At 68.4% G+C, this 55,551-nt stretch carries 52 protein-coding genes and 1 pseudogene; 21 read left to right on the forward strand and 32 right to left on the reverse strand.

From position 1 onward, the window contains the following. A pseudogene (locus ACMUOO_RS02170) lies at window positions 1-118 on the forward strand (alkylhydroperoxidase); the annotation flags it as partial. Next, window positions 115-1,044: an OmpA family protein gene (locus tag ACMUOO_RS02175; protein ID WP_301918530.1), complete on the forward strand. Its 930-nt coding sequence runs from the start codon at window positions 115-117 to the stop codon at window positions 1,042-1,044. The pseudogene ACMUOO_RS02170 and the gene ACMUOO_RS02175, both read left to right, overlap by 4 nt. Before the next feature lie 37 nt (window positions 1,045-1,081). On the opposite strand, the gene ACMUOO_RS02180 is transcribed toward ACMUOO_RS02175, so the two are convergent. The 6 genes from ACMUOO_RS02180 to ilvD form a co-directional block, all read right to left on the reverse strand. After that, window positions 1,082-1,987, reverse strand: a complete 906-nt coding sequence (locus tag ACMUOO_RS02180; RefSeq protein WP_301918529.1) for a LysR family transcriptional regulator — start codon at window positions 1,985-1,987, stop codon at window positions 1,082-1,084. A gap of 151 nt (window positions 1,988-2,138) precedes the next feature. Then, entirely contained in the window at window positions 2,139-4,157 is a 2,019-nt protein-coding gene (locus ACMUOO_RS02185; RefSeq protein WP_301918540.1) for an NADPH-dependent 2,4-dienoyl-CoA reductase, read from the reverse strand. 79 nt (window positions 4,158-4,236) lie between these two features. After that, window positions 4,237-4,632, reverse strand: coding sequence for a hypothetical protein (locus ACMUOO_RS02190; protein WP_301918528.1), 396 nt, complete (start codon window positions 4,630-4,632; stop codon window positions 4,237-4,239). Next, window positions 4,629-5,399 (reverse strand): DUF6478 family protein, encoded by a 771-nt coding sequence (locus ACMUOO_RS02195; RefSeq protein WP_301918527.1) that lies wholly within the window; start codon window positions 5,397-5,399, stop codon window positions 4,629-4,631. The genes ACMUOO_RS02190 and ACMUOO_RS02195 overlap by 4 nt, the downstream gene beginning before the upstream one ends. 92 nt (window positions 5,400-5,491) lie before the next feature. Next, window positions 5,492-6,130: a hypothetical protein gene (locus ACMUOO_RS02200; RefSeq protein ID WP_301918526.1), complete on the reverse strand. Its 639-nt coding sequence runs from the start codon at window positions 6,128-6,130 to the stop codon at window positions 5,492-5,494. Next, window positions 6,111-7,844 carry a dihydroxy-acid dehydratase gene (ilvD, locus tag ACMUOO_RS02205; protein WP_413854833.1) on the reverse strand — a complete coding sequence of 578 codons (1,734 nt, stop codon included), beginning with the start codon at window positions 7,842-7,844 and terminating at the stop codon, window positions 6,111-6,113. Before ilvD ends, ACMUOO_RS02200 begins: the two co-directional genes overlap by 20 nt. 196 nt (window positions 7,845-8,040) lie before the next feature. On the opposite strand from ilvD, the gene ACMUOO_RS02210 reads away from it, so the two are divergent. From ACMUOO_RS02210 to ACMUOO_RS02230, 5 genes are all read left to right on the forward strand, one after another. Then, window positions 8,041-9,237, forward strand: a complete 1,197-nt coding sequence (locus ACMUOO_RS02210) for a glycine C-acetyltransferase (RefSeq protein ID WP_301918524.1) — start codon at window positions 8,041-8,043, stop codon at window positions 9,235-9,237. A gap of 11 nt (window positions 9,238-9,248) precedes the next feature. Next, entirely contained in the window at window positions 9,249-10,274 is a 1,026-nt protein-coding gene (tdh, locus tag ACMUOO_RS02215; protein WP_301918539.1) for an L-threonine 3-dehydrogenase, read from the forward strand. 85 nt (window positions 10,275-10,359) lie between these two features. Beyond that, entirely contained in the window at window positions 10,360-11,265 is a 906-nt protein-coding gene (gene accD / locus ACMUOO_RS02220; protein WP_301918523.1) for an acetyl-CoA carboxylase, carboxyltransferase subunit beta, read from the forward strand. A 29-nt stretch (window positions 11,266-11,294) separates the two neighbouring features. Then, window positions 11,295-12,566, forward strand: coding sequence for a bifunctional folylpolyglutamate synthase/dihydrofolate synthase (locus ACMUOO_RS02225; RefSeq protein ID WP_301918522.1), 1,272 nt, complete (start codon window positions 11,295-11,297; stop codon window positions 12,564-12,566). 139 nt (window positions 12,567-12,705) lie between these two features. Then, a complete protein-coding gene (locus tag ACMUOO_RS02230) occupies window positions 12,706-13,728 on the forward strand; it encodes an LLM class flavin-dependent oxidoreductase (RefSeq protein ID WP_301918521.1) in 1,023 nt (340 codons plus the stop codon). 3 nt (window positions 13,729-13,731) lie between these two features. On the opposite strand, the gene ACMUOO_RS02235 is transcribed toward ACMUOO_RS02230, so the two are convergent. The 3 genes from ACMUOO_RS02235 to glpD are packed head-to-tail and all read right to left on the reverse strand — an operon-like array spanning window position 13,732 to window position 17,902. Then, window positions 13,732-14,850 (reverse strand): iron-containing alcohol dehydrogenase, encoded by a 1,119-nt coding sequence (locus tag ACMUOO_RS02235; protein WP_301918520.1) that lies wholly within the window; start codon window positions 14,848-14,850, stop codon window positions 13,732-13,734. After that, window positions 14,847-16,331, reverse strand: a complete 1,485-nt coding sequence (glpK, locus tag ACMUOO_RS02240) for a glycerol kinase GlpK (RefSeq protein ID WP_301918519.1) — start codon at window positions 16,329-16,331, stop codon at window positions 14,847-14,849. The genes ACMUOO_RS02235 and glpK overlap by 4 nt, the downstream gene beginning before the upstream one ends. Next, on the reverse strand, window positions 16,328-17,902 hold the full coding sequence (glpD, locus tag ACMUOO_RS02245) for a glycerol-3-phosphate dehydrogenase (RefSeq protein WP_301918518.1): 1,575 nt from the start codon (window positions 17,900-17,902) through the stop codon (window positions 16,328-16,330). Before glpD ends, glpK begins: the two co-directional genes overlap by 4 nt. Window positions 17,903-18,031: 129 nt before the next feature. Between glpD and ACMUOO_RS02250 the strand changes: the two genes are divergently transcribed. Then, window positions 18,032-18,802 (forward strand): DeoR/GlpR family DNA-binding transcription regulator, encoded by a 771-nt coding sequence (locus ACMUOO_RS02250; protein WP_301918517.1) that lies wholly within the window; start codon window positions 18,032-18,034, stop codon window positions 18,800-18,802. Here the strand turns inward: ACMUOO_RS02250 and ACMUOO_RS02255 are convergent. From ACMUOO_RS02255 to ACMUOO_RS02340, 18 genes are all read right to left on the reverse strand, one after another. Next, a complete protein-coding gene (locus ACMUOO_RS02255) occupies window positions 18,790-20,256 on the reverse strand; it encodes a mannitol dehydrogenase family protein (RefSeq protein WP_301918516.1) in 1,467 nt (488 codons plus the stop codon). The genes ACMUOO_RS02250 and ACMUOO_RS02255 overlap by 13 nt on opposite strands. After that, window positions 20,256-21,029, reverse strand: a complete 774-nt coding sequence (locus ACMUOO_RS02260; protein ID WP_301918515.1) for an L-iditol 2-dehydrogenase — start codon at window positions 21,027-21,029, stop codon at window positions 20,256-20,258. The genes ACMUOO_RS02255 and ACMUOO_RS02260 overlap by 1 nt, the downstream gene beginning before the upstream one ends. Beyond that, on the reverse strand, window positions 21,026-22,030 hold the full coding sequence (locus ACMUOO_RS02265) for an ABC transporter ATP-binding protein (protein ID WP_301918514.1): 1,005 nt from the start codon (window positions 22,028-22,030) through the stop codon (window positions 21,026-21,028). Before ACMUOO_RS02265 ends, ACMUOO_RS02260 begins: the two co-directional genes overlap by 4 nt. 10 nt (window positions 22,031-22,040) lie before the next feature. Beyond that, window positions 22,041-22,871, reverse strand: a complete 831-nt coding sequence (locus tag ACMUOO_RS02270) for a carbohydrate ABC transporter permease (RefSeq protein WP_301918513.1) — start codon at window positions 22,869-22,871, stop codon at window positions 22,041-22,043. Window position 22,872: 1 nt separating this feature from the next. Further along, on the reverse strand, window positions 22,873-23,745 hold the full coding sequence (locus ACMUOO_RS02275) for a carbohydrate ABC transporter permease (protein ID WP_301918512.1): 873 nt from the start codon (window positions 23,743-23,745) through the stop codon (window positions 22,873-22,875). A gap of 100 nt (window positions 23,746-23,845) precedes the next feature. After that, window positions 23,846-25,156 (reverse strand): ABC transporter substrate-binding protein, encoded by a 1,311-nt coding sequence (locus tag ACMUOO_RS02280; protein ID WP_301918511.1) that lies wholly within the window; start codon window positions 25,154-25,156, stop codon window positions 23,846-23,848. 112 nt (window positions 25,157-25,268) lie between these two features. After that, the gene (locus tag ACMUOO_RS02285) at window positions 25,269-26,231 is read right to left on the reverse strand and encodes a sugar-binding transcriptional regulator (protein WP_301918510.1); all 963 of its coding nucleotides are present in this window, start codon (window positions 26,229-26,231) and stop codon (window positions 25,269-25,271) included. Between the two features lie 3 nt (window positions 26,232-26,234). Continuing rightward, a complete protein-coding gene (locus tag ACMUOO_RS02290) occupies window positions 26,235-26,912 on the reverse strand; it encodes an HAD family hydrolase (RefSeq protein ID WP_301918509.1) in 678 nt (225 codons plus the stop codon). Between the two features lie 57 nt (window positions 26,913-26,969). Then, complete coding sequence (locus ACMUOO_RS02295; RefSeq protein WP_301918508.1) at window positions 26,970-27,218, reverse strand: hypothetical protein; 249 nt, start codon at window positions 27,216-27,218, stop codon at window positions 26,970-26,972. Continuing rightward, entirely contained in the window at window positions 27,202-28,764 is a 1,563-nt protein-coding gene (locus ACMUOO_RS02300; protein ID WP_301918507.1) for a nitrite reductase, read from the reverse strand. Before ACMUOO_RS02300 ends, ACMUOO_RS02295 begins: the two co-directional genes overlap by 17 nt. Continuing rightward, the gene (nirJ, locus tag ACMUOO_RS02305) at window positions 28,739-29,947 is read right to left on the reverse strand and encodes a heme d1 biosynthesis radical SAM protein NirJ (protein WP_301918506.1); all 1,209 of its coding nucleotides are present in this window, start codon (window positions 29,945-29,947) and stop codon (window positions 28,739-28,741) included. The genes ACMUOO_RS02300 and nirJ overlap by 26 nt, the downstream gene beginning before the upstream one ends. 5 nt (window positions 29,948-29,952) lie before the next feature. After that, window positions 29,953-30,438 carry an Lrp/AsnC family transcriptional regulator gene (locus ACMUOO_RS02310; protein ID WP_301918505.1) on the reverse strand — a complete coding sequence of 162 codons (486 nt, stop codon included), beginning with the start codon at window positions 30,436-30,438 and terminating at the stop codon, window positions 29,953-29,955. Further along, the gene (locus tag ACMUOO_RS02315) at window positions 30,435-30,908 is read right to left on the reverse strand and encodes an Lrp/AsnC family transcriptional regulator (protein ID WP_301918504.1); all 474 of its coding nucleotides are present in this window, start codon (window positions 30,906-30,908) and stop codon (window positions 30,435-30,437) included. The genes ACMUOO_RS02310 and ACMUOO_RS02315 overlap by 4 nt, the downstream gene beginning before the upstream one ends. Continuing rightward, a complete protein-coding gene (locus tag ACMUOO_RS02320) occupies window positions 30,905-31,888 on the reverse strand; it encodes an AsnC family transcriptional regulator (protein WP_301918503.1) in 984 nt (327 codons plus the stop codon). The genes ACMUOO_RS02315 and ACMUOO_RS02320 overlap by 4 nt, the downstream gene beginning before the upstream one ends. Window positions 31,889-31,891: 3 nt before the next feature. Next, window positions 31,892-33,034: a cytochrome D1 domain-containing protein gene (locus ACMUOO_RS02325; RefSeq protein ID WP_301918502.1), complete on the reverse strand. Its 1,143-nt coding sequence runs from the start codon at window positions 33,032-33,034 to the stop codon at window positions 31,892-31,894. Next, a complete protein-coding gene (locus ACMUOO_RS02330) occupies window positions 33,031-33,333 on the reverse strand; it encodes a c-type cytochrome (RefSeq protein ID WP_301918501.1) in 303 nt (100 codons plus the stop codon). Before ACMUOO_RS02330 ends, ACMUOO_RS02325 begins: the two co-directional genes overlap by 4 nt. Further along, window positions 33,326-34,117: a uroporphyrinogen-III C-methyltransferase gene (cobA, locus tag ACMUOO_RS02335; protein ID WP_301918500.1), complete on the reverse strand. Its 792-nt coding sequence runs from the start codon at window positions 34,115-34,117 to the stop codon at window positions 33,326-33,328. Before cobA ends, ACMUOO_RS02330 begins: the two co-directional genes overlap by 8 nt. A 72-nt stretch (window positions 34,118-34,189) precedes the next feature. Next, a complete protein-coding gene (locus ACMUOO_RS02340) occupies window positions 34,190-35,953 on the reverse strand; it encodes a nitrite reductase (RefSeq protein ID WP_301918499.1) in 1,764 nt (587 codons plus the stop codon). Window positions 35,954-36,081: 128 nt separating this feature from the next. On the opposite strand from ACMUOO_RS02340, the gene ACMUOO_RS02345 reads away from it, so the two are divergent. From ACMUOO_RS02345 to ACMUOO_RS02385, 9 genes are all read left to right on the forward strand, one after another. Beyond that, window positions 36,082-38,133: a 4Fe-4S binding protein gene (locus ACMUOO_RS02345; RefSeq protein ID WP_413854842.1), complete on the forward strand. Its 2,052-nt coding sequence runs from the start codon at window positions 36,082-36,084 to the stop codon at window positions 38,131-38,133. Then, entirely contained in the window at window positions 38,130-39,305 is a 1,176-nt protein-coding gene (locus ACMUOO_RS02350; protein WP_301918497.1) for an NnrS family protein, read from the forward strand. The genes ACMUOO_RS02345 and ACMUOO_RS02350 overlap by 4 nt, the downstream gene beginning before the upstream one ends. 3 nt (window positions 39,306-39,308) lie before the next feature. After that, complete coding sequence (locus tag ACMUOO_RS02355; RefSeq protein ID WP_301918496.1) at window positions 39,309-40,178, forward strand: FAD:protein FMN transferase; 870 nt, start codon at window positions 39,309-39,311, stop codon at window positions 40,176-40,178. 85 nt (window positions 40,179-40,263) lie between these two features. Next, window positions 40,264-40,716, forward strand: a complete 453-nt coding sequence (locus tag ACMUOO_RS02360) for a c-type cytochrome (protein WP_301918495.1) — start codon at window positions 40,264-40,266, stop codon at window positions 40,714-40,716. 12 nt (window positions 40,717-40,728) lie between these two features. Next, window positions 40,729-42,126: a cbb3-type cytochrome c oxidase subunit I gene (locus tag ACMUOO_RS02365; RefSeq protein WP_301918494.1), complete on the forward strand. Its 1,398-nt coding sequence runs from the start codon at window positions 40,729-40,731 to the stop codon at window positions 42,124-42,126. Window positions 42,127-42,131: 5 nt separating this feature from the next. Beyond that, window positions 42,132-42,938 carry a CbbQ/NirQ/NorQ/GpvN family protein gene (locus ACMUOO_RS02370; protein WP_301918493.1) on the forward strand — a complete coding sequence of 269 codons (807 nt, stop codon included), beginning with the start codon at window positions 42,132-42,134 and terminating at the stop codon, window positions 42,936-42,938. A gap of 9 nt (window positions 42,939-42,947) precedes the next feature. Then, window positions 42,948-44,900, forward strand: a complete 1,953-nt coding sequence (locus tag ACMUOO_RS02375; protein ID WP_301918492.1) for a nitric oxide reductase activation protein NorD — start codon at window positions 42,948-42,950, stop codon at window positions 44,898-44,900. Further along, window positions 44,897-45,460 (forward strand): cytochrome c oxidase subunit 3, encoded by a 564-nt coding sequence (locus tag ACMUOO_RS02380; RefSeq protein WP_301918491.1) that lies wholly within the window; start codon window positions 44,897-44,899, stop codon window positions 45,458-45,460. Before ACMUOO_RS02375 ends, ACMUOO_RS02380 begins: the two co-directional genes overlap by 4 nt. 3 nt (window positions 45,461-45,463) lie before the next feature. After that, entirely contained in the window at window positions 45,464-45,730 is a 267-nt protein-coding gene (locus ACMUOO_RS02385) for a hypothetical protein (protein WP_301918490.1), read from the forward strand. Here ACMUOO_RS02385 and ACMUOO_RS02390 read toward each other — a convergent pair whose 3' ends face one another. Continuing rightward, entirely contained in the window at window positions 45,731-46,435 is a 705-nt protein-coding gene (locus tag ACMUOO_RS02390) for a Crp/Fnr family transcriptional regulator (protein ID WP_301918538.1), read from the reverse strand. It lies immediately after the preceding gene. A 430-nt stretch (window positions 46,436-46,865) separates the two neighbouring features. On the opposite strand from ACMUOO_RS02390, the gene ACMUOO_RS02395 reads away from it, so the two are divergent. From ACMUOO_RS02395 to ACMUOO_RS02410, 4 genes are read left to right on the forward strand one after another with little or no spacing between them, the layout of a single operon-like run. Further along, window positions 46,866-48,347, forward strand: a complete 1,482-nt coding sequence (locus ACMUOO_RS02395) for a glucan biosynthesis protein (protein WP_301918489.1) — start codon at window positions 46,866-46,868, stop codon at window positions 48,345-48,347. Then, entirely contained in the window at window positions 48,344-48,529 is a 186-nt protein-coding gene (locus ACMUOO_RS02400; protein ID WP_301918488.1) for a hypothetical protein, read from the forward strand. Before ACMUOO_RS02395 ends, ACMUOO_RS02400 begins: the two co-directional genes overlap by 4 nt. A gap of 1 nt (window position 48,530) precedes the next feature. Further along, complete coding sequence (mdoH, locus tag ACMUOO_RS02405) at window positions 48,531-50,300, forward strand: glucans biosynthesis glucosyltransferase MdoH (protein ID WP_301918487.1); 1,770 nt, start codon at window positions 48,531-48,533, stop codon at window positions 50,298-50,300. Then, window positions 50,293-51,519: an OpgC family protein gene (locus tag ACMUOO_RS02410; protein ID WP_413854843.1), complete on the forward strand. Its 1,227-nt coding sequence runs from the start codon at window positions 50,293-50,295 to the stop codon at window positions 51,517-51,519. The genes mdoH and ACMUOO_RS02410 overlap by 8 nt, the downstream gene beginning before the upstream one ends. A 35-nt stretch (window positions 51,520-51,554) precedes the next feature. On the opposite strand, the gene ACMUOO_RS02415 is transcribed toward ACMUOO_RS02410, so the two are convergent. The 4 genes from ACMUOO_RS02415 to ACMUOO_RS02430 form a co-directional block, all read right to left on the reverse strand. After that, a complete protein-coding gene (locus tag ACMUOO_RS02415) occupies window positions 51,555-52,160 on the reverse strand; it encodes a TetR/AcrR family transcriptional regulator (protein ID WP_301918485.1) in 606 nt (201 codons plus the stop codon). A gap of 53 nt (window positions 52,161-52,213) precedes the next feature. Next, complete coding sequence (locus ACMUOO_RS02420) at window positions 52,214-53,764, reverse strand: ABC transporter substrate-binding protein (protein ID WP_301918484.1); 1,551 nt, start codon at window positions 53,762-53,764, stop codon at window positions 52,214-52,216. Window position 53,765: 1 nt separating this feature from the next. After that, window positions 53,766-54,737, reverse strand: coding sequence for an ABC transporter ATP-binding protein (locus ACMUOO_RS02425; RefSeq protein ID WP_301918483.1), 972 nt, complete (start codon window positions 54,735-54,737; stop codon window positions 53,766-53,768). After that, window positions 54,734-55,551: ABC transporter ATP-binding protein (locus ACMUOO_RS02430; RefSeq protein WP_413854844.1), on the reverse strand; the 818-nt coding region annotated here is incomplete at its 5' end. The genes ACMUOO_RS02430 and ACMUOO_RS02425, both read right to left, overlap by 4 nt.

The following is a 55,551-nucleotide window of genomic DNA, read 5'->3' on the forward strand; positions in this document are numbered from 1 at the left end:
CTCCGACCGCGACATCTGGGACATCGCGTCGGTCACGGGTTTCTTCAACATGACCAACCGGATCGCCTCCGCCACCGCGATGGAGCCCAACCCGGACTACCACGGGGCGCACCGATGAGACGGATCGCGCTCCTCTTCGCCCTCATCGCCCCCGCCGCCGAGGCCGCGCCGACGCTCTCGCTGCCGCCGTCGGCCATGCGCACGGCCGAGGATCGGACGGAACTCGGCAGCCATGCGCTGCCGGTCGGCCCCTGGACGGACGGCCGGATGGAGACGATCCGGACGGAGGGCGAGGTCACGCAGACCGCCTGGCGCATACGCGACGGCAACCTCACCACGATGGCGCTGCTTGCGAGCCTGCGTGAGCAACTCGGACGCGAGGGGTTCGAGGTCCTGTTCGAGTGCAATTCCGACGATTGCGGCGGCTTCGACTTCCGCTTCGCCATGCCGTGCCTCCCCGAGCCTGAAATGCATGTCGACCTCGGTGATTTCCGCTTCCTTTCGGCGCAGCGCGAAACCGGTGGCGCGTCTGACTACGTGAGCCTGCTGGTCAGCAGGTCCTCCGACAGCGGTTATGTCCAGATGACCCGCGTCGGCGCGGCCTTGGTGGAGCCCTTGCCCATCGCCGCGGCGGAGTTCAGCCCGCGCGAAAGCGTGCCGGCGCCGGATTCGCTCGGCGACCAGCTTGTGGCGCGCGGCAAGGTCGTGCTCGACGACCTGCGCTTCGCTTCCGGCGCGGCCGAGCTTGGCGCGGGCGAATTCCCCTCGCTCACGGCCCTGGCGGAGTTTCTGAAGGCCAATCCCGACAAGACCATCGCGCTCGTCGGTCACACCGATGCGGAGGGGACACTCGCCGCCAACGTCGCGGTGTCGCGCAAGCGCGCGGAATCGGTGATGGCGCGGCTCGTCGCCGACTACGGCGCAAACCCGGCGCAGCTTTCGGCGGATGGCGTGGGCTTCCTGAGTCCGCTCGCCTCGAACCTGACCCCCGAAGGGCGGACCCAAAACCGAAGGGTCGAGGCGATGATCACCTCGACCCGCTGAGGTCGCATCGTCACCGGCACCGCCGCGACGGCAGGACTCACCAGGCGTCGGGCCCCTTGTCCACGAAGGCCTGGGCGAGGAAGTCGATGAAGGCGCGGACCTTGGGCTGAGTGAAGCGCCCCGGCGGATAGACCGCGTAGATGCCGAGTTGTTCGACCGGAAGGTCGGGGATCGCGTCGATCACGAGGCCCTGCTTCATCGCGTCGGAATAGAGGAACGATGGCAGGTATGCGATCCCGAGGCCGGAGATCGCGGCATTGAGGAGCGACTGGCCGTCGTTGACCGTCAGCCAGCCCGCCGTCCGCACCTGCCGCTTCTCGCCCGAGGGCGCGGTGATCTTCCAGACGTTCCCCGACGCCTGGTTGGAATAGTGCAGGAGCTTGTGTTCGTTCAGGTCGTCGATCTTGGTCGGGCGGCCGTATTTCTGGAAGTAGGAGGGCGAGCCGACCATCCGCTTCACGGTCTCGGTCAGCTTGCGGGCGCGGAGCGTGGAGTCTTCCAGTTCACCCACCCGGATGGCCATGTCGAAGCCTTCCGAGATCAACTCCACATAGCGGTTGTTCAGCACCATGTTCACGGTGATGTCGGGATATTCCAGAAGGAAGTCCCCGAGGATCGGCGACAGGAGGTTCACGCCGAAGTCGGTAGCCACCGAAATGCGCAAGAGGCCCGAGGGCGCCGACTGCATCGAGGTGACGAGCGCATCGGCCTCGCCGGCGTCGTTCAGCACGCGGCGTGCCCGGTCGTAGTAGGCCAGACCGATCTCGGTCGGCGACACCCGGCGCGTCGTGCGGTTCAGAAGCCGCGCCCCCAGGCGCGCTTCCAGCGAAGAAACGTGTTTCGAGACGGCGGATTTCGATATCCCCATCTTCTTTGCGGCATCCGTAAACCCCCCCTGGTCTACGACGGTGGCGAAAGCCTCCATTTCCGTCAGTCGGTCCATTGTGCACCCGTCAAATACATTGCCCGCCGTGGACCGGTATCGCGGGCAATTCGGGCAATATTGCGGAGGCTGACGGACAACACTGGGGTATTGTCGCGAACCAAAGTGGCAAGTTTCCGCCGATCCGTTCGGCAAGCGTCACAGATTGCGCTCACAGGGTGGCGGCGAGACGCGTTCCCTGGTCGATGGCGCGCTTGGCATCCAGCTCGGCCGCAATATCTGCGCCGCCGATCACGTGGACCACACATCCCCTAGCGGCCAGCGTCCCGGCGAGGCTTCGCTCGCTTTCCTGACCGGCGCACAGGACGATGGTGTCGGCTGGGATCAGGCGCGTGCCCTCGCGCCCGGGCCCGGAGGAGACGCGCAGCCCGCCCGGCTCCACCCCCTCGTATGTTACGCCGCCGATCATCTCCACGCCCTTCGCCTGCAACGCAGCGCGGTGTATCCAGCCGGTCGTCCGGCCGAGCCTGCGGCCGGGCTTCTCGGGCTTGCGCTGCAGAAGCGTGACGACCCGCGCAGGCGCTTCGGGCTTCGGCTCCGCGAGCCCGCCGCGGGCCGTCCCGGGGTCGGTCACGCCCCATTCGGCGAGCCAGTCGTCAAGATGCAGCGTCGGGCTCTCCCCCGCCTGTGTCAGGAACTCCGCCACGTCGAAACCGATCCCGCCCGCACCGACGATGACCGCCCGCTCGCCCACGGGCGCGCCCGTGAGCACGTCGACGTAGCTGAGCACATGGGGCGCGTCCTGCCCCGGAATCTGCGGATCGCGCGGGCGCACGCCGGTCGCGACCACAACCTCGTCATACCCCGCGACCGCATCGGCCGTCGCCTCTGTGGACAGGCGCAGGTCGATGCCGCTCTCGGCCACCATCGTGCCGAACCAGTCGAGAAGGCCGCGGAACTCCTCCTTGCCGGGCACACGGGCCGCGAGGTTGAGTTGCCCGCCAAGGACGGGCGCGCGGTCGAAAAGGGTTACCGCATGGCCGCGCGCATCGAGCGCGAGCGCGGCTGACAAACCCGCCGGCCCGGCGCCGACCACGGCGATCCGTTTAGGGGCCACGGCGGGCTCCAGCACAAGCTCCGTCTCAAAACACGCGCGCGGATTGACAAGGCAGGAGGAAATCCTGCCCGCGAAGGTGTGGTCAAGGCAGGCCTGGTTGCAGGCGATGCAGGGGGCGATTTCGGGCGCCCTGTCCTCGGCCGCCTTCCGCACGAATTCGGGATCGGCGAGGAAGGGGCGCGCCATCGACACCATGTCGGCGCAGCCTTCGGCCAGCACGGCCTCCGCAACCTCGGGCGTATTGATCCGGTTCGAGGTGATCACGGGGACCGTGACCTCGCCCATCAGCTTCTTCGTTACCCAGGCGAACGCCCGGCGGGGCACCGAGGTGGCGATGGTCGGCACGCGCGCCTCGTGCCAGCCGATGCCCGTATTGAGGATCGAGGCGCCGGCGGTTTCCACGGCCTTCGCAAGCGCCACCACCTCGTCCCAGGTCTGTCCCTCCGGCACGAGGTCGAGAAGCGAGATGCGGTAGATGAGGATGAAATCCGGCCCCACGGCGGCACGCACGCGGCGGACCACCTCGACGGGCAGGCGCATCCGGTTCTCGGGACTGCCGCCCCAGCGGTCGGTGCGCCTGTTGGTGCGGGTGACGAGGAACTCGTTGAGGAAATAGCCCTCCGACCCCATCACCTCCACGCCGTCATACCCGGCCTCGCGCGCCCGCACCGCGGCCGTGGCGATGTCAGCGATCTGCTTTTCGATCCCCGCGTCGTCGAGCTCCCTCGGCGGAAAGGGCGAGATCGGCGACTTGATCGCGGAAGGCGCGACGCAGTCCGGGCCGTAGGCATAGCGGCCGGCATGAAGGATCTGCATGGCGATGCGGCCGCCTTCGGCATGGACCCGATCCGTCACGACCCGGTGGTTGCTGATGTCGGCGGTCGTGAAGAGCCCCGCCGCACCGGGAAAGACGCCCCCCTCGCGGTTGGGAGCCATGCCGCCCGTCACCATGAGCGCGACGCCGCCGCGCGCGCGGGCCGCGTAAAAGGCAGCCACGCGGTTCCAGTCCTTCGTCTCTTCGAGATTGGTGTGCATGGAGCCCATGAGCACGCGGTTCGGCAGGACGACATGGCCGAGGTCGAGCGGGGCGAAAAGATGCGGATATGGCGACATTACGGGCTCCTCCTCGGCGCCGACGATGCCCGAGGTCCTTGCCGCGGTCACGCCGGACGCTGCGTCACGGGATGGTGGATCAGGTCCCGCCGGTTTCGACGCAGTGGCGGCGAAAGGCCTTCTTCAGCATGTCGAGCTCGGCGCGGAGGAGGTCGATCTCCGCCCGGATGTCGTCTTCCAGGGGCACGCCCGTGACGATGGTGAAATGGCCGAGCGTGGCCCCCGTGGCAGGGTCGCGCACGAGGAAGGTCTGCACTCCGTCGGAGAGGAGCGCGGTCGGGATCGGAACCGACACGGGCCAGCGACCCGGCGCCAGCGGCGCGCCGAGGGTGACGCCGTCAAGGCGCGCCTCCTGATGCCAGACCTCGACTGCGGGCGCCTCGTCCGCGCCGGGGGCGACGAGTTCCGCCTGCCAGCACCCTGTCGCGATCCGGGCGCCTTCGAGCCTCAGGCTGTTCGCACCCGATCCCGTCACAGCGGGGCCCTCGGACGACGGCTGAGCGTCAGGTCGCGGACGACCACCTGGTTCATCTGGGGACCCTCGAAGATGAGGTCGAGCCAGGCCGCCTCCACCCGACGGTCGTCCAGGCGCGTGTAGCCGAGGTCGAATTCCACCGTCGCCTCCGGCACGCCCTTGGGCAGTTCGCGGACGATCTCGTCGGTGTTGGGGCCGTGGCGCAGATTCAGCCGCGCGAAGATCTCCAGCGGCCGCTCGGTTTCCGCCGCCATGTCGAGCCGGACCACATGGCCGGCGCCGAGCCCGTGGAGCCCCGCCGCCGGAAGATCGAGCACCAGCGACAGGAACGAGCCATCGAAGCGGAAGACGTCGATCCTGAGGCCGAAGGGGGCAAGGTCGGTCGGTCGGGCGCTGGCGACCTGGCGCAGTGTCAATTCGCTTTCGGCACAGTCGTGGAAGATCTTCGCCTCGGCGCCGAAGGAGGTGCGGTTGGCGACTCCGGCGAGGCCGGACGGCGTCACCGGGCCCGACCAGATTTCCGGCCGCCAGGCCCAGTCGGCAAGGAGCGGCTTCGGGATTGCCGGCGCCCCGCCCCCGCGTGCGAGCCGACCTTCGGCCGCATGAAGCGCGCGGTCGATCTGACGGCGAAGCTGCCGGCCCTCGCTGCGAAGGTCGCGAAGGGTCGAGGGTTCGGCCGACCCGGCACGTTCGGCCACGGCGCGCCAGCGGTCGAGGGCGCGGCGGACGAGGAGCCGGTCGAGATAGCTGTCGAATCTGTCGCGCATTCCGCCGGACCGGGACCCCTTTGACGGGAACATGGGAACGATGATTCGTTATCGTTGCGTTTCCGCGGGCGCGCAAGCCGGTCGAAGACGACTCAGCCCGCGGCCCCCCCCTCGTTCGCGGCCCTCATGCGGGCGACGAAGGCGTCTAGGATCCGGCGCTTATCGGCCGAGGTGAGCGGCCGGTCCGCAAGGCTCATCACCGAGAGGGTGACGAGATGGCCGCGCAGCGCGAGGATCGCGCGCCAGTAGTCGGGCGCGACCGCCTGGCCGGGACCGGCGGCGCTGTCGGTGAGGCTCAGGTAGATCACGGCGTCACGCGACGAGACGGCGCCGACGTCGACGGTCCCGGCCTTGCCCGACCGGCTCAGCGCCGCACGGCCGGGGTCGGAACCGAAGAAGCGCGCCATCGCCGGGAACGCGGCCGCGAAGGTCGCCTCGTCGGGCGCACCGGGCACGACGGAGGCGGTCAGCACCGCGGGCTTCGCCGGCTGTCCCGGGGCGGGCGTGCCGGAAAGCGCCGCGCAGGTGCCGAAGAGGACGAAGGATCCCTCTGCCCCGCCACGGCTCGCAGCGCGGTCGACGCAGTATCCGGCCGGCCCGGTGGCCGTTACCGCGCCGCCGGCAACCGCAACCGCGCGCGGGGCGGAGCCGGTCGGCGCCATCCCCGCGACACAGGCCGACAGCGCCAGCGCGGGCAGAAGTGCGGCCGCCCTACTGGTCCATGTAGACATGAAGCTCGGCCCTGGCGCCCGGATGCGTCACCGCCCCCTGGCGGGCACCGCCGACGAGCCGGGCATATTTCCAGAGCGCGCCCGTGGCATACTGCGTCGGCCGCGGACCTTTCCATTCGCCCTTGCGCTTCGCCAGTTCATCGTCGCTGAGCGCCACCGACAACTCCCCGGTGATGGCGTTGAGCGTGATCACGTCGCCGTCACGCAACAGTGCGATCGGCCCGCCATGCGCGGCCTCGGGGCCGACGTGGCCGACACAGAAGCCGCGCGTTGCGCCCGAGAATCGCCCGTCGGTGATAAGTGCCACCTTCTTGCCCATGCCCTGTCCCGACAGCGCGGCGGTGGTCGCCAGCATCTCGCGCATCCCCGGCCCGCCTGCCGGACCCTCGTTGCGGATGACGAGGACCTCGCCTTCCTTGTAGGCGCGCGCCTTGACGGCCTCGAAGGCGTCCTCCTCGCATTCGAAGACCCGGGCGGGGCCGGTGAAGACCTGCTCTTCGGGGGTCATGCCCGCGACCTTCACGATGGCGCCGTCCGGGGCGAGGTTGCCCTTCAGCCCGACGACGCCGCCGGTCGCGGTGATCGGCGCGGCGGCGGGGAAGATCACGCGGCCGTCGGCCTCGCGGGTGATCCGGTCAAGCTCCTCGCCCATGGTCCTGCCCGAGGCGGTGATGCAGTCCTCGTGGATCAGGCCGGCCTTGCGCAATTCCTTCATCACCACCGGCACGCCGCCCGCCTCATAGAGGTCCTTGGCGACATATTTCCCGCCGGGCTTCAGGTCGACGAAATAGGGCGTGTCGTGGAAGATGTCGGTGACGTCGAAGAGGTCGAAGTCGATCCCCGCCTCATGGGCGATCGCCGGCAGGTGAAGTCCGGCATTGGTCGAGCCGCCGGTGCAGGCGACCACCCGCGCGGCGTTCTCCAGTGCCTTGCGCGTGACCACGTCGCGGGCGCGGATGTTCTTCTCGATCAGCGTCATAACCGCCTCGCCCGAGGCCATGCCGTATTCGTCGCGGCTCTCGTAGGGCGCGGGCGCGCCGGAGGAATTGAGGAGCGCAAGCCCGATCGCCTCTGACACGCAGGCCATGGTATTGGCGGTGAACTGGCCGCCACAGGCGCCCGCCGAGGGGCAGGCGACACGCTCGAGAATCGCAAGCTCGGCATCCGAATAGTTCCCGGCCTGGTGCTTGCCGACCGCCTCGAACACGTCCTGGACGGTCACGTCCTGGCCATTCAGCCGGCCGGGCAGGATCGAACCGCCGTAGATGAAGACCGAAGGCACGTTGAGCCGCACCATCGCCATCATCATCCCCGGCAGCGACTTGTCGCAGCCGGCAAGCCCCACGAGCGCGTCATAGCAATGCCCGCGCATTGTCAGTTCCACCGTATCCGCGATCGCGTCGCGCGAGGCGAGCGACGACCGCATCCCCTCGTGGCCCATGGCGATGCCGTCGGTCACCGTGATCGTGGTGAACTCGCGCGGGGTGCCTCCGCCGACCTTCACGCCCTGCTTCACGGCCTGCGCCTGGCGGTTCAGCGCGATGTTGCAGGGGGCCGCCTCGTTCCAGCAGGTGGCGACGCCGACCCAGGGCTGGTGGATCTCCTCCTCGGAAATGCCCATCGCATAGAAATAGGACCGGTGGGGGGCGCGGGCAGGCCCTTCGGTCACATGGCGGCTGGGAAGTTTAGACTTGTCGAAGTGACGGTTCTTCATGGGCTGTCCTCCCCGCGGAAATGGCTGACCCTGCATTAATCCGGGCCGACCGGGGGGGCAAGGTGCAAGACCGCAAAGGAAGGACCCGCCGCCCGGCCCGGCGGCGACCGACAAGCGACGCCGATTTCCGCCTGTCGCGCCGCCGCGCGACCATGCTAGGCTTTTCCCGAAGCACCCCCGTGACAGGAGACCCCGGATGACCGGACGCGATGATTTCCTCGCCCATCTGGCGGGCATCCTGCAGGGGATCGAGGCCGAGGGGCTGATGAAGCGCGAGCGGCTGATCACCTCGGCGCAAGGCGCGCATGTCGACATCGGCGGGCGCCGGGTCATCAACCTCTGCGCCAACAACTACCTCGGGCTGGCCGACCATCCCGCCCTGATCGAGGCCGCCGAGAGGGCGATGCACGACCACGGATTTGGCATGGCCTCGGTCCGCTTCATCTGCGGCACGCAGGACCTCCACCGGGAACTCGAGGCGCGGCTCGCCGGCTTTCTCGGCAAGGACGACGCAATCCTCTTCGCCGCCTGCTTCGACGCCAACGGCGGGCTTTTCGAAGCACTCCTCGGCCCCGAGGACGCGGTGATCTCGGACGCGCTCAACCATGCCTCGATCATCGACGGCATCCGTCTGTGCAAGGCGCGGCGCTACCGCTACGCCAATTCCGACATGGACGAGCTTCAGGCGCGGCTGAGGGAGGCGCGCGCCGGGGGGGCGCGCCATATCCTGATCGCCACCGACGGGGTCTTCTCGATGGACGGCTATCTCGCAAGGCTCCCCGAGATCACCGCGCTGGCCGCGGCGGAGGGGGCGCTGGTGATGGTCGACGACTGCCACGCCACAGGCTTCATGGGCCCCGGCGGGCGCGGCACCCCGCACCACCACGGCGTCGCCGATAGGGTCGACATCCTCACCGGCACCCTCGGCAAGGCGCTCGGCGGCGCGCTCGGCGGCTATGTCGCCGGGCCGCAACCGGTCATCGACCTCTTGCGGCAAAGGGCGCGCCCCTACCTCTTCTCGAACGCGCTGCCGCCGGCGGTGCTCGGCGCGGCCCTCGCCGCCCTCGACCTCGTCGAGGCGGCGGACGACCAGCGCGCGCGGCTCTTCGCCAACACCCGCCACTGGCGCGCGGGGCTCGCCGCCGCGGGGTTCCGTCTGCTGCCCGGCGAACATCCGATCGTGCCGGTGATGCTCGGCGAGGCGCAGGCGGCGCAGGCGATGGCAGCAGCCCTCTTCGAACGCGGCGTCTACGTCGCGGGCTTCTTCTTTCCGGTGGTGCCGCGCGGGCAGGCGCGCATCCGCACCCAGATGAACGCCCGGCTGACCGGCGAAGACCTCGACGCGGCCCTCGCCGCCTTCGCGGACGCGGGCCGGGCCACGGGGGTGATCTGATGTCGAATGAAATGAAGGCGCTGGTCAAGGCACGGCCCGAGCCGGGGCTCTGGATGGAACGCCGCCCGGTCCCCGAGATCGGCCCCGACGACGTGCTGATCCGGATCCGGAAGACCGGCATCTGCGGCACCGACATCCATATCTGGAACTGGGACGACTGGGCGGCCCGCACGGTGCCGGTGCCGCTTGTCACCGGCCACGAGTTCGCCGGCGAGATCGTGGAACTGGGCCGCAATGTCACCGACCTCAGCATCGGCCAGCGCTGCTCGGGCGAGGGCCACCTCATCGGCCACCACAGCCGCCAGTCGCGTTCGGGCCGCTTCCACCTCGACCCCGAGACCCGCGGCATCGGCGTGAACGAACCGGGCGCCTTCGCCGAATACCTGCGGCTGCCGGCCTTCAACGTGGTGCCCCTGCCCGACGAGATCGACGACGAGATCGGGGCGATCCTCGATCCCCTCGGCAATGCCGTCCATACCGCGCTCAGCTTCGACCTCGTGGGCGAGGACGTGCTTGTCACCGGCGCCGGGCCGATCGGGATCATGGCCGCCGCCGTCGCCCGCCATGTCGGCGCCCGCCATGTGGTCGTGACCGACGTGAACCCGGCGCGGCTGGCGCTCGCCGAAAGGGTCGCCGACGTGGTCACCGTCAACGTCGCCGAGGAAGACCTGAAGGACGTGGTGGCGCGGCTGAAACTCGCCCAGGGCTTCGACGTCGGCATGGAGATGTCCGGCAACCAGGCCGCCCTCGACCAGATGGTCGAGAACATGGTGATGGGCGGGCGCATCGCGCTTCTCGGCATCCCGCCCGGCAAAAGCCCGGTGGACTGGAGCCGCATCGTCTTCAAGGCGATCACAATCAAGGGCGTCTACGGCCGCGAGATATTCGAGACCTGGTACAAGATGATCGCGATGCTGACGAACGGGCTCGACATCCGCGCGGTCATCACCCACCGCTTCGCCGTGGACCGCTTCGAGGAAGGTTTCGCGGCGATGCGCTCCGGACAGTCGGGCAAGGTCGTGCTCGACTGGGGCTGAGCCGCCCCGGTTCGGCCAACGCAATTGCATTCGCGGCCCCTGCGGCTTATCTCGGGGTCGCCAAGGCGACCGAGGGGCACGCGCGATGAACTGGATCACCAACTACGTCCGGCCGACGATCAACTCGCTCTTCTCGCGCCGCGAGGTTCCGGACAACCTCTGGACGAAGTGTCCGGAGTGCGGGACCATGCTCTTTCACCGCGAACTCGATGACAACCTGCAGGTCTGCACCAATTGCGACCATCACCTGGCCATCAGTCCGCGCGAACGGTTCGCGGCCCTCTTCGACGGCGGCGTCTTCACCGAGGTGAAGGTGCCCGAGCCGATCGCCGACCCGCTGCACTTCCGCGACCAGAAGAAGTATCCGGACCGGATGAAGGCGGCGCAGAAGGCCACCGGCGAGAAGGAGGCGATGCTGGTCGCCGAGGGCGAGATGAATCGCACCCCCATCGTCGCCGCCGCGCAGGACTTCGCCTTCATGGGCGGGTCGATGTCGATGTATGTCGGCAATGCCGTCATCGCCGGGGCGGAACGGGCGGTGAAGCTGAAGCGGCCCTTCGTGCTCTTCTCCGCTGCCGGCGGCGCACGTATGCAGGAAGGCATCCTCGGCCTCATGCAGATGCCGCGCACCACGATCGCGGTCCAGATGCTGAATGAGGCGCGGCTGCCCTATGTCGTCGTGCTGACGCATCCGACCACGGGGGGCGTGACAGCCTCATACGCGATGCTCGGCGACGTGCAACTGGCCGAACCGAACGCGCTCATCGGTTTCGCGGGCGCGCGCGTGATCGAGCAGACGATCCGCGAAAAGCTTCCCGAGGGCTTCCAGCGGTCGGAATACCTCCTCGACCACGGGATGCTCGACCGGGTGACGCACCGCAAGGCGCTGAAGGACGAGTTGACGACGATCCTCAGGATGCTGACGAGGCAGGGTCCGGCAGTGAAGGGTGACCTGCCGAAACCCGAGGCCGTGAAGGCCGAGGCGAAGTAGGCCCCGCAGCGATCCCCAAGAGGTCCCGCATGTCCGACGGCTCAGACCTGATCCTCGCCCGGATGATGGCGCTGCATCCGAAGATCATCGACCTTACGCTCGACCGGGTCTGGCGGCTGCTTGCGGCGCTCGACCACCCCGAACGCGCGCTGCCGCCGGTGATCCATATCGCCGGAACGAACGGCAAGGGCTCGACCCAGGCAATGATCCGCGCCGGGCTCGAGGCGTTGGGGGGCAAGGTCCACGCCTACACCTCGCCGCATCTTGCACGGTTCCACGAGCGCATTCGGCTGGCCGGGCAACTGATTTCGGAGGAATATCTTTCGGAAATTCTCGAAGAATGTGAACGCGCGAACGCGAACGTTCCGATCACCTATTTCGAGATCACCACCTGTGCCGCGTTCCTCGCCTTCGCCCGGACACCGGCCGACTGGACACTTCTCGAAGTCGGCCTCGGCGGGCGGCTCGACGCGACCAACGTGGTCGAACGGCCGCGCCTGACAATCATCACGCCCGTTTCGATCGACCACCAGCAATACCTCGGCGAGACCCTGCCGGAGATCGCGGGCGAGAAGGCGGGCATACTCAAGCGCGGGGTGCCCTGCGTCGTCGGCCCGCAGGAGGAAGCCGCGCTGGACGTGATCGAGTCGAAGGCGGCGCGGCTCGGCGTGCCGCTCCTCGTCCACGGCCAGCACTGGAACGCGTGGGAAGAACGCGGCCGGCTGATCTTCCAGGACGAGACGGGCCTTCTGGACCTGCCCTTGCCGAACCTGCCGGGGCCGCACCAGATCGACAACGCCGGCGCCGCCGTGGCAGCACTCCGCCACCTTGGCGCGACCGAGGCAGCCTGCGAGGCCGCGGTGACCAGGGCCCACTGGCCCGCCCGGATGCAGCGCCTGACGCACGGCCCGTTGGTCGAGGCGGCCGGAGCCTGCGAACTTTGGCTCGACGGCGGCCACAACCCGGCGGGAGGCGTGGCCGTGGCCGCGACACTCGGGCGGATGCCGAAGAAGTCCACCCACCTTGTCCTCGGCATGCTGAACACGAAGGACATCGCGGGCTACCTCCGCCCGGTCGCGGCACAGGCAAGGACGCTGACCGCCGTCTCGATTCCCGGCGAGGCCAACACGCTTTCCGCCGAGGAGACGCAGGCCGCCGCCGCGAAGGCCGGGATCGAGGCCGGGACGGCCGAGAGCGTGGTCGCCGCCGTGACGCGCATTGCCGCGAAGGACCCTGGCGCACGCATCCTCATTTGCGGGTCGCTCTACCTCGCGGGCAGCGTCCTGCGCGAGAACGGCTGACCCGGCTTTCAGTCTTGTGCAGAGACTTCCGCCAGCGGCTTTCGCTGTCTCCAGCCCGCACGTCGGCTGTGCGCGGGACGCGCTTTTCCGTACCGGGCCATCCGGGTAGAAGCGGCTGGAGCCTTACCGGAGCCCCGCAATGACCCTAGAACTCGCCCTCGACACGTTCGGCGACGTCAGCCTTGATGCGGAGGGGCGGATGAAGCCGCAGGATGCGGTGATCCGCGATGTCGTGGCGCAGGCGGTGCACGCGGACGAATCCGGCGTCGATTTCATCGGCCTCGGTGAACACCACCGCGACGACTTCGCGATCTCCGCGCCCGAAGTGATCCTTGGCGCAATCGCCGCGCGAACCTCCCGTATCAGGATGGGCACCGCCGTCACAGTGCTTTCCTCGGACGATCCGATCCGACTCTTCCAGCGGTTCTCCACGCTGCAAGCGCTCTCGGGCGGGCGGGCTGAGGTGATCCTCGGCCGCGGCTCCTTCACGGAGAGCTTCCCGCTCTTCGGCTACGACCTGAAGGACTACGAGACGCTCTTCAACGAAAAGCTCGACCTCTTCACTAGGCTCCTGCGGGGACCGAAGGTGTCGTGGTCCGGCACGACGCGGTCGCCGCTGCGCAATCAGGCGGTGTTCCCCACCCTCGCCCGGCCGATGCGCGCCTGGATCGGCGTCGGCGGCACGCCCGAGTCGGTGATACGCGCGGTCCACTACGACCTGCCGATGATCCTGGCGATCATCGGTGGCCCGGCGGCCCGCTTCCGGCCCTTCGCGGACCTCTACCGCCGCGCAGCCGATCAGGCGGGTCAGGCAATCCAGCCCATCGGGGTGCATTCGCCGGGTCATGTTGCAGAAACCGACGCGCAGGCGAAGGAGGAACTCTGGCCGCACTACAAGAGCCTTCTCGACCGGATCGGGCGCGAGCGTGGCTGGCCCCCGGTCAGCCGCGACAAATTCGAGGCAGAGGCGGCAGAGGGCGCGCTCTACGTTGGCGCTCCGGAGACGGTCGCACGAAAGATCGCGGGCACGGTGAAGGCGCTGGGCCTGTCCCGCTTCGAGATGAAATACGCCTCGGGACCAATGCCGCATGAGCAGCTCATGCGCTCCATCGAGCTTTTCGGATCGCGCGTCGCACCCCTCGTCCGCGACATGCTGGCCTGACGCTCAGCCCGCCGCATCCAGGATTGCCATGAGCTCGGCCACCGAGAGATCGGCCGGATTCGCTCTCATCGACGAGGCGCCGCGCGCGGCCTCGGCCACGGCCGCATGATGGGTGGACCCGAGCCCGAGCGCCGAGATTCGCGGCAGGCCCTCGTCGTGCATCCATGCTTCCAGCGCCGAAATCCCGTCCGCCGCGCCAAAGGCCGTGCCGATCCATCCCGTCACCTCGGCCATCCGGGCCGATGGCGCGCGGACCGCATTCGCGCGGAGCACATGCGGCAGAAGCGCCCCGCAGATGGCGCCATGCGCCGCGCCGGTCGTCCCGCCTATCACGCCCGCAAGGCCATGCACCGCACCGAGCCCGGCATTGGCGAGCGCGAGCCCGCCCGAGAGACTGACCCAGACCATTGTGTCGCGGGCCTCCGGGTCCTCGGCCACCATCAGCCGCCGAAGCGCGGCTAGGCCCATCGGAATCGCGGCGCGGCAGAGCGCGTCGGCATAGGGATTGGCCCGGGACGAAACGTAGGGCTCGATCACCTGCACGATGGCATCGAGGCCCGAGGCAAGGGTCACGCCCTTCGGGCAGCGGTCCGTCAGAGACGGGTCCACGACCGCAAGCCGCGCGGTCATGCGGTCATCGCGGAGCGAGACCTTGCGCCGGTGCGCGGGCACGTCGATGACCGCGTTCTTCGTGACCTCGGCGCCGGTTCCGGCGGTCGTCGGGATGGCGACGAAGGGCAGGGGCGCGCGCTGAAGCGGCAGGCCGAGGCCCACGAGCTCAAGATGATCCAGCGCACTTTCCGGCGCCGGGGCGAGCGCCGCCACCGCCTTGCCGAGGTCGATCGCGGCGCCACCGCCGAGGGCAATCACTACCCCGGCCTGCCGGGCAAGCGTCACGGCCGCCTCAAGCATCGGCAGGGTCGGCTCCTGCGGGCAAGGATGCGGCGTGACCGCAACGCCCCGCCCGCGAAGCCCCGCCACCAGCCACTCTGCCCGCCCCGCGTCGCGGCCGTGCACGACGAAGGCGCTTTGACCCAGCGCGGCGATTTCGGGCAGCGCCGCCCGCGCCTCGCCCCGGCCGAAGCGGATACGGGGCGGCTGGGCGATGGCGAAGGGCGTCATACCGCGAGCGTCGCGGCGACGGCGCGCTTCCAGCGGGCATACTTCGCCTGTCGCGTCGCCTCCGCCATGCCCGGCTCGAACCGGCGGTCGAGCGCCCAGGCGCGGGCGAAGCCGTCGGCATCGGGATAGACCCCGACGCGCGACCCGGCGAGCCAGGCCGCTCCGAGCGCCGTCGTCTCCAGCACACGCGGCCGGTCCACCGGCGCACCGATGATGTCGGAGAGAAACTGCATCGCCCAGTCGGACGCCGTCATCCCGCCATCGACGCGAAGAACGCCCTCGGCGTCGGCGCCCCAGTCGGCCCGCATTGCCTCGAGAAGGTCGCGCGTCTGGAAGCCGACGCTTTCAAGCGCCGCCTTGGCGAACTCGGCCGGCCCGGAGTTGCGGGTCAGCCCGTAGACCGCGCCCCGGCAGTCGGCGTTCCAGTAGGGCGCGCCGAGGCCCACGAAGGCCGGGACCAGCACCACCTCCTGCGTCGGGTCGGCGGCTTCGGCCAGGGCTTGCGTTTCCCCGGCCGAGCGGATGACCTTCAGCGCGTCGCGCAGCCATTGGACGACCGCGCCGGCGATGAAGATCGACCCTTCGAGGGCGTAGGTGGGCTTGCCGCCGAACTGGTAGGCGATCGTCGTCAGAAGCCGGCTTTTCGAGGCGACAGGCTCCGCCCCGGTGTTCAGAAGCGCGAAGCAGCCGGTGCCATAGGTGGACTTCATCATGCCGGGCGCGAAACAGGCCTGGCCGATGGTCGCCGCCTGCTGATCGCCTGCCACACCGCAGATCGGGATCTCGCGCCCGAAGAGGTCGGCGCGCGTCGTGCCGAAGTCCGCGGCACAGTCGCGGACCTCAGGCAGCATCACTTCCGGTATTTTCAGAATCTTCAGAATATCACTGTCCCAGCGCCCCTTGCGGATATTGTAGATCAGCGTCCGGGCCGCATTCGTGGCGTCCGTGGCGTGAACCTTGCCTCCGGTCAGCTTCCAGATCAGGAAGCAGTCCACCGTCCCGAAGAGCAGGCCGCCCGCCTCGGCCCTCGCCCTTGCGCCCTCGACGTTGTCGAGCAGCCACGCGAGCTTGGTCCCCGAGAAATAGGGATCGAGCAGCAGGCCGGTGCGCTCCGCGATCATCTTCTCATGCCCCTCGGCCTTCAGCCGCTGGCACAACTCCGAGGTGCGCCGGTCTTGCCAGACGATGGCGCGATGGATCGGTTCGCCCGTCTTCCGGTCCCAGACCAGCGTCGTCTCGCGCTGGTTGGTGATTCCGATTGCGGCGATTTTCCTTGCGTCGATCCGGGCCTTCTCGATCACCGCGCGGGTGGTGGCCGCGACCGAGGACCAGAGATCCGAGGGATCATGTTCAACCCAGCCCGAGGCGGGAAAGTGCTGCGGGAACTCCTCCTGCGCGACGGCCGTCACGCGCATCGCCTTGTCGAACAGGATTGCCCGGCTCGACGTCGTTCCCTGGTCGATCGCCAGCACATGGCTCATCTCCTCCCCTCCCCCTTGATCCAGACGTCGAGCGCCGCGATCTCCTCGGCCGTCATCCGGAGGCCGAGCTTGGTGCGTCGCCATACGACGTCCTCCGCTGTCCGCGCGTATTCCTTCGTGATGAGCCAGCGCACCTCGGCCTCCGTCAAGCCCGCACCGAAGGCGCGGCCGAGGCCGGCGGCGCTGCTAGCCTCGCCAAGGACGGCCACCGCTTCGGTACCATAGCAACGGATCAGCCGGCGGGCGGTGAAGCCGTCCAGGTACGGGTGGCGCGCCGCAAGGTCCGCAACCAGGCTTGCCGCCCCGTCCACGGGAAAATCACCGCCCGGCAGCGGCGCGCCGGCCGTCCAGTTGCCCCGGGCGAGGTGGAGATGCGGCGCGATCTTCGCCATCGCCGCCTCGGCAAGCTTGCGGTAGGTCGTGATCTTGCCGCCGAAGACGTTCAGCACGGGGGGGCCGTCGGCATCGAGCGTCAGCACATAGTCGCGCGTCGCCGCACTCGCGTTCGAAGCGCCGTCATCGTAGAGCGGGCGCACGCCGGCATAGGTCCAGATCACGTCTTCCCGGGTGACGGGGCGCGCGAAATACTGCGAGGCGAAGGCGCAGAGATAGTCCTGCTCGGCCTCGGAACAGCGCGCATCGCCCGGGTCGCCCGGATGATCGACGTCGGTCGTCCCGATCAGCGTGAAATCCTCCTCGTAGGGAATGGCGAAGATGATCCGGCCGTCCGTTCCCTGGAAGAAATAGGCGCGGTCGTGATCGAAAAGCCGGCGCGTGACGATGTGGGAGCCGCGGACAAGCCGGATATGCGCCTTCGGCACGCGATGCGTCGTCTCGCGCACGACACGTTCCACCCAGGGCCCGCCGGCATTGACGAGCACCTTGGCACGGAACCGCTTCTCACGGCCGCCGAGCGCCACCGTCACCTCCCAAACCTCTCCGGCGCGCCGCGCGTCGGTGACCTTCGCGCGGGTGAGGATCTTCGCGCCCCGCGCCTCGGCGTCACGGGCGTTGAGGACGACAAGGCGCGCGTCCTGCACCCAGCAGTCGGAGTATTCGTAGGCGCGGGCGAACCCGGGCTTCAGCCACTTTCCGGCCGGGTCCGTCCTCAGGTCGAGCGCGCGGGTGCCGGGCAGGATCTTGCGCCCGCCGAGGTGGTCGTAAAGAAAAAGGCCGAGCCGGATCAGCCAGGCCGGCCGCCGGCCCTTCAGCCAGGGCATGAAGAGCGTCAGGAGCCGCGAGGTGGGCGTGGTGCCTTCGAACCGCATGTCGTCGGACAGCGGCAGGACGAAGCGCATCGGCCAGGCGATATGCGGCATGGCTCGAAGCAGGACCTCGCGTTCGACAAGCGCCTTACGGACAAGGCCGACCTCGAAATATTCCAGATAACGCAGGCCGCCGTGAAAAAGCTTGGTCGAGGCCGAGGAGGTCGCCTGCGCGAGATCTCCCATCTCGGCCAGCACGACCGACAATCCCCGCCCCGCCGCGTCCCGCGCGATGCCCACGCCGTTGATGCCGCCGCCGATGACGAAGATGTCGTAGGAGGGTTCGGGAATGTCTTCGGAAACCACGCTCCACCCTCCGGGACTGCTTATCCATTTCGCGCGGAACTGCGCGTTTTGTCAACTTTATCGTTCGGAAATGTTCGTTTCGGATGACATTGAGCGTCGGTCGGGATAGGACGGTACCAGGAGGCGGTGGTGGCCCTGAGTTTTCGTCAAAGCGAAATTCTCGACCTTGCACGGGTCGAGGGACGCGTCGCGGTGGAAGGCCTCGCCGAACGCTTCGGCGTGACCTTGCAGACAATCCGGCGCGACCTTTCGGAATTGGCCGATGCCGGCAAGCTCGACCGTGTGCACGGCGGCGCGGTGCTCAGGGCCGGCGTGGCCAATATCGGCTACGCCGAACGCCGGCTGATGAACGCCGACGCGAAGGCGGCGATCGGACGCGCCTGCGCGGCGACGATCCCCGACAACTCCTCGCTCTTCCTCAACATCGGCACGACGACGGAGGCGGTCGCGCGGGCGCTTCTCCATCATCGCAACCTGACGGTCGTCACCAACAACATGAACGTCGCCAATATCCTCGCCGAGAGCGAGGGTTGCGACGTGATCGTGGCGGGGGGCGTGCTCAGGCGGTCGGACGGGGGGCTCGTCGGCGACCTCACCACCGAGGCCATCGGTCACTTCAAGGTCGATTACGCCATCATCGGCACATCGGCGCTGGACGCCGAGGGCGATCTGCTCGACTTCGACCCGCAGGAGGTGCGCGTGGCGCAGGCGATCCTTCGGCAGGCGCGGGCAAGCTGCCTGGTCACCGATGCCTCTAAACTCGACCGCCGCGCGCCGGTGCGCATCGCCTCGCTGTCGGCCATCGGCCGCTTCTTCACCGACCGGCCCTTGCCGCCCGCGCTGGCCGCGCGTTGCCGGGACTGGGGTTGTGAGGTGATCCTGGCCGATCAGCCGATGTAGTCGGCAAGCACCGGGTGCACGCCTTCGGACCAGAGCCGGCCGAGATGGCGCGCGAAGGCGGCGGCGAAGCGCGGCTCCTCTCCCAGGGCCCCGAAGACGGCACGGTTGGCGAGGAAGGCTCCGGGATCGTCCTTCGCGGACTGCGCGCGGCCGGTAAGGTCGGCCCAGTTGTCGTCGTTGGGCGCGATAGCGCGCCCCGCCTCGTCGATGCCCGCGCAATAGCGGCACCAGAGCGCGACTTCGAGCGCGAGCCCCTCGCAGGGCCGCCCGGCCGCGAGCGCCTGCGCGAGCGACGGCAAGATGAACTTGGGCTGCCGGTTCGACCCGTCGAGGCAGAGCCGGCGGATCGTGTCGCCAACCTCGGGATTTGCGAACCGCTCCGTCACCTTGGCGAGGTAGGCCTCGTAGCTGACGCCGGGGATGGGGACAAGGGTCGGCACGATCTCCCGCCGTTCGAGCGTGTCGAGCCAGCGGGCGATCAGCGGGTCGGCCATGGCATCGTGCACGAAGTGGTGGCCGAGAAGCGCCGACGGGTAGGCGATGGCGGCGTGCCCGCCGTTCAGGATGCGCAGCTTCATCAGCTCATGGGCGGCGACGTCCTTCACGAACTCCACGCCGACCTTTTCCAGCGCGGGCCGGCCAGCGGGGAAGTGATCCTCCAGCACCCACTGCCGGAAGGGCTCGCAAGCCACCGGCACCGCGTCGATGAGACCGAAGCGGTCGGCCACCAACGCCCGCTCCCGGTCGGAGGTCGCGGGCGTGATGCAGTCCACCATGGAATTCGGGAAGGCGACATTGGCCGCGATCCAGTCGGCGAAGGCGGGGTCGGAGAGACGCGCGAGGCCGGTGACGGCGCGTGCCGTGACATGGCCGTTCTCCGGAAGGTTGTCGCAGGACATGACAGTGAAAGGCGCCACGTCGGCCGCCCGTCGGCGGCGGAGCGCAGAGAGGATCATGCCGAAGACGGTGCGGGGCGCGCGCGGCGCGGCGGCATCCGCCACCATGTCGGTGTGTGTGGCATCGAAGCCGCCTGACTGCGCATCGACGTAATAGCCTCCTTCGGTGATCGTCAGCGAAACGATTCGGATCGCCGGGTCCGCCATCGCGGCAATCGTCGCCTCGGGCTCCACCGGCACGAAACCGATCATCGCCCCGGTCACGCGGGCATTGAGCCCGTTCGGGTCGAGTTCCACCACGGTCGTCAGCCAATCCTGCGCGGCGAGCCTTTCGCGCATCGCGGCATCCGTCGGTCGCACCCCTGCGCCGAGGATCGCCCAGTGATGTCCCTGGCCAAGGGTGAAGAGCCGGTCGAGGTAAACCGCCATATGGGCGCGGTGGAAGTTGCCGATCCCGACGTGGACGATGCCGGCCTTGAGCCGGGCGCGATCGTAGCCGGGGCCTGCGACGCCTTCGGGCAGGTGCGGCAGGGCGGACGCGTTCAGTTGAAGTGCCATCAGCTCATCCAGTTCCCGCCATCGACGTTGTAGGTCTGCGCGACGATGTAGTCGGCCTCGGCGGTGGCGAGAAAGACCGCCATCCCGGTCAGGTCTTCGGCCCGGCCCATGCGGCCGAAAGGCACGGCGGCGCCCACCTCGCGCTTCTTCTGGCCCGGAGCCCTCCCTTCATATTTCGCGAAGAAGGCATCGACCCCGTCCCAATGCTCGCCGTCAACCACGCCAGGCGCGATGGCGTTGACGTTGATGCCGTACCGGATGAGGTCGAGCCCGGCCGACTGGGTCAGGCTGATCACCGCGGCCTTCGAGGCGCAGTAGACGGCGACGAGCGCCTCGCCGCGCCGGCCGGCCTGGGAGGCCATGTTGATGATCTTGCCGCCACGCCCGCGAGCGATCATGCCGCGCGCGACGGCCTGCAGCGTGAAGAGCGCTCCGGCCACGTTCACCGCGAAGATGCGGTCATAGTCCGCGCGCGTGATCTCCGCGATCGGCGCGGCGGTAAAGAGCGCGGCGTTGTTGATCAGGATGTCGATACCGCCGAGGGCGGAGTCCGCCGCGGCCACGGCGGCCTCGATGGAGGCTTGCTCGGTCACATCCATGCGGATCGCGACGGCGGCCGGGCCGAGCCCGGCGGAGGCGCGTTCCGCCGCGCCGATGTTGACGTCAGCGATGGCCACCCGCGCGCCCTCGGCCACATAGGCGCGCGCGAAGGCAAGCCCAATGCCCCGCGCGGCACCGGTGATCAGCGCCGTCTTTCCGTCGAGCCGTCTCATGCGAGGCGCAGTCCTTCCCTGTCGAAGCGGTGGATCTTGTCGGCCTCGGGCGTCAGCCAGACCGCATCGCCGTGATGCAGGTTGACCTCGCCGCCCGCCCGCACGGTGATGGCCTCGGCGAGCCCCGTGCCGTTCACATGGAAGAAGGTATCGGAGCCAAGGTGTTCGGAGACACCGACGGTACCGCGCCAGAGGCCGCCCGCGGTGGAGACGGCTATGTGCTCCGGCCGGATGCCGATAGCGGCCGCGCCGTGCCGCGCCGCTTCATCGCCTTCAATGAAGTTCATCCTCGGGCTGCCGATGAAGCCGGCGACGAAGCGGTTGCGGGGCGCGCGGTAGAGTTCGAGCGGGCTGCCCACCTGCTCGATGCGACCGGCATTCAGGACCACGATCTTGTCGGCCATGGTCATCGCCTCCACCTGGTCGTGGGTGACGTAGACCATGGTCGTCTTCAGCCGGTTGTGAAGCTGGCTGATCTCGATCCGCATGCCGACCCGGAGCGCGGCGTCGAGGTTCGACAAGGGCTCGTCGAAGAGAAAGGCCTTCGGTTCCCGAACGATCGCGCGGCCGATGGCGACACGCTGGCGCTGGCCGCCGGAAAGCTGGCCGGGCCGGCGGTCGAGATAGGCGGTGAGGTTCAGAACCTCCGCCGCGGCCGTGACCTTGCGCTCCTGCTCCTCGGCGGCGATGCCGGCCATGCGCAGCGGGAAGGCGATGTTCTTGCGCACCGTCATGTGCGGGTAGAGCGCGTAGGACTGGAACACCATCGCAAGGCCGCGCTTCGCCGGTGGCATCCCGGTCGCGTCCTGGCCGTCGATGCGGATCGTGCCGGCCGAGACATCCTCCAGCCCCGCGATCAGGCGGAGGAGCGTGGACTTGCCGCAGCCCGAGGGGCCGACGAAGACCACGAACTCCCCGTCCTCGATCTCGAGGTCGAGGGGCGGGATCACCTCAACCTCGGCGAAACGCTTGGCGACCCTTTCGAGCGTGATGCGTCCCATCCGTCTTCCCCTATTTCACCGCGCCGAAGGTCAGGCCGCGGACAAGTTGCTTCTGGCTGAACCAGCCCATGATCAGGATCGGCGCGATGGCCATGGTCGAGGCGGCGCTGAGCTTGGCGTAGAACAGCCCCTCGGGGCTCGAGTAGCTGGCGATGAAGGCGGTGAGAGGCGCGGCCTTGGCCGCCGTCAGGTTCAGCGTCCAGAACGCCTCGTTCCACGCCAGTATGATGTTGAGAAGCAGCGTCGAGGCGATCCCGGGCACGGCCATCGGCGTCAGGACGTAGAGGATTTCCGAGCGGAGCGAAGCGCCGTCCATCCGCGCCGCTTCGAGGATCTCGGCCGGAATCTCCTTGAAGTAGGTGTAGAGCATCCAGACGACGATCGGCAGGTTGATGAGCGTGAGCACGATCACGAGCCCGGTCCTGGTGTCGAGAAGGCCGGTGTCACGGAAGATGAGGTACATCGGCACGAGGACACCCACCGCCGGCATCATCTTGGTGGAGAGCATCCACATCAGCAGGTCCTTGGTCCGCCGCCCCGGCACGAAGGCCATCGACCAGGCCGCCGGAATGGCGAGGACGAGCGCGGCGAGCGTGGAACCCACCGACATCACGACCGAATTCCAGAAATGCTTGAAGTAGTCCGACCGTTCCTGAACCGTCACGTAATTCTCCAGAGTCCAGTCGAAGAACAGGAACTTCGGCGGCGAGGCGATGGCGTCGCCCTCGGACTTGAACGAGGTCAGCACCGTCCAGAGGATCGGGAAGAAGATCAGGAAGGCGACCGTCCACGCGAGGATCGTCACCACGGTCTTGCGTCGGGTCGTGACCGAACGTGCCATCTCATGCCTCCAGGTTCTTGCCGATCATCCGCATCAGGAAGATCGCGACGATATTGGCGAGGATCACCGCCACGATGCCGCCCGCCGCCCCGCCGCCCACGTCGAACTGCAGGAGAGACTGGGCATAGACGAGGTAGGTCAGGTTTGTCGTCGCGGTGCCGGGGCCGCCGTTGGTCGTCACGAGGATCTCGGCGAAGGTCGAGAGCAGGAAGATCGTCTGGATCAGGATCACCACGGTGATCGCTCGCGTCAGGTGCGGCAGCATGATGTGGACGAAGCGGCTGAGCCACCCGGCGCCGTCCATCTCGGCAGCTTCCAGTTGCTCGCTGTCCAGCGACTGCAGCGCGGTCAGAAGGATCAGCGTCGCGAACGGCAGCCATTGCCAGGCGACGATGACGATGATCGAGAACATCGGCGCCTGGGCGAGGAAGTCGAAGGGCGGCGCGCCGAAGAGCTTTGCGACATAAGCGAAAAGCCCGTTCACCGGGTTCATGAACATGTTCTTCCACACGAGCGCCGAGACGGTCGGCATCACGAAGAAGGGCGCGATGACGAGGACGCGGACGATCCCCTGCCCCCAGAACGCCTGGTCGAGAAGGAGTGCGAGGAGGATCCCGCCGACGACGGTGATCGCCAGTACTCCGCCGACGAGCGAGAGCGTGTTCTTGATCGACGTGAAGAACGCCGGGTCGGTCAGGAAATACCTGTAGTTGGTGAGTCCGGTCCATTCGGGCGGCATCCCGGAAAGAAGGCCGTAACGCTGGAACGAGAACCAGATCGTCATGCCCAGGGGCACGATCATCCAGAGAAGAAGCACGACAACCGCCGGTGACAACATCACCCGTGCCGCCCCGCGCGCATGCGCCGTCGCCATCGCTGCCCCCTCCCGTTTCGAAACATTCTCTGGCGCGCGGTGGCCCGCGCGGGTGATGCCGGTCAGGGCCGCCCGCAGGTGGCGGCCCTGACGCCGTGGCTCACTTGATGTAGCCGGCCTTGGTCATCTCGCGCGTCGCAAGGTCCTGCGAGGCGGCGAGCGCGTCGGCGGCCGAGGTCTGGCCGGCGAGTGCCGCAGAGAACTGCTGGCCCACCGCGGTGGCGATGCCCTGGAACTCCGGGATCGCCACGAACTGCACGCCGACATATGGCACCTCGTCCACGGTCGGCTTCGTCGGGTCGGCCGCGTTGATCGAGTCGAGCGTCATCTTGGCGAAGGGCACGGACACATAGTCCGGGTTCTCGTAGAGCGAGATCCGCGTGCCCGGCGGCACGTTCGCCCAGCCTTCCTTGGAGGCGACGAGCGCGAGGTAGTCCTTCGAGGTTGCCCAGGCGATGAACTTCTTCGCCGCGTCGACCTTCTGCGAGCCGGCCGGAATGGCCAGCGACCAGGCCCAGAGCCAGTTGCCGCGCTTGCCGAGCCCCTTGTCGGGCGCGAGCGCGAAACCGACCTTGTCGGCCACGGTCGAGTCCTTCGGGTTGGTCACGAAGGAGGCCGCGACGGTGGCGTCGATCCACATGCCGCATTTGCCTTGCTGGAAAAGCGCAAGGTTCTCGTTGAAGCCGTTGTTCGATGCGCCGGGCGGACCGTAGTTGTTCATCAGGTCGAGATAGAAGTTCAACGTGTCGGCCCAGGGCTGCTGGTCGAACTGGGGTTTCCAGTCCATGTCGAACCACTTGGCGCCGAAGGAGTTGGACATGGCCGTCAGGAAGGCCATGTTCTCGCCCCAGCCGGCCTTGCCCCGCAGGCAGACGCCGTAGACCTCGTTCGCCTTGTCGGTCATTGCCGCCGCAGCTTCCTTGATAAAGTCCCAGGTCGGCGCCTCGGGCATGGTCAGGCCGGCCTTCTCCATCAGGTCGGTGCGGTACATGACCATGGAGCTTTCGCCGTAGAACGGTGCCGCATAGAGGTTGCCGTCCACCGTCAGGCCGCCCCGGATCGCCGGGAGGAGGTCGTCGATGTCGTACTCGCCCGGCAGGTCGTTCAGGCTGACGAGCCAGCCCTGCTTGCCCCAGATCGGGACCTCGTAGGTGCCGATCGTCATGATGTCGTACTGGCCGCCCTTGGTCGCGATATCGGTCGTGACCTTCTGGCGCAGGGCGTTTTCCTCGAGCGTCACCCACTCGACGGTGATGTCGGGGTTCTTCGCGGTGAAATCCTCGGTCAGACCCTGCATCCGGATCATGTCGCCGTTGTTCACCGTCGCGATGGTCAGCGTCTCCGCCCGCGCCCATCCTGCGGCGGCGCAAAGCGCCGTTGCACCCAGAAGGGCGCGCATCGTCACTGTCATGGTCTCCTCCCTCATGCCCGATTTGGGCATTTGCTTATACGGTGGGCAAATCTTCACTCACGGGCCGAGTCGAGTCAACAACCGGTTTCGGTGATGCGGGAACAAGGGCGGATCAGCGTGCGGCGAGCAGAAGCTCGGCCATCACCTCGTTGGTGATGAGCCCGTTGACGAGCCGGCCCCTGAGCGCGGCGGTCAGCGCGGGACGCTTCGCCTCGCCCACGGCGACCGCGATCACGCGCCGTTCCGCCGCCTTGGGCAGGGGCACGGAAGCGACGCGGGTGTTGAACTCACAGTCGAGAAGGTGTCCGTCGCTGTCGTAGACCCAGCTCGTGATCTCGCCCGCGGCGCCTTGCGCGACGAGCGCGCCCATTTCGGACGGGGGCACGAATCCGTCCACGACGAGCGGCGCGCTCTGCCCCATCTGGCCGATGCCGACAAGCGTCACGTCGGCCTCCTGCGCCAGCGCGATCGTGTTGCGCACCGGCTCCAGCGCGTGGAGCGTGCGAAGCTCGACCCGGTCCGAGGCGAGGACCGGGAGCGGATAGGGGTAGTGCTTCGCCCCGACCCGTTCGGCCATGGCGATGGTCGCGTTATAGGGCGTGGCCGAGCCGTCCGACATCATGTTGCCGAGAAGCGAGACGATGCGGTGCTGCGGGCAGGCCATGCGCGGCAGTTGCTCGACGGTGGCCTTCAGCGCGCGCCCCGTCCCGAGCGCCACGATCCGCCCCTCCTCCGACTTCAGCACCCGCTCGATCTCTCCCGCCGCGGCGATGGCGACGCCGGTCAGAAGGCCGGGCGCGTCGGGGTCCGAGGGCACGATCTCGCAGAACCGGAGGCCGAAACGCGCGCTCACGAGGCCCGCGAGGTCCATGCAGCGGCCAATCGGATGGTCGAGCCGCACCTTCACCAGTCGCTCGGAGACGGCCAGCGAGACGAGCCGCTGCGCCGTCTGGCGCGAGACGTTGAGCTTGCGCGCAATCTCGTCCTGGGTATTCCCGGCCACGTAATACAGCCACCCGGCCCGCGCCGCATCGTCGAGCCGTGTCGTCTCGGCCGTGAACCTTCCCTGCGTCACCTGCTAGCCCTCTGCGGTCTCCCTCAGCAACACCTGCGGGAAATCCCCCCAGTTGTCAAAACTTCGCACCTCGGCAGGAAGATCCGGCGCCCGGCCCCGCAGGTGTCCGCCGCCGGCAAAGTGAAGAACGGCCATTCCCGCGGCAAGCGCCGCCTCAACCCCCGGCCGGCTGTCCTCGATGACCAGAGTTCGGTCCGGCGCGACGCCCATATGCTCGGCCGCGAAGACGAAGAGGTCGGGCGCGGGCTTGCCGCGCGCCACCTGCGACGCCGTGAAGACGTCGGTACCGAAGAACCGCGCCAGGCCCGAGATTTCCAGCGTCCGCGCAACGCGCTGCTGGCTCGAGCTTGTCGCCACGCAGCGGGCCGGGCGAAGCCGCGGAAGCAGCGTGGCAATCCCTGGCGTCGGGCGAAGCTCGGTCTCGAACCTCGCGAGAAGTGATCGGCGGTAGCGCTGCTCGAAATCCTCGGGCAGAGGCACGGCGAAGCTTTCGCGGATCGCCTTGGCGACGGTCGGGAAGCTTCGCCCGAGGCAGTGGTCGTGCACGTAGTCGGAGGTGATCGACACCCCGAGTCGCGCAAGCTCGTCGATCAGCACGGCCGCCGAAATCGGCTCGCTGTCGACGAGCACGCCGTCGCAATCGAAGATGACGAGGTCGGCGGCGGTAAGGGTCTCTGCCATGCGCGCGCTCCGGGCATGCCGCCTGAGTAGGGGAGCCCCCCGTCGCCCGCAAGGGGGCTACCCGTCGGCTTCGTCCAGGAGGTGCCGGAGCCAGCGCGCCGCCGCCCAGCTTGCCGGCAGGCCGAGCGGCAGCGAAAGCATCAGCGACAGGATCGGCGACAGCGCCGGAAGCCCAGCCGCCTGCCCCATCAGACCGAGCATGAAGAGGTTGATCGCCACCGACGCCGCGACAAAGGGATAGAGCATCGCCCCGAGCTTCCAGAGCGGCCATTTGCCCTCCGCTGAAGCCTCAGTGCGAGGTTCCATCCTCGAAGGTGATCTTGTTCCAGACATTGTACTTCCCGGAAGGTTTCCGCATCGGCAGGCGCTTGACCTCCTCAAGCGTCTTCGCGTCGTAGACGATGACGGCGCCCTCGTCCTCCCAGACGGACACCAGCGCATACCGGCCGTCGCGGGTGAACTCGGTATGCGCCACGGTCTTGCCCGGCGCCGGGTTCAGCGTCTTCACGATCTTCAGCGTTTGCTTGTCGATCACGTGCATCTCGTCCTTGTGCGGGCCGAAGAAGACATCGGCCCAGACGTAGGGCGAATTGTCGTGGCTGCGCAGGAAGAAGCCCGGCCCATCGGTCTGGATCGTCTCCACCACCTCCCAGGACTTCATGTCGATCACGCTCAGCACGCCTTCCTTCAGGTGCGGTGTCGCCATGACCCGGCGCCCGTCGCGCATCCAGCTGATGCCGGAACCGAGGTGCGGCATCCCCGGCAAGGGAAGGTCGGCGATCTCGCGGCCGACGTCGAGGTTGACGACGACGCCTCTGTCACCCTCGCGGTTGGTGCCGATGAGATTGCGGTAGCCCGGATCGAAGAAGAAATCGTCGATCGGCGCGGCGAGTGCGATGCGCCGGCGGGCGAAGAGTCCCTGCTCGGCGGCCAGGCTTTCCTCCATGCCCTTCTCGAAGCTGTGGACGAAGCCTTCGTGGAACGGCCCGGCGTCGGGGTCGGTCGCCACTTCCCATATCTCGGGCACGTCCTTCAGCGCGAGGACGAAGCTCTTGCGGTCGGGCGCCTGGTAGACCGCCGAGACCCGCGAGGGCGTGCCATCGTGGCCCTTGACGTCGATGACCCTTGCGACGCTCAGGTCTTCGGTCGAAAGGATCGTGAGCGTGTTGGGCAGGTAGTTCGCGACGGCAAGCCACTTTCCGTCATGGCTCATCGCGATGTTGCGGCTGTTGAGGCCGGCACGGACGCGGCCGACCTCGGCGAGCGACCAGATATCGTATTTCTGCACCCAGCCATCGCGCGACATGATGAAGACGAAGCGGCCGTCGGGCGAGAACTTCGGCCCGCCGTGGACGGCAAAGGGCGTGGCGAAGCGGTCGAGCACCGCGAACGTGTCGCCGTCGAGCACGCTGACATGGTGGTCGCCGGTTTCGACGACGAGCGTGATGTTCATCGGGTCGGCGGTGAAGACCGGGGCGGTGGCGGGCCTGTAGTCGGCGTTGATCTCGCGCGTGGCGGCAATGTCGGCCTCGTGCCACTCGGGCGTCTCGGCCAGGGGCTCGCCGATGAAGGCGGCGACGGCGGCGATTTCGTCCGCGCTCAGGGTTTCGGCGAAGCCCGCCATCTGGGTGGCGACGCGGCCCTTGGCGATCACGACCTGAAGCGCCTCCGGCTTGATCCGGCCGAGCGTCTCGGGGATCAACGCCGGTCCCGTCCCGCCAAGGCGGGCTTCGCCATGGCAGGAGGCACAGTGTTCGGTGAAGAGGGCCGCGCCCGAAGGCGCGGCCCCCGATGATCCCGCACACGCCGGAGTGGTGGCCAGCAGACTAGATAAAACGATGTGCCGGATCATGACTCTTGCCCCGGAACGGCGTGACGGTGAGGCGCGCAGCCTCCTCGACGCCGATCTCTCGGTTGGAAAGGTAGCAGGCCGGATCCTCGGCCCAGGGATCGCCGGTGACCTGGAGCGCGCGGATCCGGGTATTGCCGCCGCAGACGGCCTGGAAGGCGCAGGCGCCGCAGCGCCCCTTCAGGGGCCGCGGCCGTTGGCGCAGTGCCGCGAGCATCGGATCGTCGCCGGTCCAGAGCTCCGAGAAGGGCCGCTCCTTCACCGAGCCGACGGTGTAATCCGACCAGTAGGTGTCAGGGTGGACGCGGCCCTGATGGTCGATGTTGGCGACGCCGAGGCCCGAGGAATTGCCACCCCAGGCTTCCAGATGGGCGCGCAGATGCGCGACCTTCTCGGGCGCGAAATTCCGCTCGGCCCAGCGCAGGAACCAGACTGCGTCGGCGTCGTTGTTGCCGGTGACGATCTCCAGGGGCTCGCCCTCGGCCACCGCGACCCAGGCGCGGTCGATGAGATGGTCCATCGCGGTGCGGGTGCGCACGTGCGCGGCGTCCTCGCCCCGGTTCTTGTCGCCCCGCCCGGCATAGACGAGATGCGAGAGGTAGAACTTGTCCACCCCTTCGCCGTCGCAGAGGTCCAGCATCTGCGACAGCATGTTGGCATTGTCTTCGGTGAGGGTGAAACGCAGGCCGACCTTCACGTCGCGCGCCTTGCAGGCCCGGACGCCCGCGAGCGCCGCCTCGAAGGCGCCGTCGACGCCCCGGAACCAGTCGTTCACCGGCCCGATCCCGTCGAGCGAGATGCCGACGTAGTCGAAGCCCAGATCGGCGATCCGGTCGGCACATTCGGCGAGCTTCGTGCCGTTCGTGGACAGGCTGAGATGGCGGAACCCGAGTTCGCGGGCACGCTCTGCCAGATCGAAGAAATCGAAGCGCGACAGCGGTTCGCCCCCCGAGAGGATCAGCGCCGGGATGCCGAACGCCTTGAGGTCGTCAAGCACGCCCATCGCCTGCTCGTGCGTGAGCTCGCCAGGAAAATGCACGTCGGCCGAGGTCGTGTAGCAGTGCCGGCAGCGCAGGTTGCAGCGGCGGGTGAGGTTCCAGATCACCACCGGCTTCGGCGTGCCTGCCCGCCGCCGCACCGGCGTGGGATGGACGAGTTCCTGCATGTACTGGGTCAGACGGAACATGGGGTTCAGCCTCCGTCGGTGAGGCGCAGCCCGGTCTTCTTCAGGATGCGCGTGGAATAGAGGATGTCGGATGCGCGGGCGGCCGGGCCGAGAAGTGCGGCGATCTCCTGCCGCTTCGCCTCCACCTCGGCGCGGCTCTGGCCGTGGATCATGGCGAACAGGTTGTAGGGCCAGTCGGGAAGCGCCCGCGGGCGCAGGTAGCAATGGCTCACGTAGTCGAGCGCGCCGACGCGGGCGCCGAGCTCGTCGGCCCGGTCGTCGGCCACGTCCCAGACGCTCATCCCGTTGGCGGTCACGCCAAGCGCGTAGTGGTTGGGCGCGAGTGCCAAGCGACGGACGATGCCGCGCGCCTGCATCGCGGCGAGCCGGTCGATGACCTCCGCCTCGGGCATTCCGAGCCAGCCGGCGACCTCGGCGTAGGGCGCGGGCGTCAGCGGCAGGCCGCCCTGGGTCGCGTTTATGATGCGCCTGTCGGCCGCGTCGATCATCATGCCGTCACCCGGAAGCCGATGAAGAATTCCTTCAGTTTCGGAAAGCGCAGCACCTTCAGACCCGTCTCGGCCTCGATGGCGCGCGCCGCCCGCTCGATCCCGTCCGGCCGGTCGGTGGCCAGGACGAACCACATGTTGAGCCGGTGGGCACGCTCATAATTGTGCGCGACCTCGGGATGGGCATTGACCAAAGTCACGACGGCGTCGAAACGCTCGGTGGGGACCGCCATGGCGCAAAGGCAGAAGGCCCCGCCCATCGCCTCGGCATCGAAGAACGGGCCGAAGCGGGTGATGGCGCCTTCCTCGCGCAGGCGGCGGATGCGGGCGATCAGTTCATCCTCGTCGATCCCGAGCGCCGCGCCCGCTTCGGCAAAGGGCCGGTGGCTGAGCGGAAATCCCTCCTGCAGGGCGTTCAGGATCGCCCGGTCGGTGGCGTCGAGCGCATCTTGGGGAAGGGCGGCGCGCCTCATGCCGCCTCCGCCGCCAGAAGCGCGCCGGTCTGCTTGAAGCAACGCGCGGAGAAGAGGGTGCGATGGGGGACGCCGGCCAGCTCAGGCAAGGCCGCGGCAGCGTCGAGGATGGCAAGCGCCTCTGCCCGGCTGCGGGCATGAATCATCGAATAGAGCGGATAGTCCCAGACACCCGGCACCGTCCGCCGCTGGTAGCAGAGCGTGATGCCGGGGTGGCGCGCAAGCGCCGCGCCGGCGGCGGCGATGCGCGCCTCGGGCAGCGCCCAGACGACCATGGCATTCGCGCGCCAGCCGACGGCGCGGTGGCGCACGATGACGCCGACCCGGGTCAGGAAGCCCGCGTCCGAGAGGGCGGCGACGCGCCCGATCACCGCGGCCTCGTCACGGCCGAGCACGGCGGCGAGGGCCGCGAAGGGGCGGGGCACCAGCGCGAGACCGGTGGTCAGGGCCTGAAGCACCGGACGGTCGGCTTCGTTCAGCGCCGTGACGCTGAGCGGGCGCGGCGCGGGCATCGCCGCGCCCGAGCCCGTAAGACGGAAGCCGAGGTCGATGTTGAAGGGCCGCACGAGGCGCAGGTCGAGGACGCGCAGCCCGGTCGCCGCGTCGATGCGCGCGAGAGCGGCTTCAAGCGCCGCCGCATCGGGCGCGGTGGCGACGAACCAGAGGTTCCAGTCGGCCTCGCGCAGGTAGGAATGGTTCACGCCCGGTTCGGCGCCGACGAGGGCGGCCACCTCCTCAATCCGGCTCTCGGGAACCGTCATCGCCGCGAGAGTGGAGGCGCCGGCGGTATTCGGCCGCACCGTCGCCCCCACACGGGCGATCATCGCCCGGGCCTTGAGCTGACTCAGCCGGTCGATCACCTCGGCCTCGTCGAGGCCGAGCGCGGCGCCGATCGCCGCGAAGGGTCTCGGCACAAGCGGCAGGTCGCGCTGAAACTCGTCCAGCAGGCGGCGGTCGATGGAGTCGAGCCGGTCAAACATCGCTCAGAGCCCGATCCTGTGCGCGCGCGCCGTGAAGAAGATGCCCGAGGGGCTCTCGGCGGCGATCTCGCCCACGAGGTTCAGGCTGTGCGTATCGTAGATCATCACCCGGTTGTCATCCCTCGCCGAGATCCAGACCTCGGCGCCGCGCGGGGCGAATTCCATGTGCAGGACGCCGGCGCCGGGCGTCAGCGTCCTGACCACCTCGTGGCTGCGGCTGTCCACCACCTGCACCGTGTCATTGAGCGGTGTCGCGAAGTTCACCCAGACGTAAGGCGAGCCCGGCTGGGCAATGATGAACACGGGCTGGCCGTGGACCGGGGTGCGCGCCACTTCCTGAAGGCTCTCCCGGTTCACCCACAAGAGTTCATGCTGGCCCACGGCGGGCAGGACATACTGGCCTTCCGTGAAGGCCCAGCCCTGAAGGTGCGGCATCTTGTAGACCGGCAGGTCGTCCTCGGTCTTGCCGTAGTCCTTGAGGAACCGGACGGGTGCAGGCTTGTCGTCCCAGAGGTCGATGGCCGTCACGCCCTTTTCACCGAATAGCCCGATCAGGAACGTGTGCGCATCGTCGGTCAGCACCGCGTCGAACGGGTTCCGGCCCACGTCGCCGAGCTTGGTCACGACCATCTCGGGGCCGGAGAAATCGGCGAGGAAGGCCTCCCCCGTCTCCCAGGTCGCCCAGGCGAAGCGGCGGCCGGGGACGTCGACAAGGCCGATCGTCTTCGCGCCCGCCGGGATATCGGCGACCAGTTCCAGCGTCTCGGCATCGAAGACCTTCACGCCGCCCGGCTCGTAGTTCGATACGGCGATGAGCTTGCCGTCGTCGGAAATCGCCCCCCCGATGGAATTGCCGCCCTGCACGATCCGCTTCGCGATTGTCTGGCTCAGCATGTCCACCTTCGTCAGCCCGCCGTCGCGCCCGAAGACATAGGCGAAGCGCTCGTCCGGGCTGTAGGTCAGCGTGGCATGGCTGAGATCACCGAGCCCCTCGATCCGGCCGACGGAGGCGCGGTCGGACCGGTCCACGACCAGAAGCGAGCCGGTGGCCCGCTCGATGACAAGCCCGAGGTCGCCGGTGGCGCGAATCCCGTCGGCCATTGCGGGCGCGGCGGCGAGCAGCAGGGCGAAAGCGAGCGCCTTCATGGGGTGCGTCCTTTCAGGTAGTCGGCGATCCAGAGCGCGTCGTCCTCGCTCAGCACCGGGCGCCAGCGCGGCATCGCGGTGCCGGGCACGCCATCGAGGATGATCGTGGCGAGCCCTTCCGGCTCGACTTGCGCGAGCGCCTCGGGTGTGAGCGGGGACCCGAGCCCGCCCTTCATCGTAAGCCCGTGGCAGGAGCCGCAGTCCTGAATCACGATATGTTCGAGTTTGCCCGCCCGCTCCGGCGTCACCTCGGCCGCGGCCGGCAGTGCCAGAACGAGGAGGGCGGCGAGGCTACGCATAGGCCGCCATCCCCGCCCCTTCGCAGGCGAGCGCGTCGGCAAGCGCGATTTCAGGGTAGAGTTCCACGACGCGACCGATCATGAAGAGCACCGGGGCTTCCGGCGCCCTTGTGGCGACGTCGGCGGCGACGCTGCCGAGGGTCGAGAGGATGCGTTCCTCCTGCGGCGTCGTGGCGCCCGAGACGGCCAAGACCGGCATCCCGGCCGGCAACCCATGGCGCATGAGCTGGAAGGCGATTTCGGCGATGTTGGCCGCGCCCATGTAGACCACGAGCGTCGTGTCCTCTGACGCGAGCGAGGCCCAGTCGAGGTCGAGCCCGGCGTCCTTTGCGCGATGGCCGGTGACATAGCGCACGCCGGTCGCGAGCCCGCGGTGCGTGAGCGGTACGCCGGTCGCCGCGGCGGCCCCCTGCGCGGCGGTGATGCCGGGGACGTATTCGACGGGGATGCCGGCAGCGCGCAGCACCTCCGCCTCTTCCGAGCCGCGCCCGAAGATCAGGGGGTCGCCCCCCTTCAGCCGCACCACGCGATGCCCGGCGAGCGCAAGTTCGACCAGAAGCGTGTTGATCTTGTCCTGGGCGAGCTTGTGATGGCCCGCCATCTTGCCGACGTCGATCAGCCGCACGCCGTCGGGGATCATGGCCATGATCCCGTCCGAGACGAGCCGGTCGTGGACGACAACATCGGCCGATTGCAGAAGCCTGGCCGCCTTCAGCGTCATGAGTTCCGGATCGCCGGGTCCAGCGCCGATGAGGAAGACCCTGCCGGGACTGAAATCACGCATGGCATCTGCTCCGCAAGTGGTGGACGGGCGAAGGGAAGGAAACGCGGGACCCCTCCGCCCGTCCTGACGGCGTCAGTAGACGTCGTTTCTGGTATTGAGGACGTTGAACTTGCCCGTGGGCGTGATCAGGCGCGGATCCTTGATCACCTGCTTCAGCTCGAGCGTCTTGTCATCGACGACGACGATGGCGCTTTCCTTGTCCTTCGCGTTCCAGACCGAGAACCAGACCTCGGTGCCTTCCTTGTTGAACTCGGGCTGCACCACGCGCGGCTGGCCTTCCGGGATCCCCGCCCACTCGCCGATCGGCAGGGTGGTGAATTCCGGGTCCACGTTCGGATCGCCGCCCATCTTGGTGATGTCGAAGACCGCGACCGAAGCCGAAGTCTCGGCGTCTGGGTTGAGCGGCGCATCGACATAGAGATGGGTGGAGTTCGGATGGGTCTTGATGAACAGCGACCCACCGCCGAGCGCATAGAAGCTGTCGACGATCTTCCACGCCTGATCCGGGTGGCCTTCCGGATCGGTGCCGATCAGCGCCACCGATTCGTCGCCAAGGTGCGAGGTCGACCAGACCGGCCCGTAGACCGGGTGGGTGAAGTTCGCGCCACGGCCCGGGTGCGGGGTCTGGCCGCCGGTCTCGATCAGCGCGGTCAGCTTGTCTTCCTTGGTGTCGACGACCGCGATCTTGCCGCGCGCGTTGGCCGCGACGAGGAAGTAACGCTTGGTGCTGTCGAACCCGCCGTCATGCAGGAAGCGTTCCGCCTCGATCTCGGTCATCTTGAGGTTTTTCAGATCGGTGTAGTCGACGAAGAGGATCTTGCCCGTCTCCTTCACGTTCACGATGAACTCGGGCCGATAGTGGCTGGCCAGGATCGACGCGACACGGGGTTCCGGGTGATAGGTCTGTTCGTCATAGATCATGCCGCGCGTGCTCACGATCTTCTTCGGCTCCAACGTGTCGCCGTCCATGATCACGAACTGCGGCGGCCAGTAGGCGCCGGCAATGGCCAGCTTGTCTTCGAAGCCCTCGAACTTCGAGGTTTCGACCGACCGCGCCTCGATGCCGATCTTGATCGAGGCGACCGTGGTGGGTTCCGCCATCCAGAGGTCGATCATGTTCACCAGACCGTCGCGGCCGATGACGAAGAGATAGCGGCCCGAGGCCGAGATGCGGCTGATGTGCACCGCATAGCCGGTGTCGATGACGGCCTTGATCTCGTAGGTGCCGCCGTCGATCAGGGCGATCTGGCCGGCGTCACGCAAGGTGACTGACATCAGGTTCTCGATGTCGATGTCGTTCATCTTCTCCTTCGGACGGTCTTCCGGTTTCACCAGGACCTTCCAGGAGTTCATCATTTCCGGCATGCCCCACTCCGGAGGCTGCGGCGGTTCGAGAAGAACGTAGCGGGCCATCAGGTCCACTTCGTCTTCCGTCAGGTCGCCAGAGGTGCCCCAGTTCGGCATCCCTGCGGGCGAGCCGTAGGTGATGAAGGACTTGATGTAGTCGAACCCGTTCTCGCGGGTGAGGTCCGGCGTCAGCGGCTTGCCGGTCGCGCCCTTGCGCAGGACGCCGTGGCAGCCGGCGCAACGCTGGAAGTAGATTTCCGTGCCGCGCTGGAATTCCTCCTGCGTCATGACCGGATCGTCGGGGTGGCGGCCCGGAATCTCGACCTGGATTTCCGCGAGCGTCGTCATCGACGGCTCATAGGCGGCGGCGGGCCCGTCGCCGTGTTCCTTCGGTTTTTCCTGCGCGAGCGCGGGGCCCGCGAGGACGGCGAGCGCCAGCGCGGCGCTGCTCAGCAGCGTGCGCCTGGCGTGGGAGGCTCGGATTGTCATGATTGTCTCCGTCAGCTGGTGAGGCACGGGTCAATCTGCCCGCGGGCGCCGGAATATTCTTTGACTTCTGTCAAGGAAGGCGCGCCTATTGCGGCGCATCCTGCCGGCAATCCCCCGGAACCGTCGGAATGCGCCGTCTCACCCCGATCCTGATCGCCATGGTCCTGATTGCCGCATCCGCCCTCGCGGCGGGGGCCGCAGGGCTTGCGGGCGGTCTGGGCGCCGATGCGATTGTGGCGGCCGCCCCGGACCAGGCGATCGCGTCCGGACTCTTCGGCCGGGACGGTTTGACCGTGACCCGGCAGGATGCGAGCGTGCCCGGCTGGACGGTGCGCAGCGGCGACGACGAGGTGGGCGTGATCGGCTCCACCTGGGAAATCGCCGGATCGGTCGGCTATTCCGGGCGGCCGCTCGACGTGCTCGTCGCCGTCACACCGGACGCGAAGATCGCCGGGGCCCGGCTCATGGTCCATAATGAACCGGTGCTGACGCTCGGCATCTCGGACGCGGACATCGCCGCCTATGTGGACGGTTTCGCGGGATACGATCTGACCGCCCCCCCCGAAGGGACGCTTGCCGGTACGCCGGGCCTGCCCGACGTGATCGCCCGCGCGACCGTCTCGACCGGCGTCATCCGCGACGGCATCCTGCGCACGGCCCGCACGCTCGCCATCGGCCGCGGCTACATCGCGGCCGGCGGCGGGATCGACCGGCTGAGCTTCGCGCCCGCCGACTGGCCCGCGCTCGTCACCTCGGGCGCCCTGGTCGAAACGCGCATCAGCATGACCGACGCGGCGGCGGCGCTCGCCGGCGCCACGGTGCCGGTCCCGCCCGGCGAAGGCGACTTCCTCCACCTCTGGACCGGGCTCATCGACCCTCCCGCGGTCGGCCAGAACCTTCTCGGCCAGCAGGCGTTCACCTCGGCGGTCGGCTCCCTCGGGCCGGGCGAGACCGTCCTCGTTCTGATTTCGTCAGGCGCCTTTTCCCACCGTGGCACGGACTGGAAGCGGAGCGGCGCCTTCGAGCGGGTGACGGTTGTCCAAGGCGACACACGGCTTCACCCCGACGCGGGCGGCTACTCGATGGTCAAGCGGCTCGCCATCGCGGGCGCCCCCGAGGTGAAGGAAATCAGCCTCTTCCGCCTTCCCCCCGAGATCGACCCGCTGGAGCCTTTCCGGGTCGAAGTGCGCGCCACCCGCCCCGCCCCGGCGGGCGAGGTCGCGGCGAGCGTCGGCGCCGACTACCGCCTGCCGGACGCCTACCGCCTTGCCCCGGTGGCGGAGCCGGAGGCGCTATGGCGCGAGATCTGGGCCGAGAAGCGGGTGGAAACCGGGATCGTCGTGGCGATGCTTGCCGTTCTCACGCTCATCCTGTTCGCACAGGAATGGATCACGCGCCGCCCGAAGCTCTGGCTCCTCAGCCGCGCGGGTTTCCTCGCCACGACGCTCTTCGTGCTCGGCTGGGGGCTGAACGGACAGTTGTCGGTGGTGCAGGTGATCGCCTTCGTCCACTCGCTCCTCACCGGATTCCGGTGGGAGACCTTCCTGATCGAGCCGGTGATCTTCCTTCTGTGGTCCTTCACCGCGCTCGGGATGCTCTTCTGGGGGCGCGGCGTCTACTGCGGCTGGCTCTGCCCCTTCGGCGCGCTCCAGGAACTCCTGAACCTCGCCGCCCGGCGGCTCGGCGTGAAGCAGCTGGCCGTGCCGCAGGCGCTGCACGAGAGGCTTTGGGTCATCAAGTACACGCTCTTCGTGGGGCTTCTCGCGCTTTCGTTCTATTCCATGCGCGACGCGCTCGTCATGGCCGAGGCAGAGCCCTTCAAGACCGCTATTTCGCTTCGAATGTGGCGCGCCTGGCCTTTCGTCCTCTACGTGATCGTGCTTCTCGGCGCTGGGCTCTTCATCGAGCGGTTCTACTGCCGCTACCTCTGCCCCTTGGGTGCGGGCATCGCGATCCCGGCCAAGCTGAAGGTCTTCGACTGGCTGAAGCGGCGCCCGCAATGCGGCCGCGAATGCCGCCTCTGCGAGACGAAATGCACCGTCGGCGCAATCGACCCCTTGGGCCGGATCAATGCCAATGAATGCGTCCTCTGCCTGCGCTGTCAGGTCGTGATGAACGACCCCGGCATCTGCCCGGTCCTGAAGCGGCGGGCGCGCGGCGCGGAAGGAGTTCCCGCATGACCCCGCTCGTCCGCCTCTTCGGCGAGGGCTTCCGCGCGTTCTTCCTTGCGGCGGGATTCTACGCCCTCTTTGCCATCGGCCTCTGGACGCTGTCCTTCCTCGTGCCGGTGCCGCTGCCCGCGGCGCTGCCGCCGGTCGAATGGCATGCGCACGAAATGATCTTCGGCTACGGCGCCGCCGCGCTCGGCGGCTTCTTCCTGACGGCGGTGCCGAACTGGACCGGCGCAAAGGCAGCACGGCACGTTTTCATCGCCTGCGCGGTAGGCCTCTGGCTCGCCGGGCGGGTCGCGGTCTGGTTCGCCGGCACCCTCCCCCTGCCCCTCGTCGCGGTCGCGGACCTCGCCTTCCTGCCGCTTCTGGCGGCGAAGATCGCCACCCAGCTCGTCCGCCGGCCGAAGCCGCAGAACGTGATGTTCCTCGGCCTCCTTGCGCTGATCTGGACGGCGAATCTCTTCGTCCATCTGGAATGGATGGGTGTCGCCGCCGCGACCGCGCTCCCGGGCCTCCATGCCGGGCTTTACGGGCTCGTCGCGATGATCGCCGTCCTCGGCGGCCGCGTGACGCCTGCCTTCACCCGGAACGCGATGACCCGGGCCGGGCGCGAAACCGCCCTGCCGCGCTCCTTCGCGCGGCTCGACGCGCCGGCCGTCGCGGCGGCAATCATCCTGCCGCTTGCGACCCTCGCGGGGGTGCCGGACGCAATCCTCGGCTCCATCGCGCTTCTCGCCGGCGCCGGGCAACTCGCGCGGCTTGCCTTCTGGCGCCCCGGCTTCACCCTCAACCAGCCGATCCTCTGGGCGCTGCACCTGTCTTTCGGGCTGATCGGCTTCGGCCTCATCCTGACCGGGCTCGCGGCCTTCGGTCTCGGCGCACCCGTCGCCGCGCTCCATGTAATCGCCATCGGCGGCGTGGGCGGCATGACGCTCGCCGTGATGTCCCGCGCGAGCCTCGGCCACTCGGGCCGTCCCCTCGTCGCCCCCGCGCCGCTGGCGCTGGCCTATGTCCTCCTGCCCCTCGCCGCGCTTTTCCGCTGGATCGCCGCCACCTACGCCGGGATCGCGCTTCCCGCAACGGTCGCCGCCGGTATCCTGTGGTCGCTGGCCTTCCTTCTCTACCTCATCGCGCTCTGGCCCGTCTTCTGGGGGCCGCGCCTGACCACGCCTGGGGAGTGAGCCATGCACCGCCGCCGCTTCCTCACCATTGCCGCCGCCGCGACACTCGCCCGCCCCGCCCGGGCCGCGGCGCCTTCGGTCTGGACCGGCCGGGCGCTGGGTGCGGCCGCGCGGATCGTCCTGCATGGTGCAGAACAGTACCGCGCGCAGCGCCTCTTCGCGCGGGTCGAGGGCGAACTCCTGCGGGTCGAGACGCATTTCTCCCTCCACACCGATTCGGCGCTCGTGCGGCTCAACCGCGACGGCCGGCTTTCGCATCCCGCCCCCGACGTTTTCGCGCTCTTCGAACTCGCGTCGCGCGTTCATGCCGCCACCGGCGGGGTCTTCGACCCCTCGATCCAGCCGCTCTGGCTGGCCACCGCAACGGGCGGCGATGTCGCGGCGGCGCGGGCGCTCGTCGGCTGGTCGCGGCTGCGCATCGGCCGGGACGAGATCGCGCTGGCGCCGGGCCAGGCGCTCACCTTCAACGGGATCGCCCAGGGCCATGCCGCCGACCGGGTTGCGGCACTCCTCAGGGCCGAGGGCTTCGGCGACGTGCTGATCGACATCGGCGAGGTCATGGCGCTCGGTCGGAACGGCGACCGGGCCTGGCAGGCCGCCATCGCGGCGCCCGACGGGGCGGAACTGGCGCGGATCGGGCTCAGCGACCGCGCACTTGCGACCTCCTCGCCCGCCGGAACCCGGATCGGCGGCGGGGCGCCCCACATCCTCCACCCGACGGGCCTTCCGCCCCGCTGGACCACCGTCGCGGTCTCCGCCCCCGACGCCGCGACGGCGGACGCGCTGTCCACCGCCTTCTGCCTGATGGGCCGGGACGAGATCGCGGGAGCAATTGCAGCATTTCCCACCGCGCGCGTCGAAGAACTAAGCTAAGTGTTTGACTTTGGTTAAGGACATCGCCGCTGCACCGCGGCATCCTCCCGTCTGTGATTCAATTGCTCCGGGAAGGATAAGCGCAATGCGCGAAGTCATGACCAAGAGCATGGCCCGCAATATCTTCTATGGCGGATCCCTGTTCTTCATCCTCATCTTCGTCGGATTGACGGCGCATAGCCACCGTTACATCCACACGACCTCCACCGACGCGGCCGGGCTGACCGACAGCGTCGCGGCGGGAAAGCACATCTGGGAAAAGAAAGCCTGCATCAACTGCCACACCATCCTCGGCGAGGGCGCCTATTTCGCGCCTGAGCTCGGCAACGTGATGACGCGCTGGGGCGTCGCCGACGACCCGCAGGCCGCCTTCGATGCGCTGAAGGGATGGATGGACGCGATGCCCACGGGCATCGACGGCCGCCGCCAGATGCCGCAGTTCAACCTGACCGACGAGGAATACCGCGAGCTTGCCGATTTCCTCCTTTGGACGAACAAGGTCCGCGCGCAGGACTGGCCCCCGAATGACGCGGGCTGAGGAGACACGATCATGAAATACCAGACACAGAAAATCGCGCTCGCCTATTTCATCGTGGCCATGGCGCTCTTCGCAGTTCAGGTCTCGATGGGCCTGATCCTCGGTTGGATCTACATCTACCCGAACTTCCTTTCCGAGATTCTGCCCTTCAACACCGGCCGGATGCTGCACACCAACAGCCTCGTCGTCTGGCTGCTTCTGGGCTTCTTCGGCGCGGCCTACTACCTCGTGCCCGAGGAAAGCGAGCGCGAAATCTACTCGCCGAAGCTCGCCTACCTGCAGCTCGCGATCTTCGTCCTCGGCACCGCGGGCGTGGTCGTCACCTATTTCTTCAACCTCTTCGAGGGCAACTTCCTCCTCGGCAAGCAGGGGCGAGAGTTCCTCGAACAGCCGACATGGGTGAAGGTGGGTATCGTCGTTGCCGCGCTGATCTTCCTATACAACATCACGATGACGGTGCTCTCGGGCAAGAAGACGGCGATCACCAACATCCTGCTCCTGGGCCTCTGGGGCCTCGCTCTGCTCTTCCTCTTCGCCTTCTACAATCCGTCGAACCTCGCGCTCGACAAGATGTACTGGTGGTACGTCGTCCACCTCTGGGTCGAAGGCACCTGGGAGCTTGTGATGGCCTCGATCCTCGCCTTCCTGATGCTGAAGCTGACGGGCGTCGACCGCGAGGTGGTGGAGAAATGGCTCTACGTGATCGTCGCCGCGGCGCTCTTCTCGGGCATCCTCGGCACCGGGCACCACTACTACTGGATCGGCACGCCCGGCTACTGGCAATGGATCGGCTCGATCTTCTCCTCGCTCGAAGTGGTGCCGTTCTTCGCGATGATGGCCTTCGCCTTCGTCATGGTATGGAAGGGCCGGCGCGACCACCCGAACAAGGCAGCACTCCTCTGGGCGCTCGGCTGCGCGACGCTCGCCTTCTTCGGCGCCGGCGTATGGGGGTTCCTCCACACGCTGCACGGGGTGAACTACTACACTCACGGAACCCAGATCACCGCCGCCCACGGCCACCTCGCCTTCTTTGGCGCCTATGTCGCCCTGAACCTCGCGATCTTCTCCTACGCGATGCCGCACCTCCTCGGGCGCGACCCCTACAACCAGGTGCTGAACATGGCCTCGTTCTGGCTGATGTCGGGCGGCATGGTCTTCATGACCTTCACCCTGACCTTCGCGGGCACCGTGCAGACGCACCTCCAGCGCGTCATGGGCGAGGCCTACATGGACGTTCAGGATCAGCTCTGGATCTTCTTCGCCATGCGCTTCGGCTCGGGCGTGGCGGTCGTCCTCGGCGCGATCCTGTTCATCTACGCCGTGCTCGTGCCCCGGCGCGAGATCATCGAACCGGGTCCGCTGGAGCGCGGACGGATCGAGCACGACGCTGACCATGTTGCGGCGGAGTAAGGGCGATGGACGGAACCTTTGACCTGAAGGGGGCGGCGGACGCCCCCTACTACCTGCCGCAGGGCGACGAATGCGATGTCTTCGCGGCAGCCTACCGGAACCGTCTGCCGGTCCTGCTGAAGGGACCGACCGGCTGCGGCAAGACCCGCTTCGTCGCCCATATGGCGGCCCGGCTCGGCCGGCCGCTCCACACCGTCGCCTGCCATGACGACCTTTCCGCCGCCGACCTGATCGGGCGCTACCTCCTCAAGGGCGGCGAGACGGTCTGGGTCGACGGACCGTTGACCCTTGCGGTCCGGGAAGGGGCCATCTGCTACCTCGACGAAGTGGTGGAAGCGCGAAAGGACGTGACTGTGGTCCTCCATCCCCTGACCGACGACCGGCGAATGCTGCCGATCGACCGGACCGGCGAGGAACTGGAGGCCGCCCCCGGCTTCATGCTCGTCGCCTCCTACAACCCCGGCTACCAGAACATTCTCAAGACGCTGAAGCCTTCCACCCGGCAGCGCTTCGTCAGCCTGGACTTCACCTTCCCGAAGCCCGAACACGAGGTCCCCGTCGTCGCCCGCGAAAGCGGGCTTGCCGAGGATCGCGTGAAACCGCTCGTGCGGCTTGCGAACAAGTTCCGCGCGCTGAAGGGGCAGGACCTGGAGGAAGGCACCTCGACCCGCCTCGTCGTCTATGCGGCGACCCTCATCGCGCAGGGCATGGCGCCCGACCGGGCCATCCGGGTCGCGATGATCGAACCGCTCACCGACGACGAAGACACCAAACGCGGGCTCCTCGATCTCGTCACCGCCGTTTTCGGGTGAGGCCGGCCGATGTCCGGGATCGAGATCGAGCCATGGGAACCCGAGGAAACCGTCGGGAAACTGTGGCACGCCTATGCCAGCCGTCTTGACGCACCGAGCGTCCACGACGGAGCCCGTGTCGACCTTTCCGAGGTCGGCGGACGGCTGGCAGTCCTCTTCCGCGGTCTGGGCGGCAGCCCCGCCGTCGAGATCAAGCCGGTGGCACCGGAACGCTCGGGCCACCGCCTCTCGATCCGCCGCCGCCTCGGCACCGATGTCGAGGCGACCGCGCGCGCGAGCTTCGACGGCGAGGCCCTGCGCCTGCCCGAGAGCCTTGCCGCCTTCCCCGCGCGCGAGGCCAATGCCGCGCTCTACATCTGGCTCGCCGCCGTCGCCGCCCACGCCGGCGCCCCGCGCGTCGAGGACGATCCCCTGCGCGCCGACCTCGCCGCGCTGATCGCCGCGCGTGAGATGACAACAGCGACACTTGCCGACGCGCCCGGCTTCGCGCGGCTTCACGCCGACCTCGCCCGGACCCATCTCGACACTCGCCGCGTGCCCTGGCTGCCCGAGGCGGAGCGGACGGTGGAGGCGGTGGTCCGGCACCTCCTCGGCGACCCTGCCCCGCTTTCTCCGAAGGCTGAGCGGATGGCGAAGGCGGTCGCGGCCGGCGACCTCTCGGCGTATCGCGCCCCGCGCGGCTACCGGCCCTTCCGCCCGGTCCCGCTCTGGCCAGACCTGCGCCCGCTCGCCTTCTCGGCGACGACCGCCGTCGAGACCCGCGCGACCGACGGCACGCCCGAGGCGGCCGAGGGCCGCACCCACCGCGCAAGGCGGCGCAAGTCCGACCAGATCGAGCGGAACGACAGCTTCATCCTCCACAAGTTCGAGGCGATCCTCTCCTGGGCGGAGTTCATCAACCTCAACCGCCGGGTGGAGGAAGACGAGAACGACGACGCCAGGAAGGCGGCCGATGACATCGACGAGATCGGGCTCGGGCAGATTTCCAAGGCGCCGGCCACGCGCCTCAAGCTCCACCTCGACCTCGCGCCCGAGGACGTGGACCGCGAACGGATTTCGGCCGAGACGACCTACCCCGAATGGGACGCCCGCAGCGGCGCCTACCTGCCCGCCCATGTCCGTGTCCTTGCCTCGACGGTGGAACCGGGAACCGAGGAGCCCGCCTTCCGCAGCGACGCCGGCGCCGCAAAACGCATCCGTGCCGTCCGGCGCCAGTTCGAGGCGCTGCGACCTGCCCGCATCCTTACCGCGGGGCACCGCGATGGCGACGAACTGGATACCGACCGCGCCATCCGCGCACGCGTCGATCTCGTCGCCTCGGGCGGGGGCGACGACCGGGTCTGGCTCCAGAACCGCACCGAAAAGCGCGATCTCGCGGTCTCGATCCTGCTCGACGTGTCACGCTCGACCGAAAGCGCGGTGCCGGGCCACGGGCACGACGGCCGCGCCGTCATCGACATCGAGCGCGAGGCGCTGGCCGCGCTCGCCTGGGGGCTAGACGCCTGCGGCGACGACTTCGCCATCCACGCGTTTTCCTCGCTCAGGCGCGATCGGGTCTATATGCAGGCCGTCAAACGCTTCGGCGAGCCCATGTCGTCCACGGTGGAGTCGCGGATCGCAGGGCTGAAGCCCGGCCACTACACCCGCCTCGGCGCGGCGATCCGCCATGCTTCGACGGGCCTCGCACGCGAGGCGAGGCGGCGGCGGCTTCTTCTCGTCATCACCGACGGCAAGCCCAACGACCTCGACCACTACGAGGGTCGCCACGGCATCGAAGACAGCCGCAAGGCGGTGGAGGAGGCGCGGCGCCTTGGCCATGCCGTCTTCGGCATCACCGTTGACCGCGACGGCAAGTCGTGGTTCCCGCGGCTCTTCGGCCAGGGCGGTTATGCCGTCATCCCGCATCCCGAGAAGCTGACGCAGGCGCTGCCGCAGATCTACCGGCAGTTGGTGGGCGCATGACGGACCGTAACCACACCGACCTGAGCCCCTTCGACGACCTGCCGGGCGACCTGATGATCTGGGTGCTGATCGTGTCGGAGCTTCTGGTCTTCGGCGCGGGCCTCGCGGCCTTCCTCGCTGTCAGGCTGACCGACCCGGAGGGCTTTGCCGCCGCGCAGGATCACCTGCAGCGTTCGGCCGCCGGTGTGAACACCATCGTCCTCGTCACCTCGGGCTGGCTCGCGGCCCTCGGCGCGCAGGCGGTCGAGGCGGGGCGCCTTGCCCGCGCCCGCGGGCTTCTCGCCGCTGCGGCGGGCTTCGGCGCGCTCTTCCTCGCGATCAAATGGGCCGAGTATGCCGACAAGGCGGCGCAGGGCATCGGGGTGGAGACACACCCCTTCTTCACCTTCTACTACCTCATCACCGGCTTTCACGCCGCCCATGTCGCGGCCGGGATCGTCGTCCTCCTCCTCGTGGCCGCCCGGGCCCGCCCGCGCGAGGTGGAGGCGGGCGTGGCCTTCTGGCACATGGTTGACCTCGTCTGGGTCCTCGTCTTCCCCGTGATCTATCTGCTGAGGTAGGCCATGGCTCCTGTGACGAAAGCCTGGGCTCTCCTCCTTGCGCTGTCGGGCGCCTCGACGGGGCTTTCCGTCGCCGTGGCGCGGGGGGCGCTAACCGGCAGCGCGATCACGCTCGGAGGCGCGGCGATCCTTGCGCTCGCCTGGGCCAAGGCGCGGACGATCCTGAACGCCTACCTCAGGCTCGACGAGGCGCCGGCCTTCCGCCGCGGCTTCGGCCTGACGCTCGCGCTCTACGCGCTTCTCCTGCTTGCGCTCTATCTCGCCGGGTAGTCAGCCGCCGCGCGCCCAGGCATCGGCCGGGTCTTCCTCGGCATAGTCGCGCAACGCAGCCACGTCGGCGATCTCGGCGTGGTTCTGCAGCACTTTCACGCCCACCTTGCGCAACTTCTGGAAGGCGCGGCTCAGGCTTTCGGGCTTCATGCCGAGGCGGCCGGCGATCAGCACCTTGTCATAGGGAAGCGTCACGTCGCAACGCCCGTCCTGGCAGCCTGCAAGCTCCAGGAGGAACTCGGCGACCCGCTGCGCGCCGGTCTGGGCCTTGAGCTGTTCCACCTGCGCCACAAGGCTGTGCAGATGCGCGAAGGTTGCGGTCAGGATGGACACCGCAATCCTCGGATTGTTCTCGATCAGCCGCAGCAACGCGTCCGCCTCGATCCGGATCAGTTCGCAATCCGTCGCCGCCTCGGCCGCGACCGGGTAGACATCGTGCCGGAACGCCACCGCCTCGCCGAAGCTGTGGCCGCGGGTGAAGACTCCGACGATCGCTTCGGCTCCGTTCGGCGCGATCCGGTAGAGCTTCACCCAGCCAGCGGCAACGATGTAGATCGCGGCCGCCCGCTCGCCTTGCAGGAAGATCGTCGCGCCGCGGTCGAAGGTCTTGACCCGCGCTCCGGCAAGCACGTTCGCCGCCACTTCCGCCGAGGTCCCCGCCAGCAGCAGCGAGCTTCTCGCCACCGCCTGGTGGTCAGCCGTCATCTGCGCCATGAGCACCTCGCCATCCGTTCGACCCGTCCCTGCCACAGCCGGGCGGCGACTTCGAGTCTTTCCGGCACCGCCGGGAACAATATGGCCGCCGGGCGGCCGGACAACCGACTCTGCCCAAAATTTGTGCGCAAGGCGGAATCCCGCCGGCCAATGGGTCCGCAAATCGGCAATGATCCTCCGGAGCCATGCATCCGGTGCATGTTTCGCACCTGCAGCATAGTCATTCCCCTTGCGCAATCTCCAGATGCGGAGTGAATGCGCCATCGGGACCCCTGCGCTGAGTCGCGCCGCTTCTAGCCGGTTGAAAACAAAACGAATGACCCCTTCGTTACCACTTCCCTCGCCGCCCTCGCGGCGGCGCTTCCTCGTTTCCGCAGCTGCATCCGTCTGCGTGCCAGCGCTCCTTGCCGGAACCCGCCTCGTGGCAGAGGAGACGGGATCGCGGCCCTTCTCCTTCGACCTCCTGACAGAGGAGGTGCGGGTACGCGCGGCGGCACCGGTTCCCGACCCCGAGTCGATCCCCCAGGTCTTCGCCGAGTTGACCTACGACGACTACAACCTCATCGCCTACCGCCCGGCCCGGGCGCGGTGGAACACGCCCGGGATCACCTGGCGGATGATGCCGTTCCATCTCGGCTGGCTCTTCAAGGAGCCGGTGCATGTCTTCGAGGTTGTCGACGGCATGGCAACCGGGATGACCTTCACCACCGACGATTTCGAGTATCGCCACCGCCTGCAGGGCACGGTGCCGCCCGGCACCGCGCTGCCCGGCGTGGCCGGCTTCAAGCTGACCCATCCGATGAACCGCGGCGACAAGATGGACGAGGTGATCTCGTTCATCGGGGCAAGCTACTTCCGCGCCCTCGGGCTCGGCAACGCCTATGGGCTTTCCGCGCGCGGCCTCGCGATCGACAGCGGACTGCCGAAGGCGGAGGAATTCCCCCGCTTCAGCGCCTTCTGGATCGAGAAGCCCGCGCCGGGTGCCGAGACCATGACGGTCTATGCAGCGCTCGACAGCGCCAGCGTGACCGGGGCCTACCGCTTCGTCATCACTCCCGGCGTGGAGACGGTCGTGGACGTCACCGCCCGGCTCTTTTTCCGCGGCGACGTGGAGCAGATTGGCGTCGCGCCGCTGACCTCGATGTTCCTCTTCGCCGACGTGAACCGCGGCGACTTCGAGGATTACCGGCCACGCGTCCACGACAGCAACGGGCTGAGGATCCTGCGGGCCGACGGCGACGTGATCTGGCGTGCGCTCGACAACCCGAAGGCGCTTTCGTCGTCCTATTTCGCCGAGGTACAGGTACGCCGCTTCGGCCTGCACCAGCGCGGGCGCGACTTCGACGACTATCAGGACGCCGGGGCGCGTTACGACCTGCGCCCTTCGGTCGATATCGAGCCTGTCGGCGACTGGGGGCCGGGCAAGATCCGGCTGTTCGAGATTCCGACCGCAGTCGAGGTTCACGACAACATCGGCGCCTTCTGGGTTCCCGACACGCCGGTGAAGGCCGGCGATGCGCGCGAGTTCGCCTACCGGATGCACTGGGGTCGGCTGGAACCCGACTATGCCGACGACAAGGCCATTGTATCGGCCACGCGCAGCGGGATCGGCGGCCCGGCAGGGCTTGAAAACCCGCCCGATACGCACAAGTTCGTCATCGACTTCAAGGGCGGGATGCTCGGCCGGCTGCCCGAAGATGACGCAGAGGTGAAACCGGTGCTGACGATCAACGGCGGAACGGCTGATGTGACGACATTGTCCAAGCTTCCGGACGGCGACGTCTGGCGGCTCGTGGTCGATGTCGCGTCCGAATCCGGGTCCCTCGTCGAGATGACGGCGCATGTCGCCGGCTACGGCCGCAAGCTGTCCGAAATCTGGTCCTTCCAATGGGTGAAGCCATGACTCCGTCCGACCTGTCCGGCGCGGCTGCCTTCGAGGACGCCATGACCACCGCCAGCGTTCTTGGGGCCGCGTCCCTGCCCCATGCGCCCTTGGCCATGCCCGAGCAGCGGCTCGAACCGGTCCGCCCGTTCGAGACGCTGCGCGCGCTCTTCGCAGCCCCCAGGCGGCGCGCGGAGCCGTGAGATGACGGCGACCCGCCCGCCCGTTCTGCTCAGAACGATCGCGGTCCTCGTGCCGCTGGTCGCCGGCGGCGGGGCGGCGGCGCTCTTCATCCAGTATTCCTCCGCGGCCGGCCTGACGCCCTGGGCCTGGGTCTCGGCCGCGCTCCTCACGCTGTCGACCGCCTGGCTCGCCTGGGGCGCGATGCTTGCCCTCGTCGGCCTCTGGCCGACGCCGCGGGCGGTGCCATCCGCCGCAACGATCCGCGGGCGAACCTGCGTGCTCATGCCCGTCTGCAACGAGGATCCCGCGCCCACCTTCGCGCGCGTCGCCGCGATGATGGCGGCACTGAAGGATGCGCCGGCCACAATCCATTTCGCCATCCTTTCCGACAGTTCGCGGCCCGAAACCATGGCTGGCGAAGCCTACTGGTTCTCCCGCCTCATGGCCGAGACCGGCGGCGAAGGGCGGCTCTTCTACCGGCGGCGGGAGCGGAACACCGGCCGCAAGGCCGGCAACATCGCCGACTTCTTCCGCCGCAGCGGCGCGGCCTACGACTACGCGGTGATCCTCGACGCCGACAGCCTGATGGAGCCCACCACGATCCTCCAGATGATCCGGCGGATGGAGGCCGAGCCCCGGCTCGGCCTTATTCAGACCCTGCCGGTGATCGTCCGGGCGGGGTCGATCTTCGGTCGCGCCATGCAGTTCGCCGCCGCCTTCTACTCGCCAGTCTTTGCCCGCGGACTGGCGCGGCTGCAAGGCGGAGCGGGGCCGTTCTGGGGTCACAACGCCATCGTCCGGACCCGCGCCTGGGCGGAAAGCTGCGGCCTGCCGGAACTGCCCGGCTCGCCGCCCTTCGGCGGTCACATCCTCAGCCACGACATCGTCGAGGCGGCGATGCTCGCCCGCGCAGGATGGGACGTGCGGGTGGACCCCGACCTCGGCGGCTCCTACGAGGAAGGCCCCGAGAGCCTGATCGAATATGCCAGACGCGACCGTCGCTGGTGCCAGGGCAACCTCCAGCACAGCCGCGTGGTGACCGCCGCGGGCCTTCTCGGCTGGAGCCGGCTTTCCATGGCACTCGGGATCGTGTCCTATATCGCGCCGGTCTTCTGGGCCGGATTCCTCATCGCGGCCGTGGCCGATCGCGCCACCCTTCCGCCGCCGGACTACTTCCCCGACCCGCACCAGTTCTTCCCGGTCTTCCCGAGCGACGAGACGGCGAAGGCGATCGGACTCTTCCTCGGCATCATCGGCCTTCTCGTCATGCCGAAGCTTCTGATCGTGCTTGAGGCCGAGGTGACGCGACGCGCCCGAGGGTTCGGCCGCACCTCCGATGTCGTCCTGTCGAGTGTCCTCGACCTTCTCCTGTCGAGTCTCATCGCGCCGGTGATGATGGCCTACCAGACCCGCTCGGTCTTCCAGGTGCTGCGCGGCGCCGACGGCGGCTGGCCGCCGAACCGGCGCGGCGAGGCGCGTCTGACCGTGGCCGAAGCGTTCGAGGCAAGCCATTTCATCGTCACGCTCGGCCTCGCCGGGCTCGTAGCGGCCTGGCACTGGGGCGCCGGGCTCCTCCCCTGGCTCCTGCCGGTGCTGCTGCCGATGATCCTCGCGCCGGCTCTGATCGCCTGGACATCGCGACCAGCCGCGTCGCGCACGCTCTTCGCCACGCCGGAGGAGCGGTCGCTCCCGCCGATCCTTGCCGCGCACGACGCGATCCTCGCGCGGTGGACGGGCACACCCGAGACGGCCGGGGCAGCCGCCCGCACCGGGACGCCGGCACATGCCTGACGCCGCCCGCCGCGCCCTGACGGCCCGGCCGCGGCCGGCGCCCGTCCTGCCGCAACCGGCGGTCGTTCGGCCCTCCCCGGTGCCCGTCCAAATCCGCCGGCGCGACAGCCGGATCGACGTGCTGCGCGGCATCGCCCTCGTGATGATCTTCGTCAACCACGTTCCGGGAACGGTGTTCGAGCTGGTGACATCCCGCAACTTCGGCTTTTCCGACGCGGCGGAGGGCTTCGTCTTCATCTCCGGCCTCTCGGCCTTCCTCGCCTATGCGGGGGGACTTTCTGCGCGACCGCTATGGGCCGGTGTGCGGCGTATCTGGAAGCGGGCGTGGACGCTCTATCTCGTCCATCTCATGGTCACGTTCTGGGCCGTCGCCATCGTCGCCGCGACGCTGCGCTACGGCGGATCGGGCGCACTTTTCGAAAAGGACAACTTTCAGTTCCTCGTCAGCGACCCGATCGGCGTGCTCATCGGCCTGCCGCTGCTCGGCCACCAGTTCGGCTATGTGAACATCCTGCCGCTCTACGCCGTGCTCCTCCTCGCGGCCCCGGCTCTGATCCTGTCGGCCGGCCGCTGGCCACGTGCGACACTCGCGGGCTCGGTCGCGCTCTGGGCAGGCGTGGGGTTCGCGCACGTCGACCTGCCGAACCTGCCGCTCCAGGGCGGGTGGTTCTTCAACCCGCTCGCCTGGCAAATGCTCTTCGTCCTCGGCATCCTCACCGGCGCCGCGCTGAAACGCGGCGCGCGGTTCGTGCCGGTGAACCGCTGGCTCGTCGCCGCCGCGGCGGCATATCTTCTCCTGTCGCTGGTCTGGCTGAAGTGGCCCGCCTTGCAGGATCGTGGCAACGCGGCGCTCGGCTGGCTCGCGGCGCAGGGCGCACCCAACCTCGTCCGCGACTTCGACAAGACCTATGTCTCGGTGCCGCGGCTGCTGCACTTCCTCTCGCTCGCCTATGTTCTCAGCGTCCTACCCTGGCTGCGCGATCTTTGCGATTCGCGCCCGCTGGCGCCGCTCGCGCTGCTCGGCCGCCACGCGCTCCCCGTCTTCGCGCTCGGCACAATCCTCTCCTTCGCGGTGCGCGCCGCCAAGGAAATCGCTGGGGCGCCGACGCTCGCCCTCGATGTCCTGATGATCTCCGGCGGGATCGCCGCCATGATCGGCTTCGCCGCGCTCTTCGACCTCAGCCGCAGGGCCGCGACGGTACCGGCGCGCGTCGGCTGAGGGTCGCCGCGCGGGCAGTCCTGCCGGCCGGACGCTCAGAACGGGCCGACGTGCGGCTCCAGCAGCGCCCGGCAGGCCGAGCTGGCCGACTCGGCTGCCATCGACCCGGGTTCGATACAGTGTTGCAGACCGAGCCCATCCACCAGGGCGATCAGCGTCCTGGCAAGCGTCCCGGCATCCACCGTGCGCCCGTTCTGCGCCGCCGCCGCGTCGATTGCGGCGGCGACGTCGCGGACATACGCGGGATACTGGACGCGGTGTTCTGCCCTCAGGTCCTCGTTCACCGAGATCTGGCCCCAGAGTGCCAGCCAGATATTGAGCATGTCGCGGTTGAAGACCTCCGGCGCGAAGAAGGCGTCGAGCAGGGCCGAAAGCCGCGTCTCTCCGGGTACCACCGCGCGCGTCGGCTTGGTGGAACCGTCGTACATATGCGCGTAGACGGCGGCCAGAAGCGCGTTCATCGAACCGAAGTGATGCGTGATCAGACCGCGCGAAACGCCGGCCTCGACGCAGATCCGGTCGACCGTGAATTCCTGGATTCCGCCCCGTGCCATGCAGGCAAGCCCGGCGGAGACCAGTGCCGCGCGCCGTTCCTCGCCGCTCAGGCGGTTGAAACGCGGCGCCCGCCGTTTCCTATCCATTCCACTTCCCCTGACCGGGCGGCGCCCAGGGAGGGCGCCGCCGGGAACGCCTGTCACATCCGCGCGAACCGTACCGGGTCGGGATGACCGTCGGCAAGGATCACCGGCTTCAGGTCGGAATCGTGGATCGCCACGAGCGGCTCGAAGCAGATGAAGACGAAGGAGCCGGATTCCTCCATCAGGTCCTCCATCCGGTTGAACATCGCCCGGCGCTTGTCCGCGTCCCGCTCCGTGAGCGACTTCTGGTAAAGCTCCTCGTATTCGGCGCTGTCGAAGAAGGCCCAGTTGTAGACGCCGATCTGGTCGGGGCGGAACCAGACGAGGTTCTCGGTCGGATCGACGCCGCCCGCGAAGGACTGCAGCACCAGTTCCAGCGACAGGTAGTCGTCGCCTGCGGTCTTGTCGCCCAGAGCCCAGTAGGCGGCCTCCTCGGTCGGCTGGATTTCGACCGTGATGCCGGCTTCCCCCAGACTCGCCTGGATGATCTGCGCGATGGTCTGCGACGTCGAATCCGTCAGGGCCACGAGATTCAGCGTCAGCCCCTCGGCCCCGGCCTCGGCCAGAAGCGCCTTCGCCTTTCCGACGTCGCGGGTGTCGATGATGTTCTTCGCACGCGCATAGGTGGTGCCGGGCTGGACGACCCCCGCGGACCGGCCCACGAGCCCGTCGTAGGCGCCTTGCAGGACGGCATCGCTGTCATAGGCGTACTGGATCGCCTGACGCACGCGGATGTCCTTCAGCGGTTCGGCGTTCTGGTTGATCGTCAGCCAGACGTAGCGGGTGGATTCCGCCTCGATCAGCGTGGCGCCTTCCGGCATCGCCTCCTTCAGCTGTCGGACCGCGCTGGGGGCGACGCGGGTATAGTCGAAGGCATCGGCCTCATAGGCCAGCTGCGCCGCCTGATCGTCGGCCTGGATGTAAATTTCCACGGTCTCGAAGGCGGGTTTTTCACCGGTCCAGCCGGGGTTCGCCTTCAGCGTGACCTTCTGCTGCTGCTCCCACGCATCGAGAAGATACGGGCCGCACTGCGCCGGGATCTCGGTGGTGTAGCTGCCGCCGGCCGCCTCGACGGCCGCCTTGCAGACGATGTGGCCACCATAATAGGGCATAGCGATGACGACAAAGGGCGCGAAGGCCTCGGTCAGGTGGATCACGCCGTTGCGGTCGTCAATGACCTCGACCTCCTTCAGCTTCTCGAACTGATAGGCCCAGGCGCTGTCCGATCCGGCGATGCGCTCGTAGGAGAACTTAACGTCCGCCACAGTTACGGGGCCGAAGTCGCCGGTCCAAACGAGCCCATCGCGCAGCGTGAAGGCGAGCCGGGTATCGTCGAGCCATTCCAGCTTTTCGGCCGCGTAAAGCTCCCAGTTGTTGCCCGCGCGCATGTCGCCCATGCGCACCAGCGAAACCTGGGTGCAGCGGGGGATGACCTCGTCTAGGCCGCCGATGATCCCCCAGGGATCGAGCACCTGGAAATCCGCGTCCATGCGGATGCGCAGCGTGTCACCCTCGGCCGCCCAGGCGAAGTTCGGCGCCGCCACCGCCGAGGCAAGGCCCGCGCCCGCGCGCTTCAGAAACCCGCGTCTGTCGGTCGTCCAGTTCATCTCATCCTCCCTTGCTTGTGGTTTCCGGGAAATGGCACCGGACGCTGTGCCCGGGGCCGAGGTCGTGCAGCGCCGGGGCGGCGCTGCGGCAGATGTCGCGCGCGACGGGACAGCGCGTGTGGAACTCGCAGCCCGGGGGGCGTCTGAGGATGCCCGGTATCTCGCCGCGGATCGCCAGATCGGTCCGGCGCTGGCGCGGGTCGGGCTTCGGCTCCGCCGCGATCAGGCTCCTAGTATAGGGATGGCCCGGCCCGGCGAAGATGGCACGGGTCGGGCCGGTCTCCACCAGCCGGCCGAGGTAGAGAACCGCGATGCGGTCGGCGACGTGACGAACCAGCGCGAGGTTGTGGGTGATGACCAGATAGCTCAGGCCGTGACGGTCCTTCAGGTCGGCCATCAGGTTGAGGATTTCGGCCTGCACCGAGACGTCGAGCCCCGCCGTCGGCTCGTCGGCGATCACGAGCGAGGGCTTCAGAGCCAGCGCGCGGGCCACGCCCACCCGCCGCGCCTGCCCGCCGGAAAGCTCGTGCGGATAGCGCGCCGCCATCTCCGCCGGCAGACCGACCTCGGCCAGCAGTTCCGCCGCCTTGCCGCGACGGCTCGCGATCCTGATGCCATGGATGACGAAGGGCTCGGTCACCGCCTCGCCCACTGTCATGCGCGGCGAAAGCGAGGCGGTCGCATCCTGGAACATCAGCGCGGTGCGGCGGCGGATCGCGCGGAAGTCCGCGGACCGCCGCAACTCGGCCCCGTCGAAGCGGAGCGTGCCGCCGCTGACCGGCTGAAGCCCGAGGATCGCGCGGGCCAGCGTCGTCTTGCCCGACCCGCTTTCCCCGACAAGTCCCAATGTCCGGCCCGGCTGAAGGTCCATCGTCACGCCTGCGAGAATGTTCAAGGCACGCGCGCCCCCCCCGAACCAGCGGCCAAGCGGCAGGTCCACCGCGAGATCCCGGACCGACAGGAGCGCGGTCATGGCGCGGCCTCGTGGCAGAGCACGCCGCGGTCGGCCCCGGGCGCCACCCTGGGCGGCGGCACCGTCCGGCAGCGGTCGGTGGCGATCCCGCAGCGCGCGGCGAAGGCGCAGCCCGGAGGCGGATCCGAAAGGTCCGGCAGCCGCCCGCCGATGGCGGGAAGCCGCCCTGTCGCTTTCCCGATCCGTGCCGGATCGCAGGCGATGAGAGCGCGGGTATACGGATGGCGGGGGTCGTGAAAGAGCTCGTCCACCGGAGCTTCCTCCACCACCTCGCCGGCATACATCACCGCCACCCGATCGCAGAGTTCGGCAATCACCCCCAGGTGGTGCGTCACGATGACGATGGCACAGCCGTATTGCGCCCGAAGTTCGCGCAAGAGATGGATGATCTGCGCCTCCATCGTGACGTCGAGCGCGGTGGTCGGCTCGTCCGCGATCAGCACGGCGGGCCGCATAAGGAGCGCTGCCGCGATGGCCGCGCGCTGGCGCATCCCCCCCGAAAGCTCGTGCGGATAGCGGCCCATCACGAGGTCGGGGTCTGACAGGCCGACGCGGGCCAGCATGTCCCGCGCCCGCGCCCGTTTCTCGCGCCCCGGCACGCCGTCGAGGTTGAACTGGAAATCGACAAGCTGCGCGCCCACCGTGAGGACCGGGTTGAATGCCGTCATCGGGTCCTGGAAGACCATTGCGATCTCGCGTCCGCGCAGCCGCCTCCGCGCCGCCTGGTCGAGCCGAAGGATGTCCTGGCCCCTCAGCCGGATCGCACCGGCGGTCACTTCGGCATTCGCACCCGCAAGGTCGATCATCGCCGCCG

It is taken from the genome of Albidovulum sp., assembly GCF_041919395.1.
Classification (GTDB): domain Bacteria; phylum Pseudomonadota; class Alphaproteobacteria; order Rhodobacterales; family Rhodobacteraceae; genus Albidovulum.

Bases quoted from the DNA above. Each gene is read 5' to 3' on its own strand.
- ACMUOO_RS02175 (WP_301918530.1), top strand. From the start codon at position 115: ATGAGACGGATCGCGCTCCTCTTCGCCCTCATCGCCCCCGCCGCCGAG.
- ACMUOO_RS02180 (WP_301918529.1), bottom strand. From the start codon at position 1,987: ATGGACCGACTGACGGAAATGGAGGCTTTCGCCACCGTCGTAGACCAG.
- ACMUOO_RS02185 (WP_301918540.1), bottom strand. From the start codon at position 4,157: ATGTCGCCATATCCGCATCTTTTCGCCCCGCTCGACCTCGGCCATGTC.
- ACMUOO_RS02195 (WP_301918527.1), bottom strand. From the start codon at position 5,399: ATGCGCGACAGATTCGACAGCTATCTCGACCGGCTCCTCGTCCGCCGC.
- ACMUOO_RS02200 (WP_301918526.1), bottom strand. From the start codon at position 6,130: ATGTCTACATGGACCAGTAGGGCGGCCGCACTTCTGCCCGCGCTGGCG.
- ilvD (WP_413854833.1), bottom strand. From the start codon at position 7,844: ATGAAGAACCGTCACTTCGACAAGTCTAAACTTCCCAGCCGCCATGTG.
- ACMUOO_RS02210 (WP_301918524.1), top strand. From the start codon at position 8,041: ATGACCGGACGCGATGATTTCCTCGCCCATCTGGCGGGCATCCTGCAG.
- tdh (WP_301918539.1), top strand. From the start codon at position 9,249: ATGAAGGCGCTGGTCAAGGCACGGCCCGAGCCGGGGCTCTGGATGGAA.
- accD (WP_301918523.1), top strand. From the start codon at position 10,360: ATGAACTGGATCACCAACTACGTCCGGCCGACGATCAACTCGCTCTTC.
- ACMUOO_RS02225 (WP_301918522.1), top strand. From the start codon at position 11,295: ATGTCCGACGGCTCAGACCTGATCCTCGCCCGGATGATGGCGCTGCAT.
- ACMUOO_RS02230 (WP_301918521.1), top strand. From the start codon at position 12,706: ATGACCCTAGAACTCGCCCTCGACACGTTCGGCGACGTCAGCCTTGAT.
- ACMUOO_RS02235 (WP_301918520.1), bottom strand. From the start codon at position 14,850: ATGACGCCCTTCGCCATCGCCCAGCCGCCCCGTATCCGCTTCGGCCGG.
- glpK (WP_301918519.1), bottom strand. From the start codon at position 16,331: ATGAGCCATGTGCTGGCGATCGACCAGGGAACGACGTCGAGCCGGGCA.
- ACMUOO_RS02255 (WP_301918516.1), bottom strand. From the start codon at position 20,256: ATGGCACTTCAACTGAACGCGTCCGCCCTGCCGCACCTGCCCGAAGGC.
- ACMUOO_RS02260 (WP_301918515.1), bottom strand. From the start codon at position 21,029: ATGAGACGGCTCGACGGAAAGACGGCGCTGATCACCGGTGCCGCGCGG.
- ACMUOO_RS02265 (WP_301918514.1), bottom strand. From the start codon at position 22,030: ATGGGACGCATCACGCTCGAAAGGGTCGCCAAGCGTTTCGCCGAGGTT.
- ACMUOO_RS02270 (WP_301918513.1), bottom strand. From the start codon at position 22,871: ATGGCACGTTCGGTCACGACCCGACGCAAGACCGTGGTGACGATCCTC.
- ACMUOO_RS02275 (WP_301918512.1), bottom strand. From the start codon at position 23,745: ATGGCGACGGCGCATGCGCGCGGGGCGGCACGGGTGATGTTGTCACCG.
- ACMUOO_RS02280 (WP_301918511.1), bottom strand. From the start codon at position 25,156: ATGACAGTGACGATGCGCGCCCTTCTGGGTGCAACGGCGCTTTGCGCC.
- ACMUOO_RS02290 (WP_301918509.1), bottom strand. From the start codon at position 26,912: ATGGCAGAGACCCTTACCGCCGCCGACCTCGTCATCTTCGATTGCGAC.
- ACMUOO_RS02295 (WP_301918508.1), bottom strand. From the start codon at position 27,218: ATGGAACCTCGCACTGAGGCTTCAGCGGAGGGCAAATGGCCGCTCTGG.
- ACMUOO_RS02300 (WP_301918507.1), bottom strand. From the start codon at position 28,764: ATGATCCGGCACATCGTTTTATCTAGTCTGCTGGCCACCACTCCGGCG.
- nirJ (WP_301918506.1), bottom strand. From the start codon at position 29,947: ATGTTCCGTCTGACCCAGTACATGCAGGAACTCGTCCATCCCACGCCG.
- ACMUOO_RS02310 (WP_301918505.1), bottom strand. From the start codon at position 30,438: ATGATGATCGACGCGGCCGACAGGCGCATCATAAACGCGACCCAGGGC.
- ACMUOO_RS02315 (WP_301918504.1), bottom strand. From the start codon at position 30,908: ATGAGGCGCGCCGCCCTTCCCCAAGATGCGCTCGACGCCACCGACCGG.
- ACMUOO_RS02320 (WP_301918503.1), bottom strand. From the start codon at position 31,888: ATGTTTGACCGGCTCGACTCCATCGACCGCCGCCTGCTGGACGAGTTT.
- ACMUOO_RS02325 (WP_301918502.1), bottom strand. From the start codon at position 33,034: ATGAAGGCGCTCGCTTTCGCCCTGCTGCTCGCCGCCGCGCCCGCAATG.
- ACMUOO_RS02330 (WP_301918501.1), bottom strand. From the start codon at position 33,333: ATGCGTAGCCTCGCCGCCCTCCTCGTTCTGGCACTGCCGGCCGCGGCC.
- cobA (WP_301918500.1), bottom strand. From the start codon at position 34,117: ATGCGTGATTTCAGTCCCGGCAGGGTCTTCCTCATCGGCGCTGGACCC.
- ACMUOO_RS02340 (WP_301918499.1), bottom strand. From the start codon at position 35,953: ATGACAATCCGAGCCTCCCACGCCAGGCGCACGCTGCTGAGCAGCGCC.
- ACMUOO_RS02345 (WP_413854842.1), top strand. From the start codon at position 36,082: ATGCGCCGTCTCACCCCGATCCTGATCGCCATGGTCCTGATTGCCGCA.
- ACMUOO_RS02350 (WP_301918497.1), top strand. From the start codon at position 38,130: ATGACCCCGCTCGTCCGCCTCTTCGGCGAGGGCTTCCGCGCGTTCTTC.
- ACMUOO_RS02355 (WP_301918496.1), top strand. From the start codon at position 39,309: ATGCACCGCCGCCGCTTCCTCACCATTGCCGCCGCCGCGACACTCGCC.
- ACMUOO_RS02360 (WP_301918495.1), top strand. From the start codon at position 40,264: ATGCGCGAAGTCATGACCAAGAGCATGGCCCGCAATATCTTCTATGGC.
- ACMUOO_RS02365 (WP_301918494.1), top strand. From the start codon at position 40,729: ATGAAATACCAGACACAGAAAATCGCGCTCGCCTATTTCATCGTGGCC.
- ACMUOO_RS02370 (WP_301918493.1), top strand. From the start codon at position 42,132: ATGGACGGAACCTTTGACCTGAAGGGGGCGGCGGACGCCCCCTACTAC.
- ACMUOO_RS02375 (WP_301918492.1), top strand. From the start codon at position 42,948: ATGTCCGGGATCGAGATCGAGCCATGGGAACCCGAGGAAACCGTCGGG.
- ACMUOO_RS02380 (WP_301918491.1), top strand. From the start codon at position 44,897: ATGACGGACCGTAACCACACCGACCTGAGCCCCTTCGACGACCTGCCG.
- ACMUOO_RS02385 (WP_301918490.1), top strand. From the start codon at position 45,464: ATGGCTCCTGTGACGAAAGCCTGGGCTCTCCTCCTTGCGCTGTCGGGC.
- ACMUOO_RS02390 (WP_301918538.1), bottom strand. From the start codon at position 46,435: ATGACGGCTGACCACCAGGCGGTGGCGAGAAGCTCGCTGCTGCTGGCG.
- ACMUOO_RS02400 (WP_301918488.1), top strand. From the start codon at position 48,344: ATGACTCCGTCCGACCTGTCCGGCGCGGCTGCCTTCGAGGACGCCATG.
- mdoH (WP_301918487.1), top strand. From the start codon at position 48,531: ATGACGGCGACCCGCCCGCCCGTTCTGCTCAGAACGATCGCGGTCCTC.
- ACMUOO_RS02410 (WP_413854843.1), top strand. From the start codon at position 50,293: ATGCCTGACGCCGCCCGCCGCGCCCTGACGGCCCGGCCGCGGCCGGCG.
- ACMUOO_RS02415 (WP_301918485.1), bottom strand. From the start codon at position 52,160: ATGGATAGGAAACGGCGGGCGCCGCGTTTCAACCGCCTGAGCGGCGAG.
- ACMUOO_RS02420 (WP_301918484.1), bottom strand. From the start codon at position 53,764: ATGAACTGGACGACCGACAGACGCGGGTTTCTGAAGCGCGCGGGCGCG.
- ACMUOO_RS02425 (WP_301918483.1), bottom strand. From the start codon at position 54,737: ATGACCGCGCTCCTGTCGGTCCGGGATCTCGCGGTGGACCTGCCGCTT.